Genomic DNA, 56,073 nt, shown 5'->3' on the forward strand with positions numbered 1-56,073 from the left:
AAGCGGTGGCAGACCTCGCTGACCGGGCGATCGGCCTTCTTGAGCACCGCCAGCACCTGCAGGGCGGCGACCAGGCCGTCGCCGGTGGTGGCGAAGTCCGACAGGATGATATGGCCCGACTGCTCGCCGCCGACATTGTAGCCCTGTGCCCGCATGCGTTCGAGCACGTAGCGATCGCCGACCGCCGTGCGCTCGAGCTGCAGGCCGAGGCCGCCGAGATAGCGCTCCAGGCCGAGATTGGACATCACCGTGGCGACGATGCCGGGCTGGGTGAGCTTACCCTCGTCCTTCCAGTCCGAGGCCACCACCGCCATCAGCTGGTCGCCGTCGATGACATGGCCCTTCTCATCGACGATCACCACGCGATCGGCGTCGCCGTCGAGGGCGATGCCGATGTCGGCGCGCAATTCGCGAACCTTGCGTGCCAGCGCATCGGGGGCAGTGGAACCGACATCCTTGTTGATGTTGTACCCGTCGGGCTCCACGCCGATCGGAATGACGTCCGCCCCAAGTTCCCACAGGGCTTCCGGGGCGACCTTGTAGGCAGCGCCATTGGCGCAGTCGACCACGACCCTGAGGCCGTCGAGGCGGAGCTGGCGCGGCAAAGTGCGCTTGGCGAATTCGATGTAGCGGGCGCGCACGTCGTCGATGCGGCGGGCCCGGCCGAGATCGCGCGAGCCGGCCAGCCGCGACGACAGATTGGTGTCGATCAGCGCCTCGATGGAGCGCTCGGTCTCGTCGGAGAGCTTGAAGCCGTCGGGGCCGAACAGCTTGATGCCGTTGTCGTCATAGGGATTATGCGAGGCTGAGATCATCACGCCGATGTCGCAGCGCAGCGAATTGGTGAGCATGGCGACCGCCGGTGTCGGCATCGGCCCCAGCAGCATCACGTCCACGCCGACGGCGGTAAAGCCCGCCACCAGGGCATTCTCGATCATATAGCCCGACAGGCGGGTATCCTTGCCGATCACCACGCGATGGCGGTGTTCACCGCGCTGGAAGGCGAGGCCGGCCGCCATGCCGACCTTCATCGCCAGTTCCGGCGTAATGACACTATTGGCCCGGCCGCGAATGCCATCGGTGCCGAAATATTTGCGACTCATGCGACAACCCCAAGATTTTCTGGTGCGATTATGCCCGAATCCTTGAGCAATTTGCTTCAAAAAATGTTTTCAACCGTAACAGGCCGCTGCCTTTTCAGCGGCGCCATTCATAGTCGAAGGTCGGCAGGCCGGAAGCGGGGTTGACGCCGCTGCCGATGCGCTCGAAGTCCTCGCGCTCGTAGAAGCGGATTGCCCTTTCGTTGAAGGCATTGACCGTGAGGCGCAGGGCAGAGCCGGCTTTCTGCTTGGCAAACAGCATCAGCAGATGCGCCAAACCGCTGCCCTGCTCGGTCGGCGGCAGCGCGATCTGCTCCAGCAGCAAGGCGTCGTCGTCCTGCGGCGCCAGCACCAGCATGCCGACGATCGAGCCGGCGGTGGCATCCTCGCGAAGCGCCACGAAGATTTCCGCCTCCAGCAGGTGCCAGCGGCCCCACTGTCCCGGCCAGCGGGCTTGATAGTCGAAGGCTGGATAGGTCGCTTGCCAGGCCCCGCACCACAAGGATTTCAGGGCCGGCTCGTCGGCAGCCTCCGCCAGCCGGAGCGTGACTGCGGCCATGCTCATCGCTCGGTCAGCTTCAGCTCGATGCGGCGGTTCTTCTTGCGCGCCTCGTCGGTGCCGGCGGTATCGATGGGCTGGAATTCGGCAAAACCGGCTGCGACGAGGCGCTGTGCCGGGATCCCCTTCGACATCAGATATTGCACCACGGAGATGGCGCGACTGGACGACAATTCCCAGTTGCTCGGGAATTGCGGCGAGTTGATCGGCCGGTCGTCGGTATGGCCGTCGACGCGCAGCACCCAGGGGATGTCGGTGGGGATCTTGTCCTGCAGGTCGAGGAGGGCGGCGGCGAGCTTGTCCATCTCGGCCTTGCCTTCAGGCTGCAGCGTGGCCTGTCCCGCCTGGAAGAACACTTCCGACTGGAAGACGAAACGGTCGCCGACGATGCGCACATCGGGGCGGTTGCCGAGCACTTCGCGCAGGCGGCCGAAGAAGTCGGACCGGAAGCGGGAGAGTTCCTGCACGCGCTGGGCCAGCGCCGCATTCAGGCGTGAGCCGAGATCGGCGATCTTGGTCTGGCTCTCGCGGTCCTTGGATTCGGAGGCGTCGAGGGCCTGTTCCAGCGCGGCGATCTGGCGGCGCAGGGCCGAGATCTGCTGGTTGAGCAGCTCGACCTGCGCCATCGCCTGGTCGGAAATACGCTTCTGGCTGTCGAGCTCACCCTGGATCTGCGCGACCTGCCCGCCCTGGGCGCTGGCGGCTGCGGCATCTTTCTGGGCGTCGTCGAGCAGGCCCTGCAAACGCGTTTTGTCGGCATTGGCCTTGTCGAGGCCGCTGGTGAGCACCGAAAGCTGCTCCTGGGCGTTGCGGCCATTGGTGCGCTCCAGCGCCAGCAACTGCGACAATTCCGCGATCTGGGCATTGAGCCGGTTGAGCGCCTCGTCCTTGCCGGTGACTTCCTGGGACAGGAAGAACTGGCCGAGCACGAAGATCGACAGGATCATGATGATGGACAGGAGCAGGGTCGACAGGGCGTCGACGAAGCCCGGCCAGTAATTGATGCCCTCGCCGCGACGGCGGCTGCGCCCGAGCGGCATCAGTTCTTCTCGCGTTCTTGCATCAGGCGCTCGAGCACGCTCTTGATGTCGCGCTGCTGTTCGGCCTGGCTTTCGACCCAGTCGCGGATCATCTGCTGCTCGGAGCGCATATGCTGCACCAGACCCTGGATGCCCTCGGCGAGCTGGGCCATGGCGGCGGTGGCATTGCGGCCGGAACCGGCCTCTCGCGAGCCGTCGGCCATGCGCTCGATCGCCGATTTGATCGCTGCCATCTCGCCGTCCGAACCGCCGCGGGCCAGGCCCTCGGCTTCGATGTCTGTCACGGTGGCGGCGAGCCAGTCCTCGAGCTCGGTATAGAAGCGGTTCTGGGCCTGCCCGGCCTGCAGGTCGAGGAAACCGAGGATCAGCGAACCAGCAAGGCCGAACAGCGAGGACGAGAACGACACGCCCATGCCCTTGAGCGGGGCGGCGAGGCCGCTCTTCAGGTTTTCGAACACGGTGCTGGCGTCGCCGCCGCCCACCGACATGGAATTGATGACGTTGCCGACCGAGCCCACCGTCTCGATCAGGCCCCAGAACGTGCCTAGAAGGCCGAGGAAGACCAGGAGACCCGTGAGATAGCGCGAAACCTCGCGCTGCTCGTCGAGGCGCATGCCGATCGATTCGAGGATGGAGCGCAAAGTGGAGAGCGAGATCGAGCGACGGCCGACCTTGTCGCCCAGCAATGTCGCCATCGGTGCCAGCATCACCGGCTGGTCCCGCAGCTCCAGGCCGGGATCGCGCAGGCGATAGGCGTTGACCCAGCGCACTTCCGGCAGCAGGCGGATCACCTGGCGGAAGCCGAAGACGATGCCGAGCAGCAGCGTGAAGATGATCAGGCCGTTGAGGCCGGGATTGGCCATGAAGGCGATATAGAGCTGGCGATAGAGCACGGCGGTGACGCAGGCCGCCAGCACCAGGAAGATCAGCATGCGGATGAAGAAGATCCGGGGGGAAGACAGCTTGTAGGGATCAAGGTCTCTGGCCATCGCACCACGCCGTTTCAGCAATCTGTAGCATTTTCCAGAAAAGTTGCTCGACTTTTCGGTCAAGAAAATGCGTCAAAACAAAGACGTGGAGCAAGAATGCGATTTTTGGGAAATCGCATTTTTCTCCACACGCGAACCCTCGACAGGAGGGTCCTCCTTTTCGGCCAGAGCTTGACGCAATGCAAGGACCGAAAGCACGCGCTCAATGGCGCGCCGGGCCGGATCAGGCTGCAGCGGTCTGGCCGCCATAGGCGAAGACGGTCTGCGGCCGCGCGCCGCGAATGAAGCCGCCGCCGAGCACGCGGGCCTGGCCATCGGCGTGGTCGTAGAACACGGCAGCCTGTCCGGGTGAAACGCCGTCCTCGGCCTCGGCGAGCTCGATCGCGGGGCCATCGGCCCCGAAATGCAGCAAAGCTGGCTTGGGCGCGCGGGTGGAGCGCACGCGCACGGCGATTTCCAAGCCCTCCGAAGGCAGGTCTTCAAGCGCGCCGTCGCCGATCCAGTTCACATCGCGCAGAGCGACATGGCGCGTCGCCAGCGCTTCGCGCGGGCCGACGATCACGCGCGCCGCCTCGGCATCGAGACGGATGACGTGCAACGGCTCGCCGGTGGCGACGCCCAGCCCCTTGCGCTGGCCGATGGTGTAGTGGATGACGCCTTGGTGCTGGCCGAGCACGCGGCCGTCCAGATGCACGATCTCGCCGGGAATGGCGGCACCGGGCTTGAGCTTCTCGATCACCTGGGCATAGCGGCCCGACGGCACGAAGCAGATGTCCTGGCTGTCAGGCTTGGCCGCCACCGACAGGCCGAAGCGCTCGGCGGCCTGGCGTGTTTCCGGCTTGGTCATCTCGCCGAGCGGGAAGCGCAGGATATCGAGCTGCTCCCTGGTGGTGGCGAACATGAAATAGCTCTGGTCGCGCTCGGCGTCGCGGGGGCGGAACAGGCCGCGCCCGCCTGATACCGCACGGCTCGCGACGTAATGGCCGGTGGCCAGCACGTCGGCGCCGAGGTCGCGCGCCGTGCCGAGCAGATCGCGGAACTTGACGCGCTGGTTGCACTCGACACAGGGAATCGGCGTCTCGCCGGCCACATAGGAATCGGCGAAACGGTCGATCACCGCTTCCTTGAAGCGGCTTTCATAGTCGAGCACGTAATGGGGAATGCCGATGCGGTCGGCGACCTCGCGCGCATCGTGAATGTCCTGGCCGGCGCAGCAGGCGCCCTTGCGATGGACCGCGGCGCCATGGTCGTAGAGCTGAAGCGTCACCCCGATCACGTCATAGCCCTGCTCCTTGAGAAGAGCGGCGCAAACGGAAGAGTCGACGCCGCCCGACATGGCAACAACGACACGGGTATCCTGCGGCCGGCGCGGCAGGTCGAGCGAGTTCAACATGGCTTCCTTCCGTCCATCAGAGGGTCAAGGTCTCTGCGACGGCGCTCCTTTACGCGATTTTGGCCGCGAGGGGAACGCCGATGTTCGGGGAGGCAAGGGCGAGCGACGTTGCCGCGCCGGTCTATTCCGATATTACTTTAGGGAATATGGAGGAACGATTTTCAGCGTTAACTATATTTATTAAGTATATCCTGGCGTATTGGCTTAATAAAAACTGAAGTGTTGCATTTATGTCATAGGATTTCGTGTAAAGCCGGTGCTATCAGGCGTTCATGCGCTATAAGCGCCAAGTGCTGGGGTATTAAAATGCAGTTTTTCAGGAATGCTGTGCTTGCCGGCGTCGTGGTTCTCCTGCCGGCAGCGGCATTCGCCGCCGATCTGGCGCCGACGCCCGTCGAGCCGGTTGCGCCGGAAGTCACGCCGTCCTTCACCTGGACGGGCTTCTATGCCGGTTTGAGCGCGGGCTATGGCCGCGGCAATCTCGACACCGATCTGAAGGCGGTTCCGACCGCGACGGCACCGACGCTTGAGAGGGCTCTCGGTTTCGGGCTGAACGGCGGGGTCGCAAAGGTCAAGGGCAGCGCCAACGGCGTCGTCGCCGGTGGCCAGATCGGCTACAATTATCAGATCGATCCCAATTGGGTGATTGGCGCCGAAGCCGACCTGCAATATGCCGGCCTGGACACCAAGAAGACCTTCATCGGTGCTCAGGACATTCCGGTCACGGTGAAGAATGAGCTCAACTGGTTCGGCACGGCCCGGGTGCGCGCCGGCTATGCCTTCGACAATGTCCTGATTTACGGCACCGGCGGTCTTGCCTATGGCCAGGTGAAGACCAAGGTCAGCACCGGCGGCACCAACCTGTCCGGATCGGAGACCAAGTTCGGCTGGGCTCTCGGTGCGGGCGCCGAATATGCCCTGACCCAGAACTGGACAGTGCGGGCCGAATATCTCTATGTCGATCTCGGCAAGGCCGAGACGATCAAGGCCAACAGCGAGATCGCCCAGATCACCGCCAAGACCGATGTCTCGGTGCACACGGTGCGTGCCGGCGTGAACTACAAGTTCTGATCGGAACTTCGCTACTGCTCCAATTCTCAGGGCTCCGCTTGGCGGGGCCCTTTTACTTTGGCCGGTCAGCCTTGCGCCGGCCAGCCCGTCGTTCTAGTCAGGGGGCCTTTCCAGGAGACCTCGAACCATGCCGGCCACGCCTGACGACCTGTTCGCTTTCTTCGCCAAGCTTGGCATCACCGTGACGACCGTCGAGCATCCGCCGCTGTTCACGGTAGAGGATTCGAAGGCTCTGCGCGGCCAGATCGCCGGCGGTCACACCAAGAATCTCTTCCTGAAGGACCGCAAGGGCAGGCTGTTCCTGGTGGTGCTGGAGGAGGATGCCAGCGTCGATCTCAAGCGCATCCACGAGATCATCGGCGCCCAGGGCAAGGTGTCCTTCGGTTCGGCCGAACTGCTGACGCAGATCTGGGGGGTATTGCCGGGAGCCGTTACGCCCTTCGGCGCCATCAACGATACCGAAGCGCAGGTGACCGTGGTGCTCGATCAGGCGCTGCTCGAGAACGACAAGCTCAACCATCATCCGCTGGTCAATACGCAGACCACCACGATCGCCCGCGAAGACCTCATTGCCTTCCTGCGTGCCACCGGGCACGAGCCCAGGATCCTTGCCGTTTCGCTGTCACAGCAGGCGGATGCCTGAGGCCAGGCGCGGTTCCATCCAAGCGCGCCCGGTCCTGCTTCAGAGTCTCGATGACGCCGTTGCATCCGGGCATTGAGTGCCGGATCGAGGATTTGGCGAAAACCGTCAGAAGGAACCAAGAGTCATCGACCATGACTCTTGGCATAAGCGACGCTTGGCATAAGCCCGACTTCCTGTGCCGGCGTGGTTCGGAAAGCCCGTCGGGTCGTCGACGGGCATGATCCCGTTCAGTCGAGGCAGCCGCGGAATATATCGTACTTCATGCATTTGCGGCGAGGCGCATAGGCGGTTGGGGCAACCGTGGTACCGCGGGCATAGCGCTGGGCCGGTTGCTGCACGCCGGCTACGCCGGCCGATGGTGCGGCCCTGGGGCCAACCTGGCAGCGAATGCCTTCCGTTGCCAGGGCGCCGGCGACATCGGCGTCGTAGCACAGCATCTGGGTGGCAGCCCTGCGATAGCCCATGGATTGCAGCGTGCGGGCAAAAAGGCGAATGTTGCAGCCCTGGTCAAGCTTGGTGGTTCCGAAGCTGAAGCCGAAACCGGCACCCGAGCCGCCGACGCTGACACTGCCGAGGCAGGCTTCGATGCCGGCCGCCGCGAGGCCCGGGGCAAACGCCGCGGGAGCCTGGCGTCGATCGCGATTGTTCAGCGTCGCGCCGCCGACATTGCCGGTGATGTTGCCATTGCCGTTGCCATTGCCGGATCCGTCGCCGGAATTATTGCCGTTGTTAGTTCCGTTCTGGGCCTGTGCCAGCGAGGCAGCGGTAAGGAAGATGACGATGGTGAAGAAATAGACAATACCCTTCGCAAGCGATTTCATATGCGTTCCCCCAAACACAAACACGCCCACAAACTTTTGGAAAGTCTATGAGGTGTACAGGAGGCTACGCTACAAATGTGATTTTCGCAATGAATACAATATTTTATCGCTAAGGAACCTGACGGGGAGTAATGCCGCAGCGTTGAAGTTCTTTCATGAGACGCTTGTAGTCCCAGCTATACGTTGCCTCGTTGTGGTTTTCGTTATTGTCACTTGTGAAGCAGTTTCCGTTTCCGTTACCAGAATTGAAATTACCGTTATTGTTTCCTTGATTGAAATTTCCATTAAAGTTGCCGGTATTGCCGTTGCCGTTGTTGTTTCCTCGCCCAACGCTGTATTGAACAAGGATAACATCATCTCTCCGCAGTATCCGGATTTGAGACGCCCCGTGCTGCGGGCCTGGGACATGGCAGCGGGAAAGCGCCGGAACCTGGGGGGTGGGGGGAGTCTGCCAACAGCCGATATCGAGGTCTGCGATCATGGTTGCGTTCCTGTGATCAAAGACGACATGTTTCAGTATAAACCATAAAGGCCGGACCGACCCAGACGGTCGATCCGGCCGAAGCTGCCTCGGCAGCCTCCTAGGGGTTGCCGTTTCCGTTGCCGTTGAACGAACCGATGTTCCCGTTGCCGTTGAACATGCCACCATTGTTGTTGCCGTTCAGCGCACCGATATTGTTGTTGCCGCTGGTGGAGCTGGAGTTCCCGCGGCCGTTATAGGCGCCGATATTGCCGGTGCCGCCATTGCCGTAGCCGATATTGCCGTTGGCGTCCGGCGCGCCATTGCCATTGGCGTTGCCGTTCAAGGTGCCGGTATTGGCATTGCCGTTGTAATTGCCGTTGCCAAGCCCGTAATTGCCGTTGCCGTTGCCGTTGCCATTGGCGAGGCCGCTATTGGCGTTGCCGTTGGCATTGCCGCTGAAGCCGCCCCAGTTGCCATTGCCGTTGCCATTGCCGTTGCCGATGCCGGAGTTCATGTTGCCGTTGCCGTTGCCGTTACCGACGCCGACATTGCCGTTGCCATTGCCGTTGCCGTTGCCGAAGCCAGCATAGGCCGCGGAGATCGAGGTGCATGCGAGCGCGGCGTAGAGGGCCGCATGGAATACGGTGATTCTCATGGTTCTACCTTTCCTGGACTGGGTTCGGGAAAGGCCGAGCCTTCCCTTGACTGTGTTCCGATCCCTTGAGGTGGCAGGAGGCAGGCGCGCATGCGACATACCTCTCTTCCCAGGTGTCACGCGCCACGTGAGCGGTGTTGGCAATTGCCGGATGATCGTTGCCCTCAATGGGGTTAGTTGCGCCTCCTGGTTTTGGGAGGCGCGTGGTGGTTTTCACCTCAATGCGAGGTGCAGCCGTTGTTCATGATGTTACAACTGGCTCGATCGGCAATGGTCTTTACCTTGTTGCTGGTTGCCGTAACCGTCACGCCGGCGGGCGGATCTGGGTCATTGGGATCACCCATGCCGTAATTGCCGTTGCCGTTCATGTTGCCGTTGCCGACGCCAGTGTTGAAATTGCCGTTGTAATTGCCGTTCAACATGCCGGTATTGAAGTTACCGTTCATGTTGCCGTTACCGATGCCGGTATTGCCATTGCCGTTATAGTTGCCGTTGTCGGTTCCGGTATTGCCGTTACCGTTCATATTGCCATTGCCGGTTCCGGTGTTGCCGTTGCCGTTGTTATTGCCGTTGCCGGTTCCGGTGTTGCCGTTGCCGTTCATGTTGCCATTGCCGGTTCCGGTATTGCCGTTGCCGTTGTTATTGCCGTTATTGGTGCCGGAATTGCCGTTGCCGTTGCCGTTGCCATTGCCGGTTCCGGTGTTGCCGTTGCCGTTGCCGTTGCCATTGCCGAATCCCGCATAGGCGCTGAGGACCGGGGTGCAGACCAGTGCCGCACTCAGCAGCAGCCGCGTGAGGAGGGTGCGCATGATACTGTCCTTTCTTGCGACTCGAAAAACAGCCTGGCCGCGGATGTCGGGAGGCGTGTTCAATGATCGGGCGGTGCGGTCTGTCGCTGCCGCGGCCCGTCCATGATGCAATCTGACTGGACCTGCACGGAGCGTTCGGAGCGGTTCGTCTGTTGGGTCGAACCGCCTGGCGCCCGGCCGGAAAGGCCTGGATGCGGGATCCTCTTCCGTCGGCCGTCCGCGGGACGCTACGCCGGAGCAGGGAGGGAGGAGAATTGCCGCATCCAGATTTCAGAGCTCGAGCAGCGAACGCTGAACGCCAGGGAAGGCGGGAGCTGACCGAGGGCCGGGAGGAAAGCCGGGCCAGCTCCCTGAGAGCAAGCAAGGCTTATTGGTTGGCGTTGCCGTTGCCGTTGCCGCTGAAGGCGCCCCAGTTGTGGTTGCCGTTCACGTTGCCGTTGCCGATGCCATAGTTGGCATTGCCGTTCACGTTGCCGTTGCCGAAGCCGAAGTTGTGGTTGCCGTTGGCGTTGCCGTTGCCGAGACCGACGTTGCCGTTGCCGTTGGCGTTGCCGTTGCCGATGCCGGCGTTTCCGTTTCCGTTTCCGTTTCCGTTGACGGCGCCGGCATTCCCGTTGCCGTTCAGGTTGCCGTTGAGGGCGCCCCAGTTGCCGTTGCCGTTGCCGTTGCCGTTGAAGGCGCCGGTATTGGCGTTGCCGTTGCCGTTGCCGTTGCCGAAGCCGACATTGCCGTTGCCGTTGCCATTGCCACTGCCGATGCTGAAGGCCATCGCGGCGCTGGAGACGCTCAGGATCAGGGCGGATGCGATGAGAAGCGATTTCATAATGGTCTCTCCACTCAGTCTGTCTTGTGAGGTGCTTAAGGCTGTAATCAGCAGAAGCATTTGCTTTAAGCCCGCGGTGATTACAGTTTTAAGCTTATTGATTTTTCAGTGTAGAGAAACTTGTCTATTGGAATTAGTACAAAGGAGTATTAAATCAAGGGCGATATACTAAAAATTGATTTGAGCATGGCAAATATTGCCGCGCAGCGACGCAAATGCGCGCCATGCAGCTCAAAAGCCCCGGATTGTTCGAGAGGAAAATTTTCAAGGCGTGGAACGGCTGGATCAGAGTTCCCCAACACACCCAGCTCGGTCCATCGGACGTCTTTTGTGGCCGTCGTCAGTAGGCGATGGCAGGAACGGCCATTTGGCTGTCTTCGCAATCGGGCCCGATCATCATGGTGGTGCCGGGCGCGCGCATCTGGCTGCCGCACATCAGGGCGACTTCGGTCCGGTTGCGCAGATGGAATTTGCGCATGATGTTGCGGATATGGACCTTCGCGGTGCTCTCGGAAATATTGAGGGCATGCGCAATGATCTTGTTCTGCTTGCCCTTCTGGAGCAGACTCAAGACGTCCATCTCGCGGTCGGTCAGGCTGAGATGGATGTCGGAACGCAAGTGACGTTCGGGCGGCGGTTTGGGCGCGCTCGACGGTGGTTCCTTAAACAGGGGAGTCGCGCTCGCATAGGAGATGGGCTGAGCAGTCGTTTCCTCACGCGCTGGCAGCGACAGGCCCTGCCGGATCGCACTCACCATGGCATTGAAGCCCATCGAGGCTGTGATCCAGCTATGAACGCCGGCCTCGTCCATCAGTCGTCCGATCGCAGGATCGCTGTTGTCGGTAACCACCAGCAGGGGCAGCTTGCCGATACGGGTTTGCAATTGCTGAATGACGAAGGCGATGAAGAGCGGGTCCGTGCTGCGCTGTACCAGGCTCAGTATGGCGAGCGAGGCTTGTGTGCCGCCTTCTCCGGGAGCGCCCATGATGCGGACATCGATATCGTCCGCAGCCTCCTTGAGCGCATGGGAAAAGATCTCGCCCAGCAGGGGACGGCTCTCGATCAGCAAGACGACTTTGCGGTCCACAACAGGCAACGTGCCTGGCTCGGCTTGTCTATGATCATGGCAATCCAGCATGTCATTGCAGGTGACGTGGTGACTCATGATTTGGCCTCTTGAAAGTTCTGGCGTTACTTCCTCTACAAGTCTTCTTGTGGGTTGGGCTTTCACCCTAATATGTCGTTAGGGTGTGAGCCATTACACTTGTGCGGCTGTTCTGCGTTGCCGACCTGAACGGCCGGTTGTCGCGCGCAGCCACCTTCATCGGCCACCACGAAATTCTTTGTCGCGGGGCTCGAAAAGTAAAACGATTCACGAATAATAGGATGCCAGAATATTGATTATCGCGATGTGTCATTTATCTCACAGAAACGACTATTCGCGAAAGTCTTTTGGGATTAATCCGAAAGGGACCTTCCCCATCGTCAACACCAAAAGGTATCATATTGAGGCAAAAGGCGATTTTCAGCCTTCCCGGTTCGTGTATGCAGGTTATATTGAGGGCGGCGTGAATTCGCCGTGATTTGAGTGAAGTTTCCGAATACGATTAAAAAACTTTAATCATCAAAAATATCCAGATAGTCGCCTGTGTATAGGCAACAATCTTTTCTTTCTATACGCGGCGGTCTGTGGTGCTCTTCAATATGTTACGGGGTCGTTTTGCTGGTGGTTGACTGCCGCCGTTACCCCTTTCGGGGGTTATTGACGAAAAGTAGGTATGGAGTTCCATCTGTTCCATTCTCGCAACAAGCAAGATGAAATCTATTGTTTCGTACGGTGTGGCGCGCTCGACGGTTGCCTTCGCGGCGATTTGCCCCCATCTAACCGCGGACGAAGCTTTCCAAGCGGGTAGGAATGATGAGCAACGATGCTGCCGGAACCAACGGTCTGATCAAGGATACCACCACCCAGACCTTCATGGCTGACGTGATCCAGGAGTCGATGAAGCAGCCGGTGCTGGTCGATTTCTGGGCCGAATGGTGTGGCCCTTGCAAGCAATTGGGCCCGATCCTGGAGAAGGCCGTGCTTGCAGCCAAGGGCAAGGTCAAGCTGGTGAAGATGGATATCGACAAACATCCGCAGATCGCCGGGCAATTGGGGGTTCAATCGATTCCGGCCGTCTTCGCCTTCTCCAAGGGGCAGCCTGTCGACGGCTTCATGGGGGCCATTCCTGAAAGCCAGATCAAGGAGTTCATCACCAGGATCGCCGGTCCCGGTGGCGATCCGGACACGGAGGCCTTGCTGGCCGAGGCCGAAGCGTTGCTCAACGAAGGCGATGGAGCGGCGGCAGCTCAGCTCTTTGCACAGATTTTCGAGCAGGACGCCGAGAACCTGAAGGCGATCGCCGGCCTGGCGCGCTGTGCGCTTGCCGCAGGAGAGCTCGATCAGGCCAAGGCCACGCTTTCTCTTACGCCCAAGGGCAAGGAGAACGATCCCCTCATCGCCAGCGCCCGGGCCGCACTGGAACTGGCCGAACAGGCCAGCGATGTCGGCGACCTCCAGGGGTTGGCACGCCAGGTCGAGGCTGATCCGAAGAACTTTCAGGCCAAGTTCGACTACGCCCTGGCCCTCGCCGCTGCCAATAAGCGCGAGGAGGCGGTCGACCAACTGCTCGACATCGCCCGGCGCGACCGCAAATGGGACGATGACGGCGCGCGCAAGCAGCTCGTGCAGTTCTTCGAGGCCTGGGGGCCGATGGATGAGAACACCATCTATGGTCGCCGCCGACTGTCGTCGATCCTGTTTTCATAAATAGTGACGCGGCCCGCCAGCTGGCCGTAAGATAACGCCTGGAGGTCGCGGCCGCGACCTTGAGAAACTGTCATGTCCCATGCTTGGGCCATGACGGCCTCCAGAGCAAAGCGCGTTTGGACGGAAACGCTTGTTTGCTCTAGCTCTTTGGTTTGACGCGTCTTTGCGATTCTTGGCGATTCCGCCAAGTCGCAAAACGCTATAGGCCCGTTTGAGGAATGGCAGCCGATGCATCCCTTGTTCAAGACGGAGGCCGATCTGCCTCCTGTCGTTCCGGTCTTCCCCCTGGCCGGCGCCCTGCTGCTGCCGCGTGGCCAGCTGCCGTTGAACATCTTCGAGCCGCGTTACCTGGCCATGATCGACGACGTGTTGAAGGGACCGCGTCTGATCGGCATGATTCAGCCCGAGGACGAGGAAAACGAGACGGTGCCGCGCCTGTTCCAGGTCGGCTGCGTCGGGCGCCTCACCCAATTCGCCGAGACGGGCGATGGGCGCTACCTCATCCAGCTCACCGGCATTTCGCGCTTCAAGGTCCTGTCGGAAGAAACCGTCTCTACGGCCTACCGCCAATGCCGTATCACGGCCGAGCCCTTCGCCATCGATTTCACCCCGCGTGCGGGTGAGGATGAGGTCGACCGCAAGAGCCTGATCGATACGCTACGCGCCTATCTTGCCGTCAATCGCTTCCAGGTCGACTGGAACGACATCCACGAAGCCTCCAACGAGGCGCTGGTCAATGCGCTGTCGATGATGAGCCCGTTCGGGCGGCGCGAGAAACAGGCGTTGCTCGAAGCTTCGTGCCTGCGCGAGCGCGCCGAGATCCTGGTCGCCATCACACAGATCGAATTGGCCAAGAGCGGCGACGGCTCCGATACGCCGCTGCAGTGAGGATGAGTGCCGATGCCCACGCCGCCGCCGCATCGCCCACCGCCGCTGACCGATCCCAAGCTCCTGGAATTGCTGGTGTGCCCTCTCACCAAGACGACGCTGGAATATGATGCGGAAAAGCAGGAGCTGATCTCGCGCGCCGCCAAGCTGGCCTATCCCATCCGGGATGGTTTCCCTATCATGTTGCCCGAGGAGGCAAGGATCATCGAATAGAACGGGCGATCGAACAGATCGGATCGTTCCGTTCATTGCCCCGAAGCCGAAAGGAAGACGCAAAGAATGTATGACAGCCCGCCGGAGCTCCAAGGATCGACACAGGAACCGACCGTTCTCGGCGCCGCCTCCATCCCGCGCGAGGATTGGGATCGGGCACCGTGGAACCGGTGGTCGTTCCAGCATGTGCGGGAACTGGTGCCGACGGCGCAGGTCTGGCGTGGACCGGGGCCGGCCACGGCGTTACCGGTCGCCCTGCAGGACATAGACGGGGTTGCCTTCGAAAGCGACGGTCAGCCGGCAACGGTCGGTAGCTTCTTCGAGGCGAACTACGCCGACGGCTTTCTGGTGCTGCACCGCGGCAAGGTGGTGGCCGAGCGCTATTTCAACGGCATGACGAGCCACAGCCAGCATCTGTCGCAGTCAGTCGCCAAATCCGTGGTGGGCACGGTTGCCGGCATCCTGATCGGGCGCGGCGTGCTCGATCCGGCCGCGCCGGTGACCTTCTATCTGCCGGAACTGGAGGCCACCGCCTATCGTGGCGCCACCGTGCAGCAGGTGCTCGACATGACGACCGGCGTGGTGTTCGACGAAACCTACACCGCGCTCGATTCGCACATCGCCAAGATGGACGTGGCCAGCGGCTGGAAGGCCCGCAAGGACCCCAGCTGGCCGACCCATGTCTTCGAGCTGATCCTGCAGCTCCAGGCCAGCCAAAGTGTCCATGGCGCCATCTTCAACTACCGCTCCGTTGAGACCGACGTGCTGGCCTTCGTGCTGCAGAGCGCCACGGGCCTGCTGCTCCCCGAATTGGTGAGCCGAGAGCTGTGGGCACCGATGGGTGCCGAGGAAGATGCCTATTTCACCGTCGATCCCGCCGGCTATGGCCTGGCCGATGGTGGTTTCAATGCCACGCTGCGGGACTATGCCCGCTTCGCCCTACTGCATCTCGGCGGCGGGGAGATCGGGGGCCGGCGGCTCCTTCCGTCCTCCTGGCTGGAAGACACGCGTTTTGCCGCTCGGCCAGATCTCTTCCAGGGCGTCTATCGCGACATTCTCCCTCGGGGCGCCTATCGCAACCAGTTCTGGATCGAGGATGTCGAGCGCGGGGCCTATATGGCGCGCGGCGTGTTCGGGCAGCTCATTTATATCGATCCCGTCGGCGAGTTTGCCGCCGTGGTGTTGTCGAGCTGGCCGGAATTCCTGCACGCACCGAGGACGCGCGCCAGCCTGGCCGCGGTCCGGGCGATCCGCGACGCCTTGGCGTAACGGCGGGGGGCAGCGCCGGCGGCGCTTCGATGTCACGCCGGCAATGCTGTCTCCGTCTGGCAGCCTGCCAGGAGCCAGGCTCGGAACGCCAGCATGGCGGGCGAAGGCTGGCGCGATTTGAGTTGAGTCAGCCAGTATGAACCGGCGTGCACCTCGGTCTCGAAGGGACGCACCAGCCGGCCGCTGGCCAGGGGACTCGAGAACATCGCCGCCGGCAACAGGCCGACGCCGATGCCCTGGGCGATCGCCTCGGCCATGGTGACCGAGGAATCGAAGACGACGGCATGGGTTGCGGGGCCGGTTGCCCCCGCTGCGGCAAACCACAATTGCCATTCGTCCTCGCGATAGGACCGCAACAGCAATTCACCAGCGAGGTCCGCCGGCCGACGCAGCCGTTCGGCCGCAGCCGGCGCGCAAACGGGCGAGAGCGGGGCAGGCATCAGCAGCGTCGCCTCGGTGCCATGCCACAAACCGTCGCCGAAGCGGATGGCATAGTCGAGGCCGTCGCCGGCCAGATTGATGCGGTTGTTGTTGGTGAGGATGCGCAGGTCGATGAAAGGGTGCGTCTCGCCAAAGGACCGCAGGCGCGGCAGCAGCCAGCCGGCGGCGAAGGTCCCGACCACGCCGACTGTCACCACATCGCGGAAATGGCCCTTTTCGAAGCGGTCGAGCGTGGCACCGATGCGCCCGAAAGCTTCGTTGAGGACCGGGACGAGCGCCTGGCCTTCCTCAGTGAGGGCGAGGCCGCGCGGCAGGCGGCGGAACAGGTGCACGCCCAAGATCTCTTCCAGATTTTTCACCTGGTGGCTCACAGCGGTCTGGGTCACCCGTAATTCGAGCCCGGCGCCCGTAAAGCTGAGATGGCGCGCCGCCGCCTCGAAGGCGCGCAAGGCATTGAGAGGCAGATGCGAACGGATCATGGACCCCCAAATTTTTCTCAGGTCTGAGGCGATTTATCATCGTTTGTCCCCTGCTCAAACTGCGACCATCCTGACATCGAACGATGTAAGGAGTTGGCATGACCAGACGTAATTTCATGGTCGGAACAGGTGCAGCCCTGTTCCTGCTGCCTTTCGGCGTCGCGTTTCCTGCGGCCGAATCGCGTGCCTCGACGGATTTCGCAGGGGCAATCAGGCGGATCGAAGGCGAGGTGGGCGGACGCCTGGGCGTTGCCTCTCTCGATCTCAAATCGAGGGTGAGGCTGGTTTATCGACCGGACGAGCTCTTCCCGCTCTGCAGCACCTTCAAGCTGCTGGTTGCCGCCGCGGTGCTTGCCCGGGTCGACCAGCGGCACGAACGACTGTCCCGCCAGGTCCCGATCGAGGCTGCCAGGCTGCTGCCCAATTCGCCGATAACGGCCAGGCATGCCGGCGGGCATCTGACCTTGGCGGAGCTTTGTGAGGCGGCGATCACCGTGAGCGACAATCTGGCCGGCAATCTCCTGCTGGAAGCCGTGGACGGGCCGGCCGGATTGACCCGTTATCTGCGTTCGATCGGCGATTCGGTCAGCCGTCTCGACCGTTGGGAGGTGGAGCTCAACGAATCGCTGCCGGGCGATCCGCGCGATACCACCAGCCCGGCCGCGATGCTGGCGGACCTCCAGCGCCTGCTGGTCGGAGAGGCGCTGTCGCCATCCTCGCGCAGCCAGCTTACGGCTTGGCTGAAGGCCAGCAGAACCGGCGATACCCGCCTGCGCGCCGGACTGCCCGCGGAATGGGCCTTCGGCGACAAGACGGGAACCGGTGAGCGCGGTTCGACCAATGATGTCGCCATCGCCTGGCCGCCTGGCCGTACGCCCCTTCTCATCGCCGCCTATCTGACCGGTACGACCGCGGCGGCCGACCGCCGCAATGCCGCCCTTGCCGCCGTGGCCAAGGCCGTGGTGGAGCATTTGCCGGCGTGAGTGCAGGAAGGACGCCGTGGGTCCTTGCACGATTTCTGCACGAGGTGCGCATCACGCCGCCACGAGGGCTGTATCGCGGCTGAACATCGGCGCGGCAGGATGGCGGCCATGGAGGAACCCATGCCGATCGCATCCGCTTCGCCGGACCAGACCCTGCCGGCCCGCAACCGCTCGCCGCTTCGACTGAGCTTCGTTTTCAAGGTGCTGGCCATCATCGTGCTGGCCGTCCTCGCCGATGTCGTGCTGTCGGCGGGGCAAGCCCTGCCTCAGGTGGGCAGCATCATCGGCTTTCTGGCTTTTGCCTGGCTCGGAGCGCTGCTGGCCTGCGACAGCCTGATGCGCCGCAACCGGGCCAGCCGCTTCGCGGTGATCGGTGCCAGCCTTGCGGGCTTCGCCCTGATCGTCGAGCCGAGCCTGCTTGCCGGCCTGCTCTTCCTGACGGGCTTGGCGCTGGCGCTGCTGCTGCCGCGCCATGGCGAATTCGGCAATGCGCTGGCCTGGGCCGTGCGCCTGCCCCTCTACGGTGCTCTCAGCCCGATGGCGGCCCTGCTCGATGCAGGCCGCTTCGCTCGGATCATCCGGCGACGAGGAGGCCTCGCTCTCGGTGGGATCGCCGGGGGATTGCTCGTGGCCGGTCTCGGCTCGGTTCTTTTCCTGCTCTTGTTCTCCGACGCCAATCCCCTGATCGGCCTTGGATTCGCCGCCCTATGGGATGCGCTCGCCCTGCGGAGCGGAAGCACAGGCCTGTTCTGGCATGGTCTATTCGTTCTGGCGAGCGTCGTCGCGCTATGGGCGAGCTTCAGGCCGCTGCGCCTGCGCCCCTTTGCCGGTGTCTCCACGCGTGCATCGCTGCCGATCCTGCCCTCCTGGCCCGGAATGGCGCCAGTGGTGATCGCGCTTGCTGCCTTCAACCTGGTGTTCGCTCTCCAGAATGCCTCGGACATCGCGTTTCTGTGGAGCGGCGCCCAGCTTCCCGAAGGCGTGACCTTTTCCCAATATGCCCATCGCGGCACGCAGGCCCTGGTTCTTGCGGCGCTGCTGGCGGCGGGCTTCGTGCTGGTCTGCCTGCGGACCGGCTCGCCTTTGGCGGGCAAGGCGAGCGTTCGCCTGCTGGTCTATCTGTGGATCGGCCAGACCATGCTGCTGGTGGCCTCCACCATGCTGCGCGTCGTCGCCTATATCGAGGCCTATTCGCTGACCTATCTGCGCATCACGGCCTTGATCTTCCTCTTCCTGGTGATGACGGGATTGGCGCTGATTTCATGGCGTATCGCCCGCCGGCGCGATGGCGTGTGGCTGATCAATGCCAACGCCCTGTGCCTGGCCATCGTGCTCGGGGTCTGCTGCTTCATCAACTTCGAGGGGGTGATTGCGCGCTGGAACCTCGAACGACAGGGATCGCCGCAAACCTTCGAGGGGCGGCGAGACATGTCCTATGTGGGAAGCTTCGGCGGCACCGGCGCCCTGCTGCCTCTCAAGGACGCCGGCGCTGCGGCCGACGCGGCGCAGAGCCGCGATCTTGCCGAATTGCGCGAGCTGAGGCGGGCAGTGCAGGTCAGGCTGGAGGCGCAGCAGGTCGATTGGCGTCAATGGACGCTGGCCGGCGCCTGGCGGCTGCAGCAGGCGGGGCCGCTGTCCGATCCGGCGCTGCCGAACCCCGCTTTGACACCTTCCCCCTGAAATGACATTCATCGCTCATGTCCCGCACCATTCTCATCGTCGATGACGATCCGCATATCCGCGAATTGCTGGCCTTCGCCCTTGCCAAGGCCGGCATGACCACGCACCAGGCCGGTGATGGCGAGGAGGGGCTGGCGAAAGCCCTGTCCCTCAAGCCGGATCTTGCCATTCTCGACATCAACATGCCGCGCATGGATGGCCTCGAAGTCTGCCGCAGGCTCCGGGCGCAGAGCGAGCTGCCGGTGCTGTTCCTGTCCTCCCGCGATGACGAGATCGACCGGGTGCTCGGCTTGGAAATGGGTGCCGACGACTATGTGGTGAAACCCTTCTCGCCGCGCGAAGTGGTGGCGCGGGTCGGTGCCATCCTCAAGCGGACGGGTGCCAGGCCGGCCCAGGCCGCGCCGGCATCGGTGCTGGCGCGGGGCCTGCTCCACCTCGATCCTGAAGGCTGGCAGACCCAATGGGCCGGGGAATCGGTGGGGCTCACCGCCAAGGAATTCCAGCTCCTGCAGATCTTGGCAGCGACGCCGTCCAAGGTGTTTTCCCGCGACGAGATCATCGATCGCCTGCACGGGCCCGGTTTTGCCATCACCGACCGCACCATCGACAGCCATATCCGCCATATCCGCCAGAAGTTCTCGGTCGTGGGGGCCGAGGACGTGATCGAGACCCGGGCCGGCATCGGCTATCGCATCGGCGCCTGTGCGGGCAAGGCGGCGTGATCCTGTTCAGCCGGTTGAAGGACGCCATCAAGGCGCGCTGGCCGGCGCTGCGCCTGCGTTCGATCCTGATCGGGGTGCTGTTGTTCACCGCCCTGATGCCGGGCATCGGCGCCATCTTCCTCAGGGTCTATGAAAATGTCCTGGTGCGCCAGACCGAGGCGGAACTGATCGCCCAGTCCGCCGTCTACGACGCGGCCTTCGATCTCGCCTGGCCCGGCCCGAAGCCGCCGCCGGTGCTGCCCCCGACGGAGAACGATCCGAACGAATCCTACCGGCGGGACGATTCGGCGACCGAGCCCTATTTCACGCCTGAGGCCCTGACGATCGACCTCAACACGATGCCGATCCTGTCACAGCGCCCGCTGCCCGTCGCCTCGTCGCAGGCGCCGGATGCCGAGGCGCTGGCAGCGGCTCGGGCGATCGCGCCGCTGATCGAGCAGAGCCGGCGCACCACGCTGGCGAGCGCGTTGATCCTCGATGCCAGGGGCACGATACTCTCGGACGGGCCGCTCCAGGGCCAGAGCTATGCCTTCCTGCCGGAGGTCCAGTCGGCCATCGGCGGGCATTCGCAATCGGTCTTACGGCGGCGCGGAGATTATGTGCCGCGCTATGCCTTCGAAGTCTTCAGCCGCGCATCCGCCATCCGCGTGCATTATGCCCGGCCGATCAAGCTGGGTGATCGCACCGTCGGTGTTCTCCTGCTGTCGCGCTCGCCCCGCGCCCTGTTCCGCGGCATCTATGACGATCTCGGCAAGATCGCGCTCGGTTTCGGCATCATTCTCGCCGTGATCATCGGTCTGGCCGGCCTGTTGTCGCGGGCCATCGCCAAGCCGATCGAGCAACTGACCGAAGCCAGCGCCCAGGTCGGCCGGCATCTCGGCCGCGGCGGCAGCGAGGTGCCGCCGACCCCGGCTACCGCCACCATCGAGATCCGGGCCCTGTTCGACAATTTCCGGCGCATGGCGGTCGCCATCGATCTGCGCTCGCGCTATCTGCGCGATTTCGCCGCCGCGATGAGCCATGAGTTCAAGACGCCGCTCACCGGCATACGCGGCGTACTCGAACTGCTCGACGAACATGGCGACACCATGAGCGCCGGGGAGCGCCGGCGCTTCATCGCCAATGCGGAGGGCGATGCCGAGCGTCTGTCGCGCCTGGTCGCCCGCCTGCTCGAACTCGCCCGCGCCGACATGGCGGATGAGAACGAGGGTGTGTCGACGGCGCTGGTCGATCCCGTGCGGCGTATCGCCGATGCCGGTTCCGACGACCACTTCAAGGTCGAGGTCATCATCGATGCCGGCCTGCCTACCGTGCGCATTCCGGCGGACGTCCTGGAGGCGGTCTTGACGACCCTGGTGGAAAACAGCCGCCAGGCCGGGGCATCCAGGGTGACGATTTCGGCGGCGATCGGGGACGACCATCTCGACCTTCGGGTCGCCGATGACGGGCCTGGCATTCCGCCTCACGACCGCAGCCGCCTGTTCGAGCCCTTCTTCACCACCAAGCGCGCCAATGGTGGTACCGGCCTCGGGCTGCCGATCGCCCGCTCCCTGCTCGGCAACAGCGGTGCCAGTGTCGACTATGTCGACGACGGGCCCGGCGCCTGCTTCCGGCTGCGGCTGAAGCGGAATGGGGTCGGGTGATCCAGGTGGAATTTATCTACAGATGCCGGCCGATATCCATGCGCTGATGCAATATGCGGATAATGTCGATGGTTTGCCCCGCTTGGCGATAGAATACGACATGCGAGCCGATATTGTATTTGAGATAACCTTCCCGGATCTCAACGAGGCGGCCGGTTTTTGTGCCGGCGGCCAGCCCCTCGAAGGCTACCACAAGTGTGTGAAAATAGCTGTCGGCCTGCTCGCGAGACCACGTTCGGAGCGTATAAAGCCAGATTTCCTCAAGATCGCTTTCGGCCAGAGGCGTGAGCCGATAGCGGCTGACTCTATCCGGCATGCTTGTCATGCAACCGTTTGAGGAAGGCCTCACCGTCGAATGGTTTGGGAGGTCCGGACTCCTCGCCGGCGATCAAAGCGTCGCGCAGGGCTTGAAGTCGCATTTCCTGTTCTTCGAGCAGACGCAGCCCGGCACGTACGACATCACTAGCAGACCCGTAACGGCCCGAGCCGACCTGTTCGTCGATGAAGGTCACGAAGTGATCTCCCAAGGAGACCGAGGTGTTGCGCTGCATGTTCGCTCCTCCAAGTTAGCACCAATATATACCACTTATTGGTACTATACCACGTCCATCACAGCTTCCTGGCTGACGCCAAGGCGCAAGACCGAGCCAGCGGCAGGGTGATGTTTATTCGGCACAGGACTGTGCAAGCGGTTTTGCTCCTTTATGTCCTGACCGTACCTGCCACGGCTGGAACGCCATGACCCTCGAACAAGCGCTTCTCGGCGGCCAGGCCATTGCCGACGAGATCGAAGAAGGCGCGGATGCGGGCCGTGTTCTTGAGGTCGCCATGGGTGACGATCCACAATTCGCCCGTTAGTTCAGGCATCGGTTCGGCGAGGGCACGGATGAGGTCCGGATCGCTGTCGCCGAGATAGCAGGGCAGCAGGGCAAGGCCGAGGCCGGCCTTGGCGGCGACTGCCTGGTTGACCAGGCTGTTCGAACGATAGGCGACGGCGTCAGCCGGCAGGTGTTGCGCCAGCCAATCGGCGGCCCGGATGCCAGCCGTGGCCTCCTGCCAGCCGACGAAGGTCTGGCCGTCGAGTCCCGCCACGGCGGACGCCGGCCCGCCATTGGCTGCCACGAGCGCCGGGACGCCATAGAAGGTCCAGGCCATGCCGGCGAGCTTCCTGCCCCACAGATCGCCTTCCCTCGGCCGCACCGGCCGGAAGGCGATGTCGGCCTCGCGGCGCGACAGGCTGAGCACGCGGTTGTCGATGGCCAGCTCGACCACGATGCCCGGATGGGCCCGGCGGAAGCCGGCGAGGTGTTGGGTCAGCCGGCTATAGGCGAGGGTTTCCGAGGAGGTGACGCGCAGCCGGCCGGAAAGGCGGTGGTCACGGCCGGTGATGTCGCGGTCGAGGGCCAGCGCCTCGTCCTCCATGCGCTCGGCGGCAACGGCCATGCGCTCGCCTGCGGCCGTCGCCTGGTAGAGGCCTCCGGGCAGCCGCTCGAACAGGCGCAGGTCCAGGCGCGCTTCCAGGGCGTTGAGGCGTCTGAAGGCCGTCGAGTGATCGATCGTCAGGGCCTTCGCCGCTGCCGTGAGGCTGCCGGCGCGCTGGATCGCCAGCACCAGGCGCAATTCGTTCCAGTCGTCCATGCCGCCTGCATAGCATCTTAGATGCTTGCAGTCACGCAAGTGCGACTGGTGAAAAGCCAATTAGTCATGCGTCGTTGCATTGTCCTAACCTTCCAGTCGATCCGCCGTTCGGCCCAGCCGATGGACGATTGCTTCGACTGAAAGGAAATGGAACATGAAACTCTATTATGCCACCGGTACCTGCTCGCTCGCCCCTCATATCGTGGCGAAGGAGGCCGGGATTGCGCTCGAGCTCGAACGCGTCGACCTGCGCAAGACGCCGCATGTGACCGAGCAGGGCGTGGACTATACCAGCGTCAATCCCAACCATTACGTGCCGGCGTTGCGGCTCGACGACGGATCGGTGCTGACCGAGGGCGCGGCGATCAGCCAATATCTCGCCGATCTCGAGCCTCAGAGCGGCCTCGCCCCGGCCGCAGGCACGGTCGAACGTGCCCGCTTGCAGTCCTGGCTCAACTTCATCGCCTCGGAACTGCACAAGATGTACAGCCCGTGGCTCTTCCATCCCGAATATGGCACGCAGGCCCAGGATGTCGCCCGCATCAAGATCGCCGAGCGCCTCGCGACCGTCGAGCATCATCTGGGCGAAGGTGGTCCTTTCCTGCTGGGCGGGACCTTCACCGCCGCCGATGCCTATCTCTTCACCATCGTCGGCTGGTCGCCCTACACCAAGGTGGACCTTGCGCCTTTCCCGGCGATCCGTGCCTTCATGGCTCGCGTCGGGGCTCGTCCCGCCGTGCAGGCCGCCATGCAGGCGGAAGGCATGAAGGTGGCGGCATGAGCACCGGGTCCCACCCCGCCGGGCTGACGCTCGTCAGCCACCATCTCTGCCCCTATGTGCAGCGCGCGGCGATCGCGCTGATGGAGAAGGGAGCGCCGTTCGAACGGCGCTTCATCGATCTTGCCGCCAAGCCCGACTGGTTCACGGCTCTATCCCCGCTCGGCAAGGTGCCCTTGCTGCTGGTGGAGCGGATGGAGCAGCCACAGGCCGTGCTGTTCGAGAGCAACGTCATCTGCGAATTCGTCGAGGAGGCCGTGAAGGGGCCCAACCTGCATCCCGCCGATCCGCTGGAGCGAGCCCGGCATCGGGGATGGATGGAGTTCGGGTCTGCCATCCTCGCCGATCTCTGGGGCCTGGAGACGGCCACCGATGCGGCGGGCTATGAGCGTGCACGTGCCAGGGTTGCAGACAAGTTTGCCCGAGTGGAGGAGGTGCTGGGCAACGGTCCTTATTTCGCCGGTGAAGCCTTCGGCCTGGTCGATGCCGTCCATGCGCCGATCTTCCGCTATTTCGACCTGTTCGACGCCCTCGCCGATACCGCTGTTTTCGCAGGGTTGCCGCGTGTGCGAGCCTGGCGACAGGCCCTGTCGGTCCGCCCCAGCGTGCGCGCGGCTGTTACGCCCGACTATCCCGATCGCCTGCGCGCCTTCCTCGTCCGCCACGATGCCTTCCTACTGAAGCAGGCTGCTTGAGAGGAGAGGAACGCGTCATTGCGGGCACAGCGAAGCAATCCTGTGCGAGGTGTGCGGCAAAGCTGGATTGCTTCGCTGTGCTCGCAATGACCCCCTGAAACTCCTTAGCCACCTGTGTCCGGTCCCTCACACCAGCCGGCGCGGGATTACCTCGTGGAAGCTGCGATCGGCGATCTCGACCCAGTCCTGCAGAGCGCGGATCCGGGCGCTGATCTCGAAATTCTCGTCATCGGCGATCATGCGGGCTTCGGCCTCGATGCGGAACTCGATGCCGTCGCAGGTGAGCGTGCAATGATGCGTCACCGTCTGGCAGGCGCTGTGCGGTTCGCCGTCGCGGATCGAGAATTCCCGGCGCAGTCTATGGGCGAAATCGGTGGCGATTTCTTCAAAACGCATCGGTGCCGAGCCGAAGGCGTCGCCATCTACGACGAGATGGGCCGTGCCTTCGATGAGGTCGAGGCTGAAACTGCGTTCGGCCTGGGGCGGGCGGCTCGAACGGACCGGGCCGGTTTCGGCCATGCTGACGGGCGGGAAGGCGAGGGCGGCATCCTCGCGCCGCGGCCGGCGCACCGGCAGGATCAGGGCGGCCTCGCCGGTGCGGACCGTCAGGGCCGCCTGGTTGCGCGCGGGCCAGGCCATGGGCCAGGCCGAGGTTGCAATCGACAGGCGAATGCGGTTGCCGGCGACGAAGGCATGGGCGCAGTCGTTGAGCCTGATCCGGACCGTCTCGAACACGCCGGGAGTCAGGGACTTGGGCTCGGCGTGGCCATCCCGATGGGTGAGGTTGAGGATGGCATAGGAGACGCGCTCCGAGGAGCCGTCTGGCGCGACGTCACAGAGCCGTACATGAATCTGCGCCGTGGGCTGGTCGGAAGCGACTTCCAGTACCAGCTCCGGCGCGCCGAGGATCTCGGTGCGGTCGGCGAGCTCCTTGGAATCGAAGACGAGGGACAGGCCGTCATCGAGGCGCTGGTCGGCGGGCGCTTCGCCCGGCAGACCGGAACTCATCCATTCGCCGCCGCCGGCGCCGCACCACAGCGGCGAGCGGATAGCAAGCTCCGAGGCCGGTGCCGGTCGCCACCAGAGCTGGCCCGGCGAGAGGAACATCGGCCGCCGGCTGATCAGGCGCGAGGGCCAGGACGCCTCGCCGATCCAGCGGCCGTTACGGCCCTCGTCCGAGGTGCCGCGCTCCTGCATATAGGCCCGCAGCATCGGTTCGTTCATGATGCCGTTGTCCAGCCCCCTGAGCCAGTGATCCCACCAGCGCAGGGCCTCCTCCAGGAAGCCGATGGCGGGGCCGGGCAGACCCTGATGCGGGTAGTGATGGGCCCAAGGGCCGATCAGGCCGAGGCGCGGGCCCGGCAGGTGTTCGAGCAGGCGGGGGATCGCATTGGAATAGGCATCCGCCCAGCCACCGACTGCGAAGACGGGTATCGCGATGGCGGACCAGTCCTCGCAGACCGAGCCCTGTTGCCAATAGGCGTTGCGATGCTGTTCGCTGGCCCAGATCGCCGGAAAGAAAGGCAGGTGGTCGAGGCGTTGCTCCCACGCTTCGCGCCAGCCCTCGCCATGGAGCGAGGGCGTGGGCGGCAAGGCCTGCCAGGCCATCATCGCCGAGCCCCACCACAGATTGTCCGCCAGCAGGGCGCCGCCCATGAAATGCACGTCGTCGGCATAGCGGTCATCGGTGGAGCATACGCTGATCACCGCCTTCAGGGCTGGTGGCCGGCGTGCGGCGACCTGCAGGGCGTTGAACCCGCCCCAGCTCTTGCCGATCATGCCGACCTTGCCGTCGCACCAGGATTGCTGCGCGATCCAGGCGATCACGGCGCAGGCGTCCTCCTGTTCCAGGGGCAGGTATTCGTCGTCGAGCAGGCCTTCGCTGTCGCCCGAACCGCGCATGTCGACGCGGATGGCGGCGTAGCCATGCGCCGCGAACCAGCCATGCATGGCTTCGTCGCGCGAGCGCGTGCCGTCGCGCTTGCGGTAGGGGATATATTCCAGGATGGCGGGAACAGGCGCGGTCTCCGCTCCTTCCGGCAGCCACAGGCGCGCCGCCAGCCTGACGCCATCGGGCATCGTGATCGTCAGATGTTCGATGGTGCGGACGGGATTGGGCATGGCTCACTCTGGATTGGCTGCACTGTCTTCATAGCATGGTCGGGGAACGCAGGGCGATCAGGCGTGTTTGGTGTCTTTCGTGCTTATTAAAGCCACGTACTTCCTGTGAGATTCTAGACCAGGCTGGCATTCTGGAGATGGCGGCGCATCAGCGCGGCGGCGACCTCGAAATCGCCTGCCACCAGCCTTTCCAGGATTTCCATATGCTCGCGGCAGGAGATCTCGACGCGGTCCCTGCCATAGGTCCAGTCATAGTTCGACAGGCGCCGCAACCTTGACTGGCGGCGGATGGCATGGGCCAAATAGCGGTTGCCGGAAGCGGCGCCGATGCCCTCGTGGAAGGCGGCGTTGGTTTCGAAAAAGGCGATGCTCGCCGAGGCGCTCCACTGGCCCGCGCGCGCGGTCGCCAGGGCGGCGGCATGGCGCTCGCGCATGTCCTCCGCCCATTCCGGCCTGAGCCCGAAGCCGGGCTCGAGAATGGCGGCCGGTTCCACCAGCATGCGGAAACGATAGCTTTCCTGGTTGGCGCCGTCATCCCGCAGCAAATCGGCGAAATGCCAGCCATAGCCGGCCTTGCGCTCGACGATGTCGAGCTCCTCCAGCCGGGCCAGGGCGTCCCGCACGCGCTGGCGGCTGACGCCGTAGCGCTTCATCAACTCGGCTTCCGAAATATTGAGCGGCAGGCTCTGGCGTTCATGGTCGTGGGCGATGCGTACCAGCAACTCGTCGTCGAGATCGACACTGCGCGGCGGTGGCGGCGCGGGCGGTGGCGGCAGGGCGATGAGCTCTACGCCCCGGTTGGGCCGGCGCCCGACGAATCCCCCTGCAGCGAGCTGGTCGAGGGCGGCCCGGATCGGCGTGCGGGAGACGCCGAGTTCCTGGGCGAGGCGGTTCTCGTTCAGCCTTGCGCCCGGCTGCATCGCCTCGTCGTGGATGAGGCGCACGATGCGGTCGAGCAGATCCTGCCGCAAGCGTGTCGACGGCTCCTTGACATCCAACTCAGATTGTTTCATGTAATCACAAAATACAATTTTTGATGCGTGGACCTGATCTCTCCTGATGTATCAGGTCCCGCTGCGACAATGAAGGCTCGGCCTTCATCACGGTCAGATGCAAAGTGGGAGATGGTGGAAAATGAGTTCGCGAAACGGTGAAGGCCCGGTCTCCTATCAGCCGCGAGTCCTGCCGCTTCCCCTGATCGAGGTTTCCGGTGCTCCGCGAGAGCGAGGGCGGCAATATGGCGAGCAGGCCTCCGCGCGCATCCGGCATGGCATCGAGCACTACTCGGCGCAGCTGGAGGCGGCCAGGCTGCCCTGGGCCGAAGTGGAGGAACTGGTCTCGCGCTTCGAGCCGACCATCCGCGATTTCGCCCCGGCCTATATCGATGAAATGCATGGCATCGCCGAGGGGGCCGGGCTTCCCTATGCGGCCATCGTGCTCCTGAATGCCCGGACCGAGATTCTCAAGCTTGCCGAAATGCGGGAGAATGGCATCGTCGCGCCGCTTGAGGCCGATGGCTGCACCGGCGCCGTCGTCCTGCCGCAGGCGACCGCCTCGGGCCGCCTGCTCCATGCGCAGAACTGGGACTGGAAGGCCGAATGCGCCGAGACGGCGGTCGTCCTGAAGATTCGCAGCGAAGAGGGCCCCGACATCCTCACCTTCACCGAGGCGGGCGGGCTTGCGCGCAGCGGCTTCAATTCGGCCGGCATCTCCATCACCGCCAACTATCTGGAAACGGATCGCGATTATCGCCAGCTCGGCGTGCCGCTGGCCCTGATCCGGCGCAAGGTCCTGGAGCAGAAGCGGCTGGCCCTTGCCATGCATGCCGTCTATGCCACGCCGAAATCGGCCGCCAACAACATGATCGTGGCCCAGGCCAACGGCATCGCCATCGACTTCGAATGCGCTCCCGACGAGACCTTCCAGGTGCTGCCACAGGCCGGGCTGATCGTGCATGCCAATCATTTCCAGAGCCCGGTCGCCCTGTCCAAGCTGATGGATCGCGGCATCGCCGACACGCCGGACTCGCTCTATCGCGACCTCAGGGTGAGGGCGTTGATCGAGCCCCATCTCGGCGCCGTCACCATGGACCATGTCAAGGCAGCCTTGTTCGACGATTTCGAGACGCCCTGGGCCGTCTGCCGCCCGCCGCACCGGGAGGGCACCACCAATCTGTCGGCGACGGTGGCCATGATCGCCATGGAACCGGCGCTCGGCGTGATGGAGGTGGCGATGCTGCCGGCCCTCAATCGCAGTTTCGAAACCTATTGCCTCGATATGAACATCCACGTGCCGAGCAGCGGCATCCGGCCCCGGCACGCTGCCTGATCCGCCGAGGCGGCGCAGACCGCCCGGCTCATCCCACCATCCCGACGATAAATCGCATGGGGAACTGACATGACCAACCTTCGGACCCTCGCCCGCGGCGCGGCTGCTTTCGGGCTGCTGGTTGCGGCGCCGGCTGCGGCCCAGTCGCAGGATGTGCTGCGTATCCAGCTCAATGCCGATATCCGTTCTACCGATCCCGGCATCAATCGCGACGCCAATTCGGACGCCGTGGTGATGAACGTGCTCGAGGGGCTGGTCGCCTTCCGCGAGGATGCCTCCGTCGGCCCCATGCTGGCGGAGAACGTGGAGACGTCGGCGGATGGGCGCAGCTACACCTTCAAGTTGCGCAAGGGCGTCACCTTCCATGACGGCACGCCGCTGACCGCCGCGGATGTGGTGTTCGACTGGCAGCGCTACATGGCGCCGCAGAACAATTGGCGCTGCCTGCCGGAATTCGACGGCAGCGGGCGCATGAAGGTCACCGGCGTCGAGGCGCCCGATCCGCTCACCGTGCGCTTCACCTTGGCCGAACCGACGGCCCTGTTCCTGACCACGCTGGCGCGCGTCGATTGCGGCGGCACGGGCATCTATGCGCGCAGCTCCGTCGGTGCCGACGGCAAGTGGATCAAGCCGGTAGGCACTGGCCCGTTCAAGTTCGAGGCTTGGGTGCCGGGCCAGTATATCGACCTATCCCGCAACGAGGCCTATGTGGCCTTGCCCGGCAAGCCCGACGGCTATGCCGGCAACAAGATGCCGAAGGTCAAGGGCGTGCGCTTCATGATCATTCCCGATCCCTCCGCGGCCAAGGCGGCCCTGCTTTCGGGCGGCATCGACGTCATTCCCGATATCGCCGTCTCCGACATGGCCGAACTGCGCGCGAACGCTGATGTGAAGGTGCAGAGCAAGCCGACCATGGAGCTCAACGCCGTCCTGTTCCAGGTCAAGGATCCGCTGCTGTCGGATCCGCGCATCCGGCAGGCGCTCGCCCTCTCGCTCGACGTGCCGCAGCTCGTCCAGGCGGTCACCGAAGGCGAGGGCAAGCCCAACCGTTCGCTGATCCCGGTCAGCTCGGCCTATTACGGCGAACCCGAGGCGAAGATGCCGGAGCGCGATCTCGATACCGCCAGGAAGCTGCTCGCAGAGGCCGGCTACAAGGGCCAGCCGATCCGGATGCTGACCTCCAAGCACTATCAATATCTCTATGACATGGCCGTGCTGGTGCAGGCGATGGCGGAGGAGGCCGGCATCAAGATCGAGCTCGAAGTGCTCGACTGGGCGACCTTGCTCGACCACTACACCAAGGGGGACTACCAGGCGGCGGCCTTCTCCTATTCGGCCCGGCTCGACCCGTCCCTGTCCTTCGACATGGTCAGCGGCGACAAGGCCAAGGCCCCTCGCAAGGTCTGGGACAATCCCGCCGCGCTCGCACTGCTCAAGCAGAGCACGCAGGTCGCCGACAAGGCCCAGAGGCAGGCGCTGATCGACCAGATGGAGACGATGTTCCGCACCGACGTGCCGATGATCGCGCTCTACAACCCCGCGGCTAAGGGGGCGACGCGCGCCAATGTCGAGGGCTTCGAGGTCTGGTCGCTCAGCCAGCCGCGAGGCTGGGGCGTGACGCTGAAATAGCGCGCGCCCGGATAGTCCAGCTCGGCGAGGTAGCTCAGCAATGAAAGCACTGGCTCTTTATGTGGCGCGCCGGATCCTGTGGGCGATACCGACGCTCCTGCTCGTTGCCGTCATGGTCTTCGTGCTCGTCCGCCTGATCCCGGGCGATCCGGCCCAGGTCGCCCTCGGCGACAATGCCAGCGAGGCCCAGCTCCAGGCACTGCGCATCGCCATGGGGCTCGACAAGCCCATCGTGGTGCAGTTCTGGTACTGGCTCCAGCACATGCTGCAGGGCGATCTCGGCCAGTCCATCACCAATGGCCAGGCGGTGCTGCCCCTGATCGTGGATCGCTTCAAGGTCTCGGCCATCATCGTGCTCGCCGCCGTGTTCCTGGCTGCCCTGCTGGCGGTGCCGGGCGGGTTGCTGGCGGCCTGGAAGCAGAACCGGGCCGCCGATCTCGCCATCGTCTCCAGCGCTACGCTGCTCTTGTCGATCCCGAGCTTCTGGCTTGGCATGATATTCCTGCTCGTCTTCGGCTCGAAGCTGCAATGGCTGCCGGTGGTGGGCTATGTGCCCTTCTCGCAGGATGCCGGCCAGGCCCTGCTCTATGTGATCCTGCCGATCGCCACGCTCGCTTTGATCGAGACCGGCGTGCTGACCCGCATGTCCCGCGCCAGCGCCATCGAGGTGCTCAGGCTCGAATATGTCATGCATGCCCGGGCGAAAGGCCTTAGGGAAAGCCGGGTGCTGCTGCGCCACGTGCTGCCCAATGCCTTCGCGCCGACCTGGACCGTCATCGGCCTCACCCTCGGCAATCTGCTCGGCGGCATCGCGGTGCTCGAGACCGTATTCACTCTGCCGGGCCTCGGGCGGCTGATGGTGGATTCGATCTTCTCGCGCGACTACCCCGTGATCCAGGGCTGCCTTTTGATGACGGCACTGATCTATGTGCTGGTCAATCTGGTGGTGGACCTGTGCTACCCGCTGTTCGATCCGAGGGTCTCGGCGACATGAGCATGCTTCGTATCCCCCGTTTTCGCTTCAACGCCGTATTGGGCGGCCTCTTTCTCGGCCTCGTGGTGGTGATGGCGCTGCTGTCGCTGGTCTGGACGCCCTATCCGCCGATGAAGGTGCATTTCACCGCGCTGCTCAAGCCGCCTTCGGCTGCCCATTGGCTCGGCACCGACAAATATGGCCATGACGTGCTCTCCGGCGTGATGGCCGGGGCATCGATCAGCCTGGGTATCGCCTGCCTGTCCGTCGGCTTTGCCGTGGTGTTCGGCACCATGCTCGGTCTCGTCGCCGGCTATCTCAAGGGCACGGCCGACCGTGTCCTGATGGTCGTGAGCGATGCCCTGCTGGCCTTTCCCGGCCTGCTGCTGGCGCTCGGTGTCATCGTCATCGTCGGGCGTGACCACAGCGTCGGGGCGATCGTGCTGGCCCTTGGCGTCGCCTATACCCCCTCCGTGCTGAGGGTGGTGCGCGGCACGGTGATGTCGGTGCGCGAGCGCGAATATATCGAGGCCTCGCGCGTGATCGGCAATTCCGAATGGAAGACGATGGTCAAGCATGTGCTGCCGAATTGCCTGGCGCCGATCATCGTGCTGGCGACCTCGATGCTGGGCTGGGTGATCTTGTCGGAAAGCTCGCTCAGCTTCCTCGGCCTTGGAGCCCCGCCGGAGATGGCGAGCTGGGGCAACATGCTGGCGGCAGCGCGGCCCTATATCGAGCGGGCGGCCTGGCTCGGCATCGCGCCCGGCCTATGCCTCGCCTTCACGCTGCTCGGCATCAACCTGATGGGCGATGCCATCCGCGACCGCTTCGATCCGCGCATGGAGGGACAGCGATGAACGAGACGGTCGCAAACCCGCTGCTCAGCGTGCGGGGCCTCACCATGGAGGGCCCCGGCGGCCTGCGCATCCTCGACGACGTCAGTTTCGATGTCGGGGCCGGCGAGATCGTGGCGCTGGTCGGTGAATCCGGCAGCGGCAAGACCATGGCGGCGCGCTCGGCACTGCGGCTGGTGCCCCCGCAGGTGCGTCGCATCGCCGGCGAGGTCCTGTTCGAGGGGCGGGATGTCGACAGCCTCGGAGCCGAGGCGATGCGCCGGCTGCGCGGCGGCTCGATCGGCATGATCTTCCAGGAGCCGATGGTCTCGCTCAATCCAGCCATGACCATCGGCGCCCAGCTTGCCGAGGGGCTGATGCTGCATCGCAGGGTCAGCGCGGCCGAAGCGGACAGCCTGGCCTGCGCAATGCTGGAGCGCGTGCAGATCAAGGATCCCAAGGGCTGCCTGACCGCCTATCCGCACCAGTTTTCCGGCGGCATGCGCCAGCGCATCATGCTGGCCTCGGTGATGCTGCTGAAGCCGAAATTGCTGATCGCCGACGAGCCGACCACGGCGCTCGACACCCTGTCGCAGCGCGAAGTGCTCCGGCTGATGGTGGAGCTCACGCGGACCGAGGGCACGGCGGTGCTGCTCATCACCCATAATCTCGGCCTGGTGGCCCAATATGCCCACAAGGTGGTGGTGCTGCAGCGCGGGCGGTTGGTCGAGCGGGGCGGCGTGGCCGAGGTACTCACCCGGCCGCGCCAGGCCTATACGCGCGCTTTGCTCGATGCCCTGCCGAGGCGGGAGGACAACCGTAAGCCGGTTCCCGATGTGCCGGCCCTGATCGAGGCGCGTGCGGTCAGCGTGCGCTTTCCGGGGTCCGGTGGGATGTTCTCGTCGACACCGCCCAAACTGGCGGTCGACGGCGTGTCTCTGGCCGTGCGTCCCGGCGAAGCGGTGGCCGTGGTCGGCGGCTCGGGCTCCGGCAAGACCACGCTGGGGCGGGCGATGATCGGCTTGCTGCCTTTGGCTGGCGGCGAGGTCGCCTTTCGCGGCGAGCCGATGGCAGGGGTGGAGCGGCAGCGCCGGCGTGATTTCCGCCTCAACTGCCAGCTCGTCTTCCAGGATCCCTATTCTTCGCTCGATCCGCGCCAGCGCATCGGCGACATCGTTGCAGAGCCCCTGTCCCACGGACCCCGGCTCGGGCGAGCGGAACGGCGTGAGCGGGTGGAAGCCATCCTCGCCGAGGTGGGGCTCGCCGGTTTTGCGGAGCGCTTTCCGCATGCCCTATCGGGCGGCCAGCGCCAGCGTGTCGCCATCGCCCGGGCGGTGGTGCGCAATCCCGCTTTCGTGGTCGCCGACGAGCCGGTGTCGGCGCTCGACATGACCATCCAGAAGCAGGTGCTGGAACTGTTTCGGCGCCTGCAGGACAAGCATGGCTTTGCTTGCCTCTTCATCTCGCACGACATGGCGGCGGTCTCGCAGGTCGCCGACCGTATCGTGGTGATGAAGGACGGCCGGATTGTCGAGCAGGGCAGTGTCGCCGAGATCTTCGACCGGCCGCAGCACGCCTATACGCGCGCCTTGCTGGAAGCGACGCCCTCCCTGGCCGTTCCGCAGGCGCTGTCGGCCTGAGGTCGGCGGCGGCAGCACACTGCCGCCGCCTTTCGTGCTGTCGTCAGCAACTGCGATGGGACGGATGGCGCAAATATTTGACCTCGGCGTCGGCGACCTCCGCCTGGTCGCCGCCTGTCGACCAGGCCAGCGGCGAGGCCGGCGGTTCGACGTCGAAGAAGGGCTGGCCGATCAGGGCGTTGGCGATCACCGCGCTGCGCCACGCCATCAGGCTGAGCTGCGGCTCGGCGATGCCATGGCTGATCAGCCCCGCGTTCAGCGCGAAGATGCGATTATCGGCAGGACCGTCCCACTTCACCGAGAAATCGGCATCGAGCCGCAGTCGGCCCGTTCCGTCGATCGCGATGCGGTCCTGGATCGGTGCGAGGCAGTCAGGCAGGCGATAGCTGTAGCCCGTGGCCAGCACGATCACGTCGGCCTGGCTGAATTCGATGCCGCCGTCGAAGCCGTTGCGCATGACCAGCCGGAAGCCGCCGGCGTTCTGCTCGACATCCAGTACTTCGCGATGTGGCATCAGACGGGCCTGGGGGCCGCCACGCTCGATATGGCGCAGCGTGTAGAGGCGGCGGTAGATCTCCGACAGCGTGGAGGCAGAAACGCCGTCGCCTGCCAGCTTCTCGCGCTCCACGGTGGACAGGCGCCGCCCCTCGGCGAGGTTGTGGAAGTTGCGCACGTAATGCGGCGTGAACAACTCGTTGGTGAAGGGTGTGGCATCGAGCGGCTGGAAGTTCGGGCGCAGGCTGATCCAGTCGACCGATGCAGCCGCAGCTTCGCCCGCTCCCAGCAGATGAAGCAGGATCTCAGCGCCGCTCTGCCCGCCGCCGATCACCGCCACGCGCTTGCCCGCGGCACGAGCGAGTTCGAAGGCGGCGCGCGAGGAGTGGAAATGGTTCTGGCCGGTCAGCTTGCGCACGAAGTCGGGCTGGTAGGGCTGCAGGCCGATGCCGAGCGCGACGTTGCGGGCTTCGACCGTGCCGTTGCCCGTCTGCAGGATGAAGTGGCGGCCATCGAAATCGAGGGCCTGCACGTCCTCGCCAAAGCGCAGGCTGTCCAGGCCCTTGGCGACCCAGGCCAGGTAATTGGCGAATTCCTGGCGCGGCACGTCGGCGAATTCGGCATTGATGAAGTCATAGAAGCGCCGATGTGCGACGAGATAGGCGATGAAGCTCCATGGGCTGGTCGGATTGGTGGCCGTGACCAGGTCCTTCAGGAACGAGGTCTGCAGCGTCACGTCGGGCAGCATCATGCCCGGATGCCAGTTGAAGCGTTCGCGCTTCTCGAAGAAGGCGGCTTCGACGCCGTCGATGGCATCGAGCTGGGCGGCGAGGCTGAGGTTGAACGGGCCGATGCCGATGCCGGCGAGGTCGAGCGGATTGCGCTGTGTCATGCCTGGACTCCTGCGGATTTGTCGGCGAAACCGCGGTCCCGGAAGGGGCGGGATTCGCGTTCGGCGAGATGAAGGGGATTGTCGAGTTCGCTGCCCAGGCTCGGCACCGGGCGGCGATTGGCATCGCCATAGCCGATGGCGAGCCTGACGCGGTTGATGCAGATGCGCGGCACCTTCGGGGTGAAGAGGTCGAACAGCTCGAAGCGCTCCGCCAGGTCGGGATGGCGCGCCTGATAGAGGCGCAGGCGCTGCGCCAGCACGCCGTAGAACTCGATTTCCGGGAAACGATCGTGGCTTGCGAGCGTATCGGAAAGAAAGCGCAGCACGCTGGCGAAATGCCCGGTCTGCAGGTGCTGCAGGAGATGGGCCGCCGGCCGCTTCAGCAGGGCTTCACGGATGGCGGGCGCGAGGTCGGCCGCTTCCGGGAATGCCTGGTCGACGAGGTCGACGTCGCCCTGAAGGTCCTTCAGCGCGACGCCGCAGGGAACGGCGCCGTCGAGCAGCACGGTGATGTTCTGGCCGTGGGCGATGAAGCCCACGCCGTAGCGGCAGAGGAAGTGGTAGAGCGGCAGGACGACGGCATCGAACAGGCGCGCCAGCCATTCGGCATGCGACAGGCCCGAGGCCGCGATCAAGGCGCTGGCGAGCGGCACGCCGGCAAAATCGCTCTTGATGAGGGCGCCGAGCATCAGGGGGCGGCGCCCTGCGGCGAGGCCGGCTTCCGGGCTTTCGCGCCAGATCACGCCCAGCATTTCGCGGAACTGGTAGGGAGCGTCGGCGATGCGCTCGTAGAGGGGGTGGGGATAGAAGGCACCCGCGCATTCGCGCAGCACCAGCGCGCTGGAGAGCTCGGGATCCTGCCTGGTCTTGTCGGCGAGCCAGTTCGAGAAGGCCGGGCCAATAGTCATGTATTTGCCGGGCACGCCGCGCCAGGCCGAGGTGTTGAGGATGGTAAGGGAGAGCTTGAGGTGGAGCTTGGCGGGCGAGGCCGCATTGGCGAGGGTGCGCAGGGACTGCAGGGGACGATAGGCATCGCCGAAGAGCCCGAGCGGCACGATACGTCCGGCTGCGATTTCGCCGGCGAATTGCGCCACGATCATGTTGTCCCACTGCCAGGGATGCACGGGCAGGAGCATGAAACGGTTCGGATCGAGGCCCGCTGCCTTGCAGGCGGCCTGCAGCCTGTCGCGCTCCGCCTCGCCAAGGGAGGCAGCGAGCAGCGCCTCTTCATCGATGTCTCCGGCCAGGCTGAGGCGGCAGCGGCTGCGATCCGCCGCCAGCCAGAACAGCTGGAAGGTCGGCTGGAACTCGGGCGCGTAACGGGAGAAGTCGCTGAGGCCCCAGCCGATCCGGCCCTTGCTGGCCGGCGCCTTGGGATGGCCGTCGAGATAGGCCTGGACCTGGTCATCCGGCAGGCTCAGCAGATGTTCGTTTTCGCCGGAGCCGGCCATGGTCGCGATCCGGGCATCCGCCAGCAAGGTGCTGAACAGCTCCTTGGCGTAGATGCACAGCGTGTCCGGCTCGATATCCAGGGTTTCCCGGGCATCGAGCATGAAGCCGGCGGCATCGTCGGCCGGGCGCAGCGCGGCGCCGTCCTGCCGCATCAGGCTGGCCGTATCGATCGACAGATTGCCCCAGATGCGGCGCACGGCCTTGAAGCGATAGGCCACCCCGCCGCCCAGCCGCAGGATCCATTGGGTGGCCTCGGCATTGGTGGGCTCGGGTGCGAGGCCTTCCTCGAAAGCGAGTTCGCTGATCGCCTTGGCGATGACGGCCCGGTTCAACGAGAGCCAGAGCCCGGCATCGATCGGGCTGCCGTCGGGCAGGGGTCCAAGGGTTGGCGTGCCCTGGGTCATAGCACCACCTCCCGGAAGAAGCGCTCGCGCTGGCAGCACACCAGCGCCGCGCGCTTATGCGGGAAGTCGAATTCCTTCACCTTGTCATAGGCGGTCTGGGCGCAATAGCTCAGCATCTTCTGGTGCGAGGCGCGCGGCTCGCCGACCACGCGGCGCGTGCGCGGCTCGTCGAGGAACAGGCTGTGGGTCACCGAGCGGAACCAGGTGCCGGTCCTGGCGCGGCCGAGGTGACGGGAATTGCCGATCAGGCCGTGCCAGCCGCGGTCGTAGTCCTCCGCGTCGTAGAAGGGGCCGAGCCGGTCTTCCTTGGCCCAGTAGAATTCGAAATAGCCGGAGGGCTCGTCGCCCAGGCTGCCGATCACGCCGAAGATGTGCGGATCGGCTTCCTGCTCGGCGAGATAGCGGTCGAGCTCGGCCTCGCTCTGGGCCAGTTCCCAGAAGAAGGCGACGCGGGGCTGGTTCATCCAGCCATGGAAAAGCTTGAGATCGCGGCGGCGGTCGATGGCGCGTATCGACAGCGTGGTCCCCAGTTCGGGGACCCAGCGCCGGTAGAAGGTGCCGGTCGGCTGCGGTGGCCGCAGGGGCGGCAGGCGGTCCTGCGGTCCGATGGCGGAGCGGATCTCGGGAAAGGCGTGCAGCCCCTCGGGCCGGTGCCAGAGCAAAGGCAGCTGGTAGAAATGCTCGCGCGCGATGCGCACGGCGCTGGCGCCCGTCTCCTCATCCGTCACCGTCTGTACGGCAAGAGGGAGCAGGGCCGGCCTGAAGGCGACATCGGGCAGGTGCAGGGCGGCCATGGCGGGGAAGAGCTGGAAGGCGGCTTCCACCAGGATGGCAATGGCATGGACATCGCCGGGATGGGTCGCATCGGGCTGGCGGATGGCAAGGATGCCCGGCCCGTCCCCCTCGGGGGGGCGGAGCCCGGCCCGTCCGATCGTCGCCGAGCCGACCTGTGCGACCAGCTCCAGGCTCCCATCCGCCTGCAAACGGCTCTCGATGACAGCCTCGCCGTCAAAACCGAGAGGCCAGTGACGGCTCGGTGCGGGGGAGACGGCAATGTCAGTGGGATCGATCTTCATCTGCAGGGTCATGCCGCGACCTCCGCAATGGGGTTGCGCAGGGGCACGTAGCCGGCGAGAGGATCGGTCACCTCGGTGTTTTCATTGATGTTGCGGAAGCAGATCATGAAGTTTCCTTTGCTGCCGAGCGTCGGCGCGGTGAGGAGATAGGTGAGGCAGGTCTTGTCGGCGAGCGGCAGGGCGGCGAGCTCTTCGAGGAAGGCACGCAGATCACCGATCAGGATGCCCTCGGCGACGAGACGCGAGGTGCCGAGCGCGCCGATCACCGCGAAGACCGAATTGACGAGGAGGTAATAGCCTACGAGCTGGGCCGCTTCGTCCGAGTTGAAGACATGGCCTGCCTTCATCGGGCTGTCGGGCGCCTTCCTGGCGAGCTCGGGCAGGAATTCGCGGATATAGCCGGTGCCCTGGCAGTCGCGGAAATGCACGGCCACCGGCCAGCCCTGGTCGAGTTCCACCACGATATTCTGCTGATGCGCGCCGAAGAGCAGGCCGATATCGGCCTGGATCTGCAGGAAGGGCGCGACGACCTTGTCGAGGAACTGGCGGAACCAGCGACGGGCCACTGCGCCGGGATCGGCCAGCTCCTGCCCGGCAATGCGCCGGATGAGGGCGGCGAGGGCGCTGTCATGTCCGTCAGGATAGATCTCGCAAAGAGCGGCCAGCACGGCGGCAGAGGGCTGGGTATCGCCCTTGAACGGGTTCTCGCGCAGGATCGCCGTGGTCTGCGGCAAGGCCTTGCCGTCGGCATCTCGCAGCAGGAGAAAAGCGGGTTCGCCCATCACCTTGAAGCTCGGGAAACGCCGGGCGATGGCCTGGCCGACTTCGCCGGCCAGGAGGCGGTCGATCTCGATGCCGCGCTCGCATTCGCGGGTTTCGATGACCCGGCGCGAATTGGTGAGGCGCAGGCTGAGCGAGAATTTCAGCATCCAGTCGGCGTGGGGGGCATGGATGGCGCGCAGCGAGGAGGTGGCCTGCCAGGGGGAGCCGGCATGGCCGAGATCCTTCAGAAGGCCACGGCGGAACAGCCCGTCAATGGCCGGGTCAAGCGCCAGCTGGGCTGCCTGCCAGGGATGCATCGGCAGCAGGATACGGTCCTTCGCGGCCTTCACGACCTCCGGATCCATCACAGGATCCCCGGTGGCCAGGCTCTGGCAGAGCTCGGCTGCGGTTTTGGTGCGCGAACTGTCCTGGAGCACCAGAGCGGGATCGGCGGCCCACCAGCGCAAGGCGAATCCGCTCCGATATTCGGGGGCGAAACGCCTGGAATCCTCCAGGGTGAACTGGTCCCGGCTGCGCGGGGTCGGATGCACGGCATGGCCGAAGCGCAACGAGCCTTCCGCTTCTGCGAAGCTGGGGTCGCGCTGGGCGAAATAGGCATCGGGGGACGGGACGCGTGCTGCCACATCCTCGATGTTTCGGATGCTGTCGAACACCCGCGACAGGAAGGTCAGGCTCCTGTCCTTGTCGGCGCTGCCGACGATGTCCGGTTCGCTCGCAAGCAGGAAGACGAAGTCCTGGAAGCTGATCGGGTGTGGCGGTGCCGTGCCCGAAAATTCCAAGAAGGGCGGGCGGAAGCCGTGATAGGCGGCCCGTGATCGATGCGTCACCTCGATGGCGACATGACCGCCCCGGCGCGGCAGGGGAAAGCGGGCGAGCAGGCGGCCGTTTCCGGCGCTGCCGTCTTCATGTTCCATCGTCCAGCCCTGCCATTCGCGCATCAGGCTGTTCAGGAAAGCGCGCATGGAGACGTCATGGGCGGTGTCGATGGATCGTCTGATCAGGTCGATGGCGTTCATGGTGTTCCTTTTCAGCAGAACTCCAAATTGCAAAGTAGATATGGAAATTACTACTTGTACAATTTATAATACTTCTACATTTTTCTAAAATTACTATTGAATTCCCTAGAGTTTGTTTCTAGTTGAATCAAGAAAATTGTTTGGAGAAAAGCATGGCTGGAAACGGCTCTCCCTCTGTTTCGCGTGCGGATGGCCTTCGCCTGGCGCTGATCGCCGCCTCGTCGGGCTTCGGCCAGTCGGCCCTGCTGGCGCTGGTGCCGATCGTCACGGAAAGGACGGGGCTGGCGTCGCCGCAGATCGGCGCCGTCGCCTTCCTGGGCGCGCTGGTCTTCCTGGTTGCGGCTCCGCTCTGGGGGCATCACGGCACGGCATGGCGGATCAAGCCGTTCTTCGCCGGGCTTGCCTGCCTGATGATTGTAGGCCAGGGGCTGTTCGCGGGGGCGCTCCATGTCGGTGTGCCCGCGGCCGCGCTCGGGCTGCTGCTGGTCTCGCGCCTGCTCTACAGCGTGGGTGCTGCCGGGGTGCTGCCGCATGCCCAGGCCGCCATCGTCCAGCGCAGCACTGCCGAGCGCCGGCCGGCCGCACTGGCCAATCTCAGCGCCGGCTTGAATGTCGGCCGCATCGCCGGCTCCCTGGTGACGCTGGGCGCAGGAGCCGGCGTCATCGTGCCCGTCATCATGATGGTCGCCAGCCCGCTGCTGCTGCTCTGCGCTCCGAACCTGCCGGCTGCTCCCCCAATCGGCAAGAAGGATGAAAGCTCGAGCAGGCGCGCCAATATCCGGCGCATCCTGCCGTTGCTTGCCGTCGGTTTTGCGCTGACCTTCGGCTTCGGCCAGATCCAGCTCGTGCTCGGCCTGTTCCTGCAGCACCGCTTCGGCCTCGATGCCGTCGCCGCCGCGGGGCTGGGAGGCGCCACCTATGCCGCGGTTGCGGTCGCCATGATCGCGACGCAGATCCTGCTCGTGCCGCGCCTTGCTTTCCAGCTCGGGCGCAATATGCGCTGGGGCATTGCCGGCTTCGCGGTGGGATGCCTCGCCATCATCCTGGCACCCGTGCCCTGGCTGGTGCCGGCCGGTGCGGTCTGGGCCGGCATCGGGCTTGCCGTGGCGACGCCCGCCTATACGGCCTGCCTCGCCCAGCGTGTCGCGGCGCATCGCCAGGCGGGAGCCGCCGGCTGGCTCGCCAGCACCCACGCCGCCGGGCAGGGATTGGGCGCGCTCTGCGGCGGTGCGGCCTTCGCCTTGTCGCCGGAGCTGCCCTTCATCACGGCCGTCGGCATCGCGATCGTAACCTGCCTCGCTTTGCTGCGTCTGGACGACCGCGCCCAGGATGAGGAGGTGTCCCGGGATCATGGCGTCGCCCCCTGAGGGCGGGCGACATTCGCCAGCAACTTCACAGTGGCAAGGACGGCAATGGCCGAGAGGGCGGTGGCGAGGCCGAAGAGCGCGCCATAGCCCATGAGGTCGGCGAGCTTGCCCGAGATCAGCGAGCCCACGAGATAGACCACCATCTGGGCGCAGGCCAGGATGGTGAAGTCGGTGCCGGGCTGGTCCGACGAGGTCACCGTCATGAACAGGCTGTAGAGCGCGACGATCTCCATGTAGCGGATGAAGGTCTGGAAGCCGGCGGCGCCGAACAGGGGCCAGGCGCCCGTGACGATGCCGAGGGCATGCGCGGCGAAGAGGGCAAAGCACAAAGTGCGCAGGCCGCCGAGCAGGCCGAGCGTGGCTGCGGTGCCATAGCGCTTGACCAGGAGAGCAGCGATCGCCGATCCGGCAAGTCCCGCCGTCGCCGCCGATATGCCGGAAAGATAGCCGATGCGGTCGAGCGGCACGCCGGCATCGACGAGATAGGGGCCTTCCATCGCCTTCACCAGGCCCTCGCTCATCCGGTAGATCAGCGCGATCCACAACACCGTGCGGATTTCCGGGCGCCGGAGGAAGGCCATGATGGAGGGCCGCGTCAGCCGGTCGGAGGGCGCGGCGGGCGCCTCCCACATCGCGAAGGCGGCGATCAGCGGCAGGGCCGAGAAGGCGGCGATGACCAGGAGCATGCCGGCCCAGCCGACATGGTGGTAGAGCACCAGGCCGAGCGTGCCGCCGATCACCACGCCGAAGGCCACCGAGCCGCCCTGGATGGCATTGCCGATGGGGCGGTCTTCCGGAGCCAGATATTTGGCGGCATAGCCGTCGGTGGCGATGTCCTGGGTTGAGACCAGCAGCGCGGTGACGAGGCCGATGCCCAGGATGCCGCCGACATGCGTCGGGCCGAGCGGCAGCAGGGCCAGGATGGAGGCGATCACGCCGAGCTGGGTCAGGATCACCCAGCCCGCTCGATGCGCCCGGGCGAAGGGCTTGATGCGGTCGACCAGCGGCGCCCACAGGAATTTCAGCACCAGCGGCAGGAAGAGCAGGCTGAGATAGCCGATCGCCGTGCGCGAGACGCCTGCCTCGCGCATGATGGGGGGCAGGGCGGCGGCGATCAGATAGGAAGGAATGGCCTGGGCCAGGTAAAGGCCGCCCAGCACCGCGAACAGGCGCAGGCGGCCGGGCCTGGAAGCAGGAATGTCCTGGGCGAGCGCCGTCATGCCGTCTCCATATGCTGTGCGATGAAGCGCCTGGCCGCCTGCTCGTCGGACGTCGCGGTCAGCGGCATCGACCACAGGCGCTGGAAGGTCTCGATCATGCGAGGGTTGGCATCCGGCCGGACGATGGCGAGCGCACGGCAGTGGCGCTCGAAGCGTTCGCGCGTCGCCTTGAACCACAGCGCCTGCTCGCGCTCGCCGGCCTGGGAGAGCCCGCCGCCGCCGGCGAAAACAGCCAGCAGGGCAAAGGCGCTCTCGTTGCGGCCGATTTCGATCAGCGCGTCGAGATAGGCCCGCTCGTCCCGGTCCCCATAGGGCGGCAGGTAGCGCAGGATCACGAGCGGGCCGTGCTTGTCGAGTTCCACCATGTTCAGAACGTCTTGCGATAGCCGAGCGTCACCGTGCGGCCCCAGGAATAGACCGGGAGATTGCGCACGGAGGTCGCGGTGGGGTTCTGGAAGCGGGTGTCGAACAGATTGTCGACGGACACATAGGCCTCGCCGCCCTTCACCGGTGCCGACAGGGCGACGTTCATGGTGGCGCCCGGCTTGATCTTGTAGCGGGTGCCCTTGAGGTCGATCGCCTTGTCGCGTCCCGAGAAGCCTTCACCCTCCACGCGCACCGACACGCCATTGTCGAAGACGTAGCTGGCATAGAGCGTGCCGCGGAAGGGGGTGGCGATGCGGTTGTTGGGCAGCCAGCTGTCGAGCTTGCCGTCCTTGTTGGAATCGTAGCGCCCCTCGCGATAGCCGAGCACGGTGCCGATGGTCAGCTGGTCCGTCGCCGCATATTCGCCGGTGAACTCGCCGCCATAGATGAATTCCTTCTGCTGCGAGATGGTGTTGGTGATGGGGTCGAAGGTCACACCCTGGCTGGAGGTGGAGATGAAGCCCGTCAGGCTGCCCTTGAAGCGGTCATGGCTGCCGCGGATGCCGAGTTCGTAATTGTTGACGATCTGGGCTTCGGGGCTGATGGAGGCATAGGAGACACTCGCGCCGGCGGGAAGGCAGTTCGGCCGAGCGATCGGGCACGCATAGGCCGTCGACAGGCCGGCGCGACGGGTATAGGCGCCGACGTCGGGCAGGGCGAAGCCCTGCGAGAAGCCGCCGAAGATCTCGCTGGTTTCGGTGAGCTTGAAGGTACCGCCGATGTTGAAGGTCGGCTTGGAGTAAGTGAAGCTCCCGCCGGTGACGCGCAGCGCCGGCAGCACATATTGTCTGGAGGCGACCACGGTGTAGGCGGCCGGGCGGGTGAAATCGTCGACGTCGAGGGCGAAATGCTCGAAGCGCACGCCGCCGCGCACGGTGAGGCGGTCGGTCAGCGGCACCTGTAACTGGCCGAAGGCGGCGGTGGTGACCTGCTGCAGCGGCGTGAAGACATCCTGGCCGTTGGTCAGCGTCTGGTGAGTCTTTTCAAAGATGAGATCGCTGCCCCAGGTGAGCTTGGCGCCCTGCCAGATGGTATCGAGGGGGGTGTCGATGGTCAGGCTGACACCACCGCGGTCCGAATAGAGCGTGGTCTGGTTATAGGGGCTCGTCGGGTCGGCTGGATTGAAGGAATAGTAGACCGGATTGTTGTAGATCGGATCGAAAGTTGAATAATTGAAGCGCTTCTTGATGTTGTTGTAGAAGCCAACGATGTTGAGGCTGCCAAGCGCAAAATCCTTGTCGCTATAGCGCAGCGACAGGGACTTGGTGTCTTCGAGTACACTCTCTCCCGTATAGGGCCGCGCAAAGTCCGGGCGAGCATAGGGCGGGGAATAGGCGGTCAGATAGCGCGGCGTCTGGTTGAAGTAGTACCAGCCTGCCGAGAATTCGAGCCGCTTGCCGGCGTCGAAGTCATAGCCGAGCTTGGCGAGAAGGTTGACCCGGCCGAAGCGATCGCCGCCGCCCTGGCCCAGCATGGCGTCGGATGGCAGTTCCCGCCCCGAGCCGTCATAGGTGCGACGCCCGAGATAGCCGCTGCCGCTCAGGACATAATCGAGCCCATTCTCGGCCTTGCCGGAGATGGTTGCGGATAGTTCCGGCGCCACCGAATCCACGGCATTCGCCGTGAAGGCGCGCAGGGCCGTGTTCACGGTGATACGAGGCTTGCCGGGTTCGGCCTTCTTGGTGATGAAATTGACGGTGCCGCCGGTGGCCCCGGCCCCATAGAGGCTGGAGGCGCCCGCCACCATCTCGATGCGCTCGATCGAGTTGAGGTCGATCAGGGACAGGATGCGCGAAACGTCCCGCAGGGGCGTACTGAGGGGAACGCCGTCGACCAGCACGAGCAGGTCACGGCCGCGATAGCTTTCGGAAGCGCCCGAGACCGTTTGGTTGGAAACCGAAAAGCCCGGCACCAGCTTGGCCAGGGCCGCCGATGCGCTCGCGCTCTGCTGAAGCTGCTTGTCGATTTCCTGCCTGTCGATCACCTGGACCGATTGCGGAATATCGGAGACGGATCTTTCGGCGCGAGAGGCGGTAACGGTAACCGGATCGAGCTCAATCGGCTGCTCCTGCGACTGCTGTGCCAGTGCAGGCGAAACAACCGATAGAAACATGACCGCCGATACGGATATCTTGCCCATGATGAATTTTTAGACCTCCAGCCACTCTCGATCCGAAACTAAGTTATATTTGGTGATTTCAAGCGGATATCTGTTGTATATTCATAGTATATTCCCAGTTTGTAACGATTATAATCTGGGATAAGATGTCATATACTTCTGGATATCGGCCCTTTCGCGTTCTATATTGACGAGTGGTCTTACTTGTCGAGTTGTTTGAATTCTTGGACTTGGGCGCATTGATTGATGGACTGAAGCGAACTGGAGGCGCGGATCACGCCGTTTTGACACCGCGAGAGCCTTTTGCGGGAAGGCTGCGGCCTGTCTGGTTGCTTGGGCACGGGCTGACGAGCGAGGAACTGGCGCTGGTCGAGTTGCGGGCGAGCGGGCGCATGGCCGCACATCGCAGGCTCGGCCCGTCGGACCCGGTCTTGCTCGGCGCCCGGGCATTGCTACGGCTTGAGCCCGATATCGGTCCGATCTCCTGCTTTTCTCCGCTCCAGGATCGAGAACTCCGCCTGGATGCCGCCGAACTCGGGGCGGGCGGTGTGCTGCTGCGGCCCTCCAATGGCCGGATGGAGGTCGAGCGTGACGGGCAGCGCACCGTCGTCTCCGCCAGGGAGGCCATTTTCCTGGCCGCCGGCCGGCCGGCCGGTCTGTGGCTACGGCATGTCGACCGTGTCGATTGCCTCGTCCTGGCAAACGAACGCATCACCGAGAACATGCTCGAATGCTCGGCCATGCTGCGGGTCTTCCCGCAAAACAACGACACGCTGGTGCTGCTCGGCAATTATGGCGCGGCGCTGATGCGGGGCCTGCTGCCGATGAGCGGACCGGTGCTGCTGCAGCATGCCTGCGCCTATATGGGCGATCTCGTCGACATCCTGTGCGGCGAGGCCGAGGCCCAGGCGCCCCATACCGTGCAGGATCGCGCGGCCGCGCGCCTGAACGCCATCAAGTCGGATATCGAAGCCCATCTCGACGACCAGGCGCTCAATGCCAGCCAGATCGCCCTGCGGCACGGCATCAGCACACGCTATCTCCAGAAACTGTTCGAGGGGGAAGGCGAGACCTTTTCGGAATTCGTACTGCAGCGCCGGCTGGACAGGGCGATGCGTCGCCTGCAGTCGCCCGACGAGCGCAAGCGCTCGATCAGCGAGATCGCCTTCGATGTCGGTTTCGGCGACCTGTCCTATTTCAACCGCACCTTCCGCAGGCGCTTCGATACCTCACCGCGCCTGGTGCGCGCCAAGCACCGCTCCGTATCCGCTGGCCCTGCGGGGAACGAATTGCCGGATGCGGGCAGCGCTTGAGCGTAGGCTGCCCCGGTTCGCGGCCATCCGCATCGGCGGCCTCGAATCATCGGCCAGAATCGGCCGTCTCGCCGATACCCGGCTTCAGTGGGCGGTGGCCGAGGGCGGCTTCATCCGCGTCATGGTATCCAGGGCGCACGGGCTGACGGGGGCGATGAACAGCCCGACCCTTGCGAGGGCCTTGGCCAGGGCGGTGGTGGCATCGAGCGCCCGGTGCAGCCCGTCGCTCTTCAACAGGTAGGAGGCAGCGTGAAGCAACTGGACCCTGTCGTCGCGCTGCGCCGCATCGACCATGGCCAGCACCAGGCACTCGTCGCGGCACAGGGCCCGGCAGGCGGCCGGACGCCAGCCGATCTCGTTGTCGGCCGTCGCCCGCAGCGTGCGCACGAAATGATGGAACTCGCCGAACAGCGGCTTGGCGTTTTCTTCCGGCATTTCGCGCGCCAGCCCTTCCCAGGCGATGTCCCAGCAGGCGGCATCGCCGGTGGCATAACCCGCCATCCAGCAGCGAAAGACGGAAAAGAGCAGGTTCTCGGCCGGAGCGTCGATATGATAGCCGACGGGGCGAGCGACATCGGGGCTTGGCAGGGTCATGATGGTGTCCTTCAATCCGCGGGGTTCAAGGTCCCGGCATTGGCAACGGCGCGCATAGGACCACACCGAACTGATTTGTTCAAGAAAATCTCTTTTTATTTCAATAGTTTATAGGAATTCCAGGGTGCGCGGACGGTCGCTTGCCCGCGGGGTTCGAGCGGCAGCGGTCAGCCGTGCCGTGCTGCTCCGCCTGCCGGAAGTTCGCGCTTCTCGCGGCTGCGGACCTCGGCCGTCTGCGCCAGGATCCAGTCCCGGAACACCTTGATCTTGGGCGTCGTGCGCCGCGCCTCGGCGTGCACCAGCCAGTAGCCATCACCATCGGAGCCGGTGATGTCGAAGGGCTGGATCAACTGGCCCTTGTCGAGGAAGGCTGTGTAGAGGTTGTGCGTGAGCATCGCCGCGCCCTGGTCGGTGATCGCCGCAGTCGCCTCATAGGCCTGGGTGCCGAAGGTCGGGCCGGGGATCACGCGATCCGGCTCGAATCTGGTGCCCGCCGCCCTGAACCAGACTTCCCACCAGGGATCCTGCGGGCAGCACAGGGGAACCTTGTAGAGGTCCTCGGGCACGCGGATGCCGCCGACCTTTTCCGCCAATGCGGGGCTCAGCATCGGCGCATAATCGGCCTTGAACAGGTAATGGGCCGCCAGCCCGGGCCATTTTCCGGCGCCGACACGGATGCCGACATCCACATTTTCGCGGGCGATGTCGAGGGAGCGCGATGCGATGTCCATCTTCACGGCCAGGCCGGGATACATCAACTGGAATGTTCCGAGGCGGACGGCAAGCCAGTTCGACGCAAAGGTGTCGATGGTCGTGACCGAGAGCACGCCGGATGCGCCGCCCTTGGTTGCGAACCAGGCGTCCGACAGGGTTGAAAACACACTCGAGACCAGAGGGGCAAGCTGTTCGCCGGCCTCGGTCAGCCTGATCTGCCTTGTTTTTCTTATGAAAAGCGGTGTTCCGGCGCGTTCTTCGAGAACCTTGATCTGATAGCTGGCGGCCGATTGGGTCATGCCGAGCTCCTCGGCCGCCTTGGTGAAGCTGCCGAGCCGCGCGGCGGCTTCAAAGACCCTGATGGCGCCCAGCGGCGGCAAGTCCCAATGCATGATGCATCAATCCAGTTGATGCATACTACGCGACGTTCGATTGGAATCCAAGGCTTGGCGGCGGCAGGATGCCTCCATCGCTCCAGGTCGAAAGGACCACGAACATGACGAAACATATCAAGCGCTACAGGCTTTCGCTCCTCGACTTCTTCGCCGCGCCGTTCCGGCCCCGCGCCTCTCGTCAACTCGATCCCCGCGATCTCGGCGACCACCTGAAGCGCGACCTGGGCCTGATCGATGGAAACCGGGCCGTCGGCGGCGTCCGCTGGCGGTGACCCGCATCGGCGAGGGCAGGGGACCCGATGGGAAAGACCCGATCGGGGAGAGATCGGAGATCGCCACCATGAAGAAAACGTCCGAGGCGCTCGAACAATGCCGCCAGACCATCCAATCCTATGAGGGTTGCGCGGATCGCTACTATGCCCGCATTCCCGAAATGCCGAATCCGCGCGACCAGGCGGCATTGCGGCGCATCGCTGAAATGGCGGGAGATGGCGGGCTGATCCTGGAGGTCGGGTCGGGGCCTGGCCGCGAGGCGGATTTCCTGGAGACGCTCGGCGTCACGGTGCGCCGCACCGATGCGACCCGCCGCTTTCTCGAATTGCAGGCCGCTCGCGGCAAGCATGGCGCACTGCTCAACATCGTCACGGACGATCTCGGCGGTCCTTACGATGCCGTCGTCGGCCTATGCGTGCTGATTCACGTTCCCCGCGATCGGATCGATCACGTCCTGGCCAAGGTTGCCGGGTCGCTGCGTCCCGGTGCGTCTTTCCTCGTCTCCATGCGCGAGGGCGACGGGGAGACCGTCGGAAAGTTCCACACGGTCTATTGGCGACGCGATGCGTTTGCCGTGCGGCTCGAACAAGCCGGGCTGACCGTGCTGTGGGATGAGTTTTCCATCGACCCGGATGGCGACCCCTGGAACACCTTCCTGGCCGTCAAGCCATGATACCGGCTTTGCCGAGGCGCATTGCGGCTTCGCGGCGTTGACTTTCCCCACCACCGGGCGCAGACGCAAAGGTTCCCGCCTTTTTTCCCGGTTTGCCTTACGATGCCCAGCCATAAAGTCATCTATGATACCGATCCCGGCGTCGACGACGCCATGGCGCTGTTCTTCCTGCACTATCATCCGGACATCGAGCTGATCGGCATCACCACCTGCCACGGCAATGCGCCGGTCGAGATCACCACGCGCAACGCGCTCTATCTGAAGGAACGCTTCGGCATCGATGCGCCGGTGGCGCGCGGGGCGGCGGGCCCGGTGACGGGAGACGATGCCCATCACGCCGCCGTCGTCCACGGCCATAACGGCCTCGGCGAGGTCGAGATCCCTGCCGAGATCGAGGCGCAGGCGATCGACACGCCCGCCCATCGCTTCATCATCGAGACCGTGCGCAAGCATCCCGGCGAGATCACGCTGCTGGCGGTGGGGCGCATGACCAACCTCGCCCTGGCCCTGCGCGAGGATCCCGAGATCGCCGGCCTGGTCCGCCGGGTGGTGGTGATGGGCGGTGCCTTCGGCTATCGCGGACATCTGGGCAACGTCACCCCAGCCGCGGAAGCCAACATCCATGGCGATCCGCATGCCGCCGACGAGATGTTCGCCGCAGCCTGGCCCGTTACCGTCATCGGCCTCGACGTTACCCACGAAGTGCTGATGCCGCAGGATTATCTGCGCCGGCTGGGCGAGGAGGCCGGCGAGGTCGGCCGCTTCATCTGGGACATCACCCGCTTCTACGAGAATTTCTATCTCAAGAAAGGGCTGGCCGGCATTTCCGTGCATGATGCCTCGGCGGCGATCTATCTGGTGGCGCCGGACTTGTTCGAGACCCGCTCCGGCCCGATTCGGGTGGTGTGCGAGGGCCTCGCCTTCGGCCAGACCATCCAGCGCCCGGCAGCGGTCGGTTTTCCGCCCAATGACTGGGATGGCCGGCCGGATCATGCGGTCTGCATCGACGTCAAGGCCCAGCCCTTGCTCGATCTCTACCGGGAAACCCTGCTGAGATCGGCTTAAAGAGCGGACGGGACGTCCGCGGTCCCAGCCCTACCGCTTCCAGCGCGAATCTTGCAGGCCTTGTCCGGGAAACGCCGCGGCTGGGACCGCGGACATCTCGTCCGCCCCTACCTGGCGGCCAGCCAGGTTTCGATGCCCTTCGCCGCCGCCACGCCGGTGGCGAAGCAGGCCTGCAGCAGGTAGCCCCCGGTCGGCGCCTCCCAGTCCAGCATCTCGCCGGCGACGAAGACACCGGGAAGCTTTCGCACCATGAAATGGCCGTCGACCTCGTCGAGCATGATACCGCCGGCGCTGGAGATCGCGCGTTCGAGGCCGCGCTGCGCCGTCACCTTCAAGCGAACATGCTTGATCAGGCGGGCCAAGGGGACGGGATCGCGCGGCAGCATGTTGCCGGTGGCCTCGCGCAGCAGGCCGATGGCCGCCGGCGCCAGCTTGGCGGCCTTGCGCAGATAGGTGGAAAGGGACTGGCTGCCTTGAGGCCGGTCGAGCAGGCGAGCTAGCGCCGTCTCATCGAGATCGGGACGCAGGTCGATCTCGATCTCGGCATGGCCGTGCGTGGCGATCGAACTGCGGATGAGGGGAGAGAGGGCATAGATCGCGCCGCCCTCGAGTCCCTGTTCGGTGACGATGGCCTCGCCGCGGCGCGTGGTGCCGGCGATGGAAACGGCAATGCGCTTCAGCGGCTCGCCAGCCGATTTCTCCGCATAGGCCGGGCTCCAGGCGATTTCGGCGCCGCTGTTCGACGGTGCAAGCTCGGCGACGGTGACGCCGCGGTCGCGCAGCAGCCGGACCCAGCCGCCATCCGAACCCAGGCGCGGCCAGGAGGCGCCACCGAGGGCGAGCAGCGTCGCAGCGGCTTTGCGATGAAGAGGCTTGTTGTCCGGACCCAGGAAGACGGGCTTTCCCCCATCGTCCCATCCTGTCCAGCAATGGCGGGTGTGCAGGGTTACACCCAGGCGAGTGAGCCGGGCCAGCCAGGCCCGCAACAAAGGCGAAGCCTTGAAGCTCTCGGGAAAGATGCGGCCGCTCGAACCGACAAAGGTCTTTTCGCCGAGCCCTTCCGCCCAGGCGACCAGATCGCTCGGCGCGAAGTCGCGCAATGCGGGTTCGAGGATGCTGCGGGCCGGCCCGTAGCGGGTGAGGAAGCGCTCGAAATCCTCGCCATGTGTAAGGTTGAGCCCGCCGCGGCCTGCCATCAGGAATTTGCGGGCGGGCGAGGGCATGCGCTCATAAATCGCGACGCTTCGGCCGGCCTGCGCCAATTTCTCGGCGGCGATCAGCCCGGCCGGTCCTGCGCCGATGATGACGATGTCGCTCAAGTCCGCCACGTCCGTCTTTATTTCCAATTCGCATTGTGCTCACTGCCCTCATGGCATTCTCCTTCCGGCAAATCCAATATTTCGTGGCGGTGGCCGAGAACGGAGCGGTGTCGCGCGCCTCGCACGAGCTCTCCATCTCGCAATCGACGGTGACGGAGGCCATACGCGAGCTCGAAGGCGATCTCGGCTTTTCCCTGTTCGACCGGCGCGCCCATGGCGTCGAGCTCACGCTGAAGGGGCACCAGTTCCTGCGCCATGCCCGCAAGATCCTCTCGGAGATCGCCGACGCCCGCCGCGCCTTGCGCTCGGAGACGGCACCGATGGAGGGGCGGCTTGCGGTCGGCGTGACGCCTCTGGTGGCCGCCTATGTGCTCCCGGACCTGCTCGCCCGCTTCCGACGGGCCTTTCCCCATGTCGCGGTCGAGATCATCGAGGATACCAGGGACTATCTCGACCATCTACTGGTGGGCGGCGAGCTCGATGTCGCCGTGATGGTGGCAGGCACCGAGAAGAGTTCGGCGGCTCTGCATGTGGAGACGATGGAAGCCTCCCCCTATCGCCTCTGGCTGCCGATCGGCCATCGCCTGGCGGAGGCCGAGAGCATCGGCATCGTGGACCTCGCCGAGGAACCATTCGTGCTCTTGATGCTCGACGAGATCGCCGAGGCCGCCGAATATGCCTGGCGGCGGGCCGGCGTGCGGCCGCCGGTGGCGATCCGCACCCGCTCGGTGGAGGCAGCCCGCAGCCTGGTGGCGACGGGGGCCGGCGTCGCCATCCTGCCCGACCTCACCTATCGCCCCTGGTCGCTCGAAGGCGACAAGATCGAGGCGCGCGACCTTGCCGAGGCCTTATCGCCGGTGGAAGTGGTGATCGGCTGGCGGCGCGGCTCGCCGCTCGATGCCATCGCCACCCAGTTCATCGCCGTAGCGCGCACCTATCGGGCCGGCAGAGGGCGCAGCTAGAGCATTTTGCGATTGGGCGGAATCGCCGGACCTTGCTTTGCTCTGGCGTTCCAATGCAGCGAAACGATCTCTTCGCTTTGATATCGGTTTTTCCGATATCATCGATCTCTCGAATGGTGTGGCGCCTGTGGCTTTTCCAAGGCATGCTCGCCGCAACCAAGAATTCGCCCTGTATTCGAACGGACGGCAACCAGAGGAAAAGCGTCATGTCCAGGCTTAGATGGGTTGTAGCGTTGGCGGGTATTACGGCAGTGGCCGTACCGGCGCTCGCCAAGGAGATCGGCAAGGGAGAGGGCCAGCTCAACATCGTAGCCTGGCCCGGCTATATCGAGCGGGGCGACACCGACAAGAGCTATGACTGGGTCACCGATTTCGAGAAGAAGACCAGCTGCAAGGTCAATGTGAAGACCGCCAGCACCTCCGACGAGATGGTCGCCCTGATGAATGAGGGGGGCTACGATCTCGTCACTGCTTCCGGTGACTCCTCCTTGCGCCTGGTCGCCGGCAAGCGCGTGCAGGAGATCGATACCTCGCTGATCCCGAGCTGGAAGACCGTCGACGAGCGCCTGCAGAACGCGCCCTGGCACACGGTCGACGGCAAGCATTACGGCGTGCCCTATCAGTGGGGCCCCAATGTGCTGATGTACAACAGCGACGTGTTCAAGGAAGCGCCCAAGAGCTGGAGTGTGGTGTTCGAGCCGCAGAACCTGCCGGACGGCAAGCCCAACAAGGGGCGCATCCAGGCCTATGACGGTGCCATCTACCTCGCCGACGCTGCCCTCTATTTGATGAGCAAGAAGCCCGAGCTGGGCATCAAGGATCCCTATGAGCTCAACGAGGATCAGTACAAGGCGGTGCTCGAACTGGTGCGCCAGCAGCATGCCCTGATCCAGCGCTATTGGCACGATGCCAATATCCAGGTCGACGACTTCAAGAACGAAGGCGTGGTCGCTTCCGGGTCATGGCCCTTCCAGGTCAACCTGATGCGGGCCGACAAGAAGCCGATCGCCTCCACCGTACCGGAAGAAGGGGCGACGGGCTGGGCCGATACCACCATGATGGCCGCCGACGCCGCCAATCCCAATTGCGCCTATATGTGGCTCGAACACTCGATCCAGCCCAAGGTTCAGGGCGATGTCGCCGCCTGGTTCGGCTCGCTTCCCTCGGTTCCGGCGGCCTGCAAGGGCAATGCGCTGCTGGGCGATAGCGGCTGCGCCACCAACGGTTTCGACAATTTCCCCAAGATCAAGTTCTGGCGCACGCCCGTGGCCAAATGCACCACGCAGAGCGCCTGCGTGCCCTATTATCGCTGGGTCACCGACTATATCGCCGTGATCGGCGGGCGTTGATGTGGGCACGCGAAACGAAGGCGCTGTCTAGAAATAGCCGAAACGACACCTTTGTCATGCCCGGGCTTGATCCGGGCATCCAGCGGCCGCATCCACAACGCTCGATAGGGGCTAGATTGCCGGGTCAAGCCCGGCAATGACAAAGGTCGAGCCAATTCGATCGTTCTTTGGAGGGCTCAGGGCGTTTTGCGATTTCACGGAGTCACCGGGAAGCGCAAAGACGCGTCGAAACAAGGAGTTAGAGCAAAAAAGCGTTCAATCCTGAGTACGCTTTGCTCTAGGGCGCGCTGATTGAAAATCGGCACGCCAGAGCCATCGCCTTTGTGCCCGTGCGGGTCATGAAATTTTCATCCAGATAGAGGCGGCTGAGCCAGCCCACGTCCTCGAGGTATCCTCATGGCTGAAACCAGCACCACTCCTGCCGTCTCGTTCCGCGGCGTCCAGCGCCATTTCGGCAGCGTGAAGGCGGTCGACGGCGTCGATCTCGACATCGCGCCCGGCGAATTCTTCGCGATGCTGGGGCCGTCCGGCTCGGGCAAGACCACCTGCCTGCGCCTGATCGCAGGCTTCGAACAGCCGACCGGGGGCCATATCGAGATCTTTGGTGAGGCGGTCGAGGGCATGCCGGCCTATCGGCGCCCGGTCAACACCGTCTTCCAGGACTATGCCCTCTTCCCGCATTTCAACATTCTCGACAATGTCTGCTACGGCCTGATGATCCGCGGCGTCGCCAGGCAGGAGCGCTATCGCCAGGGACGCGAGGCGCTGGCCATGGTCAAGCTCGCCGGCAAGGAAGACCGCCGGCCCGGACAGCTCTCGGGCGGCCAGCGCCAGCGCGTGGCGCTCGCCCGCGCCCTGGTGGTCAGGCCCAAGGTACTCCTGCTCGACGAGCCGCTCGGTGCCCTCGACCTCAAGCTGCGTGAGGAGATGCAAGGTGAGCTCAAATCGCTGCAGCGTTCCCTCGGCCTCAGCTTCGTGTTCGTCACGCATGACCAGGGCGAAGCCCTGTCCATGGCCGATCGCGTCGCCGTGTTCAACGAAGGCCGCATCGCCCAGGTCGGCAGCCCGCAGGACATCTATGAGCGGCCACGCACCCGCTTCGTCGCCGATTTCGTCGGGTCTTCCAATGTGATCGAGCCGGACCGGACACAGAGCTGGATCGGCATGAGCAGCGCGGCCAGCCTACGGCCGGAAAAGATCACCCTGCTACCGCAGGGGGTGGGCGCCGCCGGCGATGCCGTGGTGGTGCCGGGCACGGTGACCCAGGTCCTCTATCACGGTGCCGTCAATCGCCTGGAATTGCGCACCGATGACGGCGCCCGCCTCAGCGCGGCCATTCCTGCCGCCATCGGCACGCCGCCCGAACAGGGCGCGGCCGTGCGCGTCAGCTTTCCCCGCCAGGCCCTGCACCTGATGGAGGACGCGTGATGAGCCTCGCTATCCTCCCAGCCCCGCGGGACGGTCTTCTGCGGCGCATCTCGGATGTGCTGGTCGCCCGGCGCGGGCTCTATCTCCTGCTCCTATTGGTGCCGCCGTTGCTCTGGCTCGGCATCGTCTATCTCGGCTCGCTCTTTGCCCTGCTGGCGCAGAGCTTCTTCTCGATCGACGAGTTCTCCGGCACCATCGTGCGCGAGCCTTCGCTCAAGACCTATGGCGAATTGCTGTCGCCCTCCAATCTCGACATCATCGTGCGCACGGTGAGCCTTTCAGCCGTGGTGACGCTGCTCTCCGCCGTGATCGCCTTCCCGATCGCCTATTATGCCGCCCGTTATGCCCGCGGTCGCATCAAGGCGCTGTTCTACATCGCGGTGATGATGCCGCTGTGGTCGAGCTATCTGGTCAAGGTCTATGCCTGGAAGCTGCTGCTGGCCAAGGAAGGCGTGATCGGCTGGATCATGGCCAAGCTTGGTTTGGCCTGGTTGCTGGAGGCCTGGCTGTCGCTGCCTATCCTGGGAGGGCCCTCCCTCTCGGTGAGCTATACCGGCATGGTGCTGGTGTTCCTCTATCTGTGGACACCCTTCATGATCCTGCCGGT

General features: G+C 64.5%; 53 protein-coding genes (1 of these 53 only partly in view). 26 read left to right on the forward strand and 27 right to left on the reverse strand.

Annotated features, from left to right (window positions below; all coding sequences use genetic code 11):
- The 5 genes from glmM to mnmA form a co-directional block, all read right to left on the reverse strand.
- The coding region (glmM, locus tag BA190_RS31495; protein WP_068297776.1) for a phosphoglucosamine mutase at positions 1–1,103 on the reverse strand (1,103 nt) is incomplete at its 3' end.
- A 94-nt stretch (positions 1,104–1,197) separates the two neighbouring features.
- Positions 1,198–1,659, reverse strand: a complete 462-nt coding sequence (locus BA190_RS31500; RefSeq protein WP_068297779.1) for a GNAT family N-acetyltransferase — start codon at positions 1,657–1,659, stop codon at positions 1,198–1,200.
- A gap of 2 nt (positions 1,660–1,661) precedes the next feature.
- Positions 1,662–2,699: a peptidoglycan -binding protein gene (locus BA190_RS31505; protein WP_068297785.1), complete on the reverse strand. Its 1,038-nt coding sequence runs from the start codon at positions 2,697–2,699 to the stop codon at positions 1,662–1,664.
- Complete coding sequence (locus BA190_RS31510) at positions 2,699–3,688, reverse strand: flagellar motor protein MotA (RefSeq protein WP_068297790.1); 990 nt, start codon at positions 3,686–3,688, stop codon at positions 2,699–2,701. Before BA190_RS31510 ends, BA190_RS31505 begins: the two co-directional genes overlap by 1 nt.
- Before the next feature lie 223 nt (positions 3,689–3,911).
- Positions 3,912–5,081 (reverse strand): tRNA 2-thiouridine(34) synthase MnmA, encoded by a 1,170-nt coding sequence (gene mnmA, locus BA190_RS31515; protein WP_068297791.1) that lies wholly within the window; start codon positions 5,079–5,081, stop codon positions 3,912–3,914.
- A gap of 306 nt (positions 5,082–5,387) precedes the next feature.
- On the opposite strand from mnmA, the gene BA190_RS31520 reads away from it, so the two are divergent.
- Both BA190_RS31520 and BA190_RS31525 read left to right on the forward strand, forming a co-directional pair.
- On the forward strand, positions 5,388–6,152 hold the full coding sequence (locus BA190_RS31520) for an outer membrane protein (RefSeq protein ID WP_068297793.1): 765 nt from the start codon (positions 5,388–5,390) through the stop codon (positions 6,150–6,152).
- A 127-nt stretch (positions 6,153–6,279) separates the two neighbouring features.
- Positions 6,280–6,795, forward strand: coding sequence for a prolyl-tRNA synthetase associated domain-containing protein (locus BA190_RS31525; protein ID WP_068297797.1), 516 nt, complete (start codon positions 6,280–6,282; stop codon positions 6,793–6,795).
- Positions 6,796–7,022: 227 nt separating this feature from the next.
- Here BA190_RS31525 and BA190_RS31530 read toward each other — a convergent pair whose 3' ends face one another.
- The 6 genes from BA190_RS31530 to BA190_RS31550 form a co-directional block, all read right to left on the reverse strand.
- Entirely contained in the window at positions 7,023–7,616 is a 594-nt protein-coding gene (locus tag BA190_RS31530; RefSeq protein ID WP_068297800.1) for a hypothetical protein, read from the reverse strand.
- Positions 7,617–7,725: 109 nt separating this feature from the next.
- Entirely contained in the window at positions 7,726–8,097 is a 372-nt protein-coding gene (locus BA190_RS36630) for a hypothetical protein (RefSeq protein ID WP_202908557.1), read from the reverse strand.
- Positions 8,098–8,197: 100 nt separating this feature from the next.
- Entirely contained in the window at positions 8,198–8,734 is a 537-nt protein-coding gene (locus tag BA190_RS36635) for a hypothetical protein (protein ID WP_068297802.1), read from the reverse strand.
- A gap of 218 nt (positions 8,735–8,952) precedes the next feature.
- Positions 8,953–9,543, reverse strand: coding sequence for a hypothetical protein (locus BA190_RS36990; protein WP_068297809.1), 591 nt, complete (start codon positions 9,541–9,543; stop codon positions 8,953–8,955).
- Positions 9,544–9,910: 367 nt separating this feature from the next.
- Positions 9,911–10,426 (reverse strand): hypothetical protein, encoded by a 516-nt coding sequence (locus BA190_RS31545; RefSeq protein WP_202908558.1) that lies wholly within the window; start codon positions 10,424–10,426, stop codon positions 9,911–9,913.
- 280 nt (positions 10,427–10,706) lie between these two features.
- Positions 10,707–11,597, reverse strand: a complete 891-nt coding sequence (locus BA190_RS31550) for a helix-turn-helix transcriptional regulator (protein WP_156771781.1) — start codon at positions 11,595–11,597, stop codon at positions 10,707–10,709.
- A gap of 684 nt (positions 11,598–12,281) precedes the next feature.
- Between BA190_RS31550 and trxA the strand changes: the two genes are divergently transcribed.
- From trxA to BA190_RS31570, 4 genes are all read left to right on the forward strand, one after another.
- Positions 12,282–13,178 carry a thioredoxin gene (trxA, locus tag BA190_RS31555; protein WP_068297816.1) on the forward strand — a complete coding sequence of 299 codons (897 nt, stop codon included), beginning with the start codon at positions 12,282–12,284 and terminating at the stop codon, positions 13,176–13,178.
- Positions 13,179–13,406: 228 nt separating this feature from the next.
- Complete coding sequence (locus tag BA190_RS31560; protein ID WP_068297818.1) at positions 13,407–14,066, forward strand: LON peptidase substrate-binding domain-containing protein; 660 nt, start codon at positions 13,407–13,409, stop codon at positions 14,064–14,066.
- Between the two features lie 12 nt (positions 14,067–14,078).
- A complete protein-coding gene (locus tag BA190_RS31565) occupies positions 14,079–14,279 on the forward strand; it encodes a Trm112 family protein (RefSeq protein ID WP_068297823.1) in 201 nt (66 codons plus the stop codon).
- A gap of 66 nt (positions 14,280–14,345) precedes the next feature.
- The gene (locus BA190_RS31570) at positions 14,346–15,548 is read left to right on the forward strand and encodes a serine hydrolase (RefSeq protein ID WP_068297825.1); all 1,203 of its coding nucleotides are present in this window, start codon (positions 14,346–14,348) and stop codon (positions 15,546–15,548) included.
- Positions 15,549–15,580: 32 nt separating this feature from the next.
- On the opposite strand, the gene BA190_RS31575 is transcribed toward BA190_RS31570, so the two are convergent.
- Entirely contained in the window at positions 15,581–16,468 is an 888-nt protein-coding gene (locus BA190_RS31575) for a LysR family transcriptional regulator (RefSeq protein ID WP_068297828.1), read from the reverse strand.
- Positions 16,469–16,566: 98 nt separating this feature from the next.
- Between BA190_RS31575 and bla the strand changes: the two genes are divergently transcribed.
- The 4 genes from bla (at position 16,567) to BA190_RS31595 (ending at position 21,496) form a co-directional block, all read left to right on the forward strand.
- On the forward strand, positions 16,567–17,451 hold the full coding sequence (gene bla, locus BA190_RS31580) for a class A beta-lactamase (RefSeq protein ID WP_082980173.1): 885 nt from the start codon (positions 16,567–16,569) through the stop codon (positions 17,449–17,451).
- Positions 17,452–17,571: 120 nt separating this feature from the next.
- The gene (locus BA190_RS31585; RefSeq protein ID WP_162275263.1) at positions 17,572–19,131 is read left to right on the forward strand and encodes a DUF4173 domain-containing protein; all 1,560 of its coding nucleotides are present in this window, start codon (positions 17,572–17,574) and stop codon (positions 19,129–19,131) included.
- Positions 19,132–19,148: 17 nt separating this feature from the next.
- A complete protein-coding gene (locus BA190_RS31590) occupies positions 19,149–19,853 on the forward strand; it encodes a response regulator transcription factor (RefSeq protein ID WP_068297839.1) in 705 nt (234 codons plus the stop codon).
- Positions 19,850–21,496, forward strand: a complete 1,647-nt coding sequence (locus tag BA190_RS31595) for a HAMP domain-containing sensor histidine kinase (protein ID WP_202908559.1) — start codon at positions 19,850–19,852, stop codon at positions 21,494–21,496. Before BA190_RS31590 ends, BA190_RS31595 begins: the two co-directional genes overlap by 4 nt.
- Positions 21,497–21,512: 16 nt before the next feature.
- On the opposite strand, the gene BA190_RS31600 is transcribed toward BA190_RS31595, so the two are convergent.
- The 3 genes from BA190_RS31600 to BA190_RS31610 form a co-directional block, all read right to left on the reverse strand.
- Positions 21,513–21,821, reverse strand: a complete 309-nt coding sequence (locus BA190_RS31600) for a type II toxin-antitoxin system RelE/ParE family toxin (RefSeq protein ID WP_245315018.1) — start codon at positions 21,819–21,821, stop codon at positions 21,513–21,515.
- Entirely contained in the window at positions 21,802–22,047 is a 246-nt protein-coding gene (locus tag BA190_RS31605) for a type II toxin-antitoxin system ParD family antitoxin (RefSeq protein ID WP_068297845.1), read from the reverse strand. The genes BA190_RS31600 and BA190_RS31605 overlap by 20 nt, the downstream gene beginning before the upstream one ends.
- Before the next feature lie 151 nt (positions 22,048–22,198).
- Positions 22,199–23,134 carry a LysR family transcriptional regulator gene (locus tag BA190_RS31610; protein WP_068297848.1) on the reverse strand — a complete coding sequence of 312 codons (936 nt, stop codon included), beginning with the start codon at positions 23,132–23,134 and terminating at the stop codon, positions 22,199–22,201.
- A gap of 154 nt (positions 23,135–23,288) precedes the next feature.
- Between BA190_RS31610 and gstA the strand changes: the two genes are divergently transcribed.
- Positions 23,289–23,915, forward strand: a complete 627-nt coding sequence (gene gstA, locus BA190_RS31615) for a glutathione transferase GstA (RefSeq protein ID WP_068297850.1) — start codon at positions 23,289–23,291, stop codon at positions 23,913–23,915.
- Positions 23,912–24,607: a glutathione S-transferase family protein gene (locus BA190_RS31620; protein WP_068297852.1), complete on the forward strand. Its 696-nt coding sequence runs from the start codon at positions 23,912–23,914 to the stop codon at positions 24,605–24,607. Before gstA ends, BA190_RS31620 begins: the two co-directional genes overlap by 4 nt.
- Positions 24,608–24,733: 126 nt before the next feature.
- Here the strand turns inward: BA190_RS31620 and BA190_RS31625 are convergent, their stop codons facing one another.
- Together BA190_RS31625 and BA190_RS31630 are read right to left on the reverse strand one after the other, a co-directional pair.
- Positions 24,734–26,728 (reverse strand): CocE/NonD family hydrolase, encoded by a 1,995-nt coding sequence (locus BA190_RS31625; RefSeq protein ID WP_068297855.1) that lies wholly within the window; start codon positions 26,726–26,728, stop codon positions 24,734–24,736.
- A 113-nt stretch (positions 26,729–26,841) separates the two neighbouring features.
- Positions 26,842–27,699, reverse strand: a complete 858-nt coding sequence (locus tag BA190_RS31630) for a GntR family transcriptional regulator (RefSeq protein ID WP_245315019.1) — start codon at positions 27,697–27,699, stop codon at positions 26,842–26,844.
- A 163-nt stretch (positions 27,700–27,862) separates the two neighbouring features.
- Between BA190_RS31630 and BA190_RS31635 the strand changes: the two genes are divergently transcribed.
- The 5 genes from BA190_RS31635 (at position 27,863) to BA190_RS31655 (ending at position 34,131) form a co-directional block, all read left to right on the forward strand.
- On the forward strand, positions 27,863–29,056 hold the full coding sequence (locus BA190_RS31635; protein WP_068297861.1) for a C45 family peptidase: 1,194 nt from the start codon (positions 27,863–27,865) through the stop codon (positions 29,054–29,056).
- A gap of 69 nt (positions 29,057–29,125) precedes the next feature.
- On the forward strand, positions 29,126–30,685 hold the full coding sequence (locus BA190_RS31640) for an ABC transporter substrate-binding protein (RefSeq protein ID WP_068297864.1): 1,560 nt from the start codon (positions 29,126–29,128) through the stop codon (positions 30,683–30,685).
- Positions 30,686–30,734: 49 nt separating this feature from the next.
- On the forward strand, positions 30,735–31,679 hold the full coding sequence (locus tag BA190_RS31645; protein WP_202908564.1) for an ABC transporter permease: 945 nt from the start codon (positions 30,735–30,737) through the stop codon (positions 31,677–31,679).
- Positions 31,680–31,690: 11 nt separating this feature from the next.
- Complete coding sequence (locus BA190_RS31650) at positions 31,691–32,515, forward strand: ABC transporter permease (RefSeq protein ID WP_371260447.1); 825 nt, start codon at positions 31,691–31,693, stop codon at positions 32,513–32,515.
- Complete coding sequence (locus tag BA190_RS31655; protein WP_068297876.1) at positions 32,512–34,131, forward strand: ABC transporter ATP-binding protein; 1,620 nt, start codon at positions 32,512–32,514, stop codon at positions 34,129–34,131. Before BA190_RS31650 ends, BA190_RS31655 begins: the two co-directional genes overlap by 4 nt.
- 43 nt (positions 34,132–34,174) lie before the next feature.
- Here the strand turns inward: BA190_RS31655 and BA190_RS31660 are convergent, their stop codons facing one another.
- Genes BA190_RS31660 through BA190_RS31675 form a run of 4 tightly spaced genes read right to left on the reverse strand, consistent with a single transcriptional unit; the run spans position 34,175 to position 40,249 of the window.
- Positions 34,175–35,518: a lysine N(6)-hydroxylase/L-ornithine N(5)-oxygenase family protein gene (locus tag BA190_RS31660; RefSeq protein ID WP_068297878.1), complete on the reverse strand. Its 1,344-nt coding sequence runs from the start codon at positions 35,516–35,518 to the stop codon at positions 34,175–34,177.
- Positions 35,515–37,374 carry an IucA/IucC family siderophore biosynthesis protein gene (locus BA190_RS31665; protein WP_068297881.1) on the reverse strand — a complete coding sequence of 620 codons (1,860 nt, stop codon included), beginning with the start codon at positions 37,372–37,374 and terminating at the stop codon, positions 35,515–35,517. Before BA190_RS31665 ends, BA190_RS31660 begins: the two co-directional genes overlap by 4 nt.
- Positions 37,371–38,462 (reverse strand): GNAT family N-acetyltransferase, encoded by a 1,092-nt coding sequence (locus BA190_RS31670; protein ID WP_068297884.1) that lies wholly within the window; start codon positions 38,460–38,462, stop codon positions 37,371–37,373. The genes BA190_RS31665 and BA190_RS31670 overlap by 4 nt, the downstream gene beginning before the upstream one ends.
- Entirely contained in the window at positions 38,459–40,249 is a 1,791-nt protein-coding gene (locus BA190_RS31675; protein WP_068297888.1) for an IucA/IucC family siderophore biosynthesis protein, read from the reverse strand. The genes BA190_RS31670 and BA190_RS31675 overlap by 4 nt, the downstream gene beginning before the upstream one ends.
- A gap of 152 nt (positions 40,250–40,401) precedes the next feature.
- On the opposite strand from BA190_RS31675, the gene BA190_RS31680 reads away from it, so the two are divergent.
- On the forward strand, positions 40,402–41,616 hold the full coding sequence (locus BA190_RS31680; protein ID WP_068297891.1) for an MFS transporter: 1,215 nt from the start codon (positions 40,402–40,404) through the stop codon (positions 41,614–41,616).
- Here BA190_RS31680 and BA190_RS31685 read toward each other — a convergent pair.
- From BA190_RS31685 to BA190_RS31695, 3 genes are read right to left on the reverse strand one after another with little or no spacing between them, the layout of a single operon-like run.
- On the reverse strand, positions 41,598–42,836 hold the full coding sequence (locus tag BA190_RS31685; protein WP_068297895.1) for an MFS transporter: 1,239 nt from the start codon (positions 42,834–42,836) through the stop codon (positions 41,598–41,600). The two genes, BA190_RS31680 and BA190_RS31685, sit on opposite strands and share 19 nt — an antisense overlap.
- Positions 42,833–43,201: a hypothetical protein gene (locus tag BA190_RS31690; RefSeq protein WP_068297898.1), complete on the reverse strand. Its 369-nt coding sequence runs from the start codon at positions 43,199–43,201 to the stop codon at positions 42,833–42,835. The genes BA190_RS31685 and BA190_RS31690 overlap by 4 nt, the downstream gene beginning before the upstream one ends.
- Positions 43,202–43,203: 2 nt before the next feature.
- Positions 43,204–45,402, reverse strand: coding sequence for a TonB-dependent receptor (locus tag BA190_RS31695; RefSeq protein WP_068297901.1), 2,199 nt, complete (start codon positions 45,400–45,402; stop codon positions 43,204–43,206).
- Positions 45,403–45,710: 308 nt separating this feature from the next.
- On the opposite strand from BA190_RS31695, the gene BA190_RS31700 reads away from it, so the two are divergent.
- Positions 45,711–46,694, forward strand: a complete 984-nt coding sequence (locus BA190_RS31700) for an AraC family transcriptional regulator (protein WP_156771782.1) — start codon at positions 45,711–45,713, stop codon at positions 46,692–46,694.
- 84 nt (positions 46,695–46,778) lie between these two features.
- Here BA190_RS31700 and BA190_RS31705 read toward each other — a convergent pair whose 3' ends face one another.
- Complete coding sequence (locus tag BA190_RS31705; RefSeq protein WP_156771783.1) at positions 46,779–47,288, reverse strand: hypothetical protein; 510 nt, start codon at positions 47,286–47,288, stop codon at positions 46,779–46,781.
- 167 nt (positions 47,289–47,455) lie between these two features.
- Entirely contained in the window at positions 47,456–48,394 is a 939-nt protein-coding gene (locus tag BA190_RS31710) for a LysR family transcriptional regulator (RefSeq protein ID WP_068297907.1), read from the reverse strand.
- Between the two features lie 104 nt (positions 48,395–48,498).
- On the opposite strand from BA190_RS31710, the gene BA190_RS36645 reads away from it, so the two are divergent.
- The 3 genes from BA190_RS36645 (at position 48,499) to BA190_RS31725 (ending at position 50,408) form a co-directional block, all read left to right on the forward strand.
- Positions 48,499–48,669: a hypothetical protein gene (locus BA190_RS36645; protein ID WP_202908560.1), complete on the forward strand. Its 171-nt coding sequence runs from the start codon at positions 48,499–48,501 to the stop codon at positions 48,667–48,669.
- Between the two features lie 68 nt (positions 48,670–48,737).
- Complete coding sequence (locus BA190_RS31720) at positions 48,738–49,343, forward strand: bifunctional 2-polyprenyl-6-hydroxyphenol methylase/3-demethylubiquinol 3-O-methyltransferase UbiG (RefSeq protein WP_068298038.1); 606 nt, start codon at positions 48,738–48,740, stop codon at positions 49,341–49,343.
- A 102-nt stretch (positions 49,344–49,445) separates the two neighbouring features.
- Positions 49,446–50,408, forward strand: a complete 963-nt coding sequence (locus tag BA190_RS31725; RefSeq protein WP_068297913.1) for a nucleoside hydrolase — start codon at positions 49,446–49,448, stop codon at positions 50,406–50,408.
- A gap of 107 nt (positions 50,409–50,515) precedes the next feature.
- On the opposite strand, the gene BA190_RS31730 is transcribed toward BA190_RS31725, so the two are convergent.
- Positions 50,516–51,736: a TIGR03862 family flavoprotein gene (locus BA190_RS31730; protein ID WP_202908561.1), complete on the reverse strand. Its 1,221-nt coding sequence runs from the start codon at positions 51,734–51,736 to the stop codon at positions 50,516–50,518.
- 41 nt (positions 51,737–51,777) lie between these two features.
- Between BA190_RS31730 and BA190_RS31735 the strand changes: the two genes are divergently transcribed.
- From BA190_RS31735 to BA190_RS31750, 4 genes are all read left to right on the forward strand, one after another.
- Positions 51,778–52,689, forward strand: coding sequence for a LysR substrate-binding domain-containing protein (locus BA190_RS31735; RefSeq protein ID WP_068297915.1), 912 nt, complete (start codon positions 51,778–51,780; stop codon positions 52,687–52,689).
- A gap of 206 nt (positions 52,690–52,895) precedes the next feature.
- Positions 52,896–54,038, forward strand: coding sequence for an ABC transporter substrate-binding protein (locus BA190_RS31740; RefSeq protein WP_068297918.1), 1,143 nt, complete (start codon positions 52,896–52,898; stop codon positions 54,036–54,038).
- Positions 54,039–54,434: 396 nt separating this feature from the next.
- A complete protein-coding gene (locus tag BA190_RS31745; RefSeq protein ID WP_068297920.1) occupies positions 54,435–55,466 on the forward strand; it encodes an ABC transporter ATP-binding protein in 1,032 nt (343 codons plus the stop codon).
- On the forward strand, positions 55,466–56,073 hold the 5' portion of the coding sequence (locus BA190_RS31750; RefSeq protein ID WP_068297923.1) for an ABC transporter permease. 334 nt of this gene lie beyond the right edge of the window; 608 of the gene's 942 nt are visible here — the first part of the coding sequence; its start codon is at positions 55,466–55,468; its stop codon lies off the right edge, out of view. The genes BA190_RS31745 and BA190_RS31750 overlap by 1 nt, the downstream gene beginning before the upstream one ends.

This window comes from Labrys sp. WJW, from assembly GCF_001676615.1.
Classification (GTDB): Bacteria; Pseudomonadota; Alphaproteobacteria; order Rhizobiales; family Labraceae; genus Labrys; species Labrys sedimenti.

What these genes read in the sequence shown, in the direction of transcription:
- BA190_RS31500 (WP_068297779.1), bottom strand. Translation starts at nt 1,659, where the DNA reads ATGGCCGCAGTCACGCTCCGGCTGGCGGAGGCTGCCGACGAGCCGGCC.
- BA190_RS31505 (WP_068297785.1), bottom strand. Translation starts at nt 2,699, where the DNA reads ATGCCGCTCGGGCGCAGCCGCCGTCGCGGCGAGGGCATCAATTACTGG.
- BA190_RS31510 (WP_068297790.1), bottom strand. Translation starts at nt 3,688, where the DNA reads ATGGCCAGAGACCTTGATCCCTACAAGCTGTCTTCCCCCCGGATCTTC.
- mnmA (WP_068297791.1), bottom strand. Translation starts at nt 5,081, where the DNA reads ATGTTGAACTCGCTCGACCTGCCGCGCCGGCCGCAGGATACCCGTGTC.
- BA190_RS31520 (WP_068297793.1), top strand. Translation starts at nt 5,388, where the DNA reads ATGCAGTTTTTCAGGAATGCTGTGCTTGCCGGCGTCGTGGTTCTCCTG.
- BA190_RS31525 (WP_068297797.1), top strand. Translation starts at nt 6,280, where the DNA reads ATGCCGGCCACGCCTGACGACCTGTTCGCTTTCTTCGCCAAGCTTGGC.
- BA190_RS31530 (WP_068297800.1), bottom strand. Translation starts at nt 7,616, where the DNA reads ATGAAATCGCTTGCGAAGGGTATTGTCTATTTCTTCACCATCGTCATC.
- BA190_RS36630 (WP_202908557.1), bottom strand. Translation starts at nt 8,097, where the DNA reads ATGATCGCAGACCTCGATATCGGCTGTTGGCAGACTCCCCCCACCCCC.
- BA190_RS36635 (WP_068297802.1), bottom strand. Translation starts at nt 8,734, where the DNA reads ATGAGAATCACCGTATTCCATGCGGCCCTCTACGCCGCGCTCGCATGC.
- BA190_RS36990 (WP_068297809.1), bottom strand. Translation starts at nt 9,543, where the DNA reads ATGCGCACCCTCCTCACGCGGCTGCTGCTGAGTGCGGCACTGGTCTGC.
- BA190_RS31545 (WP_202908558.1), bottom strand. Translation starts at nt 10,426, where the DNA reads ATGCTTCTGCTGATTACAGCCTTAAGCACCTCACAAGACAGACTGAGT.
- trxA (WP_068297816.1), top strand. Translation starts at nt 12,282, where the DNA reads ATGATGAGCAACGATGCTGCCGGAACCAACGGTCTGATCAAGGATACC.
- BA190_RS31560 (WP_068297818.1), top strand. Translation starts at nt 13,407, where the DNA reads ATGCATCCCTTGTTCAAGACGGAGGCCGATCTGCCTCCTGTCGTTCCG.
- BA190_RS31565 (WP_068297823.1), top strand. Translation starts at nt 14,079, where the DNA reads ATGCCCACGCCGCCGCCGCATCGCCCACCGCCGCTGACCGATCCCAAG.
- BA190_RS31570 (WP_068297825.1), top strand. Translation starts at nt 14,346, where the DNA reads ATGTATGACAGCCCGCCGGAGCTCCAAGGATCGACACAGGAACCGACC.
- BA190_RS31575 (WP_068297828.1), bottom strand. Translation starts at nt 16,468, where the DNA reads ATGATCCGTTCGCATCTGCCTCTCAATGCCTTGCGCGCCTTCGAGGCG.
- bla (WP_082980173.1), top strand. Translation starts at nt 16,567, where the DNA reads ATGACCAGACGTAATTTCATGGTCGGAACAGGTGCAGCCCTGTTCCTG.
- BA190_RS31585 (WP_162275263.1), top strand. Translation starts at nt 17,572, where the DNA reads ATGCCGATCGCATCCGCTTCGCCGGACCAGACCCTGCCGGCCCGCAAC.
- BA190_RS31590 (WP_068297839.1), top strand. Translation starts at nt 19,149, where the DNA reads ATGTCCCGCACCATTCTCATCGTCGATGACGATCCGCATATCCGCGAA.
- BA190_RS31600 (WP_245315018.1), bottom strand. Translation starts at nt 21,821, where the DNA reads ATGACAAGCATGCCGGATAGAGTCAGCCGCTATCGGCTCACGCCTCTG.
- BA190_RS31605 (WP_068297845.1), bottom strand. Translation starts at nt 22,047, where the DNA reads ATGCAGCGCAACACCTCGGTCTCCTTGGGAGATCACTTCGTGACCTTC.
- BA190_RS31610 (WP_068297848.1), bottom strand. Translation starts at nt 23,134, where the DNA reads ATGGACGACTGGAACGAATTGCGCCTGGTGCTGGCGATCCAGCGCGCC.
- gstA (WP_068297850.1), top strand. Translation starts at nt 23,289, where the DNA reads ATGAAACTCTATTATGCCACCGGTACCTGCTCGCTCGCCCCTCATATC.
- BA190_RS31620 (WP_068297852.1), top strand. Translation starts at nt 23,912, where the DNA reads ATGAGCACCGGGTCCCACCCCGCCGGGCTGACGCTCGTCAGCCACCAT.
- BA190_RS31625 (WP_068297855.1), bottom strand. Translation starts at nt 26,728, where the DNA reads ATGCCCAATCCCGTCCGCACCATCGAACATCTGACGATCACGATGCCC.
- BA190_RS31635 (WP_068297861.1), top strand. Translation starts at nt 27,863, where the DNA reads ATGAGTTCGCGAAACGGTGAAGGCCCGGTCTCCTATCAGCCGCGAGTC.
- BA190_RS31640 (WP_068297864.1), top strand. Translation starts at nt 29,126, where the DNA reads ATGACCAACCTTCGGACCCTCGCCCGCGGCGCGGCTGCTTTCGGGCTG.
- BA190_RS31655 (WP_068297876.1), top strand. Translation starts at nt 32,512, where the DNA reads ATGAACGAGACGGTCGCAAACCCGCTGCTCAGCGTGCGGGGCCTCACC.
- BA190_RS31660 (WP_068297878.1), bottom strand. Translation starts at nt 35,518, where the DNA reads ATGACACAGCGCAATCCGCTCGACCTCGCCGGCATCGGCATCGGCCCG.
- BA190_RS31665 (WP_068297881.1), bottom strand. Translation starts at nt 37,374, where the DNA reads ATGACCCAGGGCACGCCAACCCTTGGACCCCTGCCCGACGGCAGCCCG.
- BA190_RS31670 (WP_068297884.1), bottom strand. Translation starts at nt 38,462, where the DNA reads ATGACCCTGCAGATGAAGATCGATCCCACTGACATTGCCGTCTCCCCC.
- BA190_RS31675 (WP_068297888.1), bottom strand. Translation starts at nt 40,249, where the DNA reads ATGAACGCCATCGACCTGATCAGACGATCCATCGACACCGCCCATGAC.
- BA190_RS31680 (WP_068297891.1), top strand. Translation starts at nt 40,402, where the DNA reads ATGGCTGGAAACGGCTCTCCCTCTGTTTCGCGTGCGGATGGCCTTCGC.
- BA190_RS31685 (WP_068297895.1), bottom strand. Translation starts at nt 42,836, where the DNA reads ATGACGGCGCTCGCCCAGGACATTCCTGCTTCCAGGCCCGGCCGCCTG.
- BA190_RS31690 (WP_068297898.1), bottom strand. Translation starts at nt 43,201, where the DNA reads ATGGTGGAACTCGACAAGCACGGCCCGCTCGTGATCCTGCGCTACCTG.
- BA190_RS31695 (WP_068297901.1), bottom strand. Translation starts at nt 45,402, where the DNA reads ATGGGCAAGATATCCGTATCGGCGGTCATGTTTCTATCGGTTGTTTCG.
- BA190_RS31705 (WP_156771783.1), bottom strand. Translation starts at nt 47,288, where the DNA reads ATGACCCTGCCAAGCCCCGATGTCGCTCGCCCCGTCGGCTATCATATC.
- BA190_RS31710 (WP_068297907.1), bottom strand. Translation starts at nt 48,394, where the DNA reads ATGCATTGGGACTTGCCGCCGCTGGGCGCCATCAGGGTCTTTGAAGCC.
- BA190_RS36645 (WP_202908560.1), top strand. Translation starts at nt 48,499, where the DNA reads ATGACGAAACATATCAAGCGCTACAGGCTTTCGCTCCTCGACTTCTTC.
- BA190_RS31720 (WP_068298038.1), top strand. Translation starts at nt 48,738, where the DNA reads ATGAAGAAAACGTCCGAGGCGCTCGAACAATGCCGCCAGACCATCCAA.
- BA190_RS31725 (WP_068297913.1), top strand. Translation starts at nt 49,446, where the DNA reads ATGCCCAGCCATAAAGTCATCTATGATACCGATCCCGGCGTCGACGAC.
- BA190_RS31735 (WP_068297915.1), top strand. Translation starts at nt 51,778, where the DNA reads ATGGCATTCTCCTTCCGGCAAATCCAATATTTCGTGGCGGTGGCCGAG.
- BA190_RS31740 (WP_068297918.1), top strand. Translation starts at nt 52,896, where the DNA reads ATGTCCAGGCTTAGATGGGTTGTAGCGTTGGCGGGTATTACGGCAGTG.
- BA190_RS31745 (WP_068297920.1), top strand. Translation starts at nt 54,435, where the DNA reads ATGGCTGAAACCAGCACCACTCCTGCCGTCTCGTTCCGCGGCGTCCAG.